Genomic DNA, 50,756 nt, shown 5'->3' on the forward strand with positions numbered 1-50,756 from the left:
CGCCGCAAGCAGGATATCCGCCGCGCGACCATCGCAGGGCTGCTGATCTCCATCGTGCTGTATGTCGGTATCAGCATCCTGACTATGGGCCTGCTGACACAGGACCAACTTATGGCTTCCCAGAACCCGCTGGTCGACGGTATTTCCACCGTGCTGGGACCCATCGGCGGCAAGCTGCTCGCAGGCCTCGGACTGATCAGTCTGCTCGGCTCCACGATCGGCTGGGTGCTGCTTAGTGCCGAGGTACCGTTCCAGGCGTCCAAGTTGGGCGTGTTCCTGCCGTCTTTTTCCAATGTGTCACATTATATAAGTGTTCTCTTGTTCCATTTAACATTCAAATGACCCAATAGATGTGCGCTCCTTCTAAAGTGCGTCATCTTATGGGTCATTTTAATGAAAAGCAAATGCATGTGATGCCAAGCTCTTTCTGAAAGTTCTTTGAAAGTAAATCATCCGCGATTTCTCGCAAACCATCCCGCTCGTGCAGTTGAGTGTGCAAGAACAGTTTGAGATGCGAAAGCGTAGTTAGCTTTTTTACGTACTTATCTTGACTGGTTTCACTTGCCCGTTAACTTAACCCTTTAGTCCTTCAAATAGATAACGTTAGGAATGTAATTATAAAAAATAACAATTATTCATAATTGATGTCTTTCGAACACCAAACTGATTTATTGAGATCAGTCGGCAATAGGACTATATTCTTGGCCTAAATCGGCAAACGGGACATATTGTTGTCACAGCGTTTTGACAACAATATGTTCCCATACAATAAAAAAACCGCGATATACGCGGACATTAATCAGACCATATTCTTGACACTCGACAGTAGCACGGCAAGACGATGCCTCACCATCCTACAACCAAGTATCGATATTTGAATAGACCACTTTGAAACCATTACAATATTCAACTTCTTTGAATACGGTAAGTGCAGATAACCCCGCCATCTCGCGAGGCTATTGTTTAACACCTTACATGTTTGCGTTTGAAACCAAGTAGCCCTTTATCTACTGCCTTTTGAATATTTTCGGAAGCGAGTAGGAACTTGCTTTTTGTCTTGACCCGGTTGACTTCAACTGGCCCTACTGTCTTTGCGGTCTCGACCGCCTTATCATGGAGCGGCAAATATGATACCCCCACTGTGTAAATAAAATTATTCATAGCGTATTTAGTTCGTTCGGGAGAATCGTGAATCGTATTTTCCACAATTTCAAGCATATTAGCAATTTTACTTTCGGAAAATTCACCGTCCGGTCGATTACCCAAAAGCCAGCAGTAACAACTCCAACCCGCTGACATTCTCAGCTCTTCGCCACTTTCAATCCATTTATCGGCAACTTCTTGTGCGATATCTGTTTCTGCCAAGGTTACTGCAACCACATAATCGGATAGCATATAAAAATAAGCCGCATCCATCCAACGCTCAAAATCCGCTTCAGTCATTACTTTTGGGTCTGCAATTATGCCGGCAAAGTACATTGCGTCGTAGTTTCCTGTGTTGTAAAGTTGCTCAGCCAAAGGTTGATTTTTTTTGATTTTTTTGAAGATGGGCTTCATATCGCCTGTAGCCACGCCAAAAAGCGGTTCGTGCGCGCCATTGGATCCGTAAATTTTCTTGGTTCGTTCCTTGCCAAGAGCTTCAAGCTCCTGCATAACCATTTCTAAATTCATTGTTTAACACTTCCTTCTTTTTGGAGGTTTTGCCCTTAAGATTTAAGCCATCAAACACTAGCCAAATATCCCCACAGTCGATGGTTTCTGTTGAAGTTACATCAATTATACATCAATGCTGTTGACATCGCTTGCTTGCTGCCAGAAGGAACGAACTAGACACTCATCTAATCGGCTAAGTGTGCAAGTTCTTGTCCTTTTCGGCAAAGGATATATGTTCTTGTCCAATATGCTCCATTGCATTTATTTTTGTATTAATGAATAGCATTTGATCCTGTTAATTTATTATATTGGGTTGTAGACCGGTTATATATTCACCACAATCACATACAAAGCCAGTAGTATGGTAATGAATAAAGTATGTTTTTTTACAGCAAGTGCATGCACAAATTAGTTCACGGTTAACAACTGACACATCACCAAGACATGCACCTGCTGGCCCCATATTTTTCTGCGCACCTGCGTAAATAAGCGAGAACTTAGACGCTTCAATTGGACGGGACATGATATCACTGGACATATCCGCAATAAGCGGGACATCCTTGGTATTTGGGAAACTTTTGTACTGTATTCCACCTACCGTTTCATTTGATGTCAGATGGATTTACGCCAGTGTACATACCCCGCTGTCTTTCCTTCTGTCAAAAAATTAATCGGCACCATAGAAAATTGTGCGCTGGCCCCACCCTGCAGAAATAAAACGTCGTATTCAGAAGAAAGATCTAGAAGCTCTTTAATCATATGCTGCGTTTCAATATGAATGGCTTCGTACTCTTTGCTTAGATGGGATATTTCCAGTCATCGATCCCCACTCCTGTAATGAACCGAATTTACGTACTATCAAACTATTGAAGTCCTTCATATAAAGGAAATTGAGACGTAATCTCACGTACACTTCCCAATATCTGTTCTTTAATCGTTGGGCTATTGGGATTTTTAAATGCAAGTACAATAAGATGGGAAATTTCTTTCATTTCTTTAGGTCCCAATCCTCTCGCCGTCATAGCGGGTGAACCGAAGCGAATGCCGCTCGTTACAAGCGGGCTTGCCGTATCATGAGGAATGGAGTTTTTATTAGCTGTAATCCCCACTTCATCCAGTATCTTTTCTGCTTCTTTGCCGGTAAGTCCAATATTTCGCAAATCAAGCAGTACAATATGGTTGTCTGTTCCTCCAGAAACAACGGTTAACCCTTCATTTATTAAGGTTTCTGCCAATACTTTGGCGTTCTCAAGAACTTTTTCAATATATGTTTTAAAATCCGGTTGCAACGCCTCACCTAGTGCAACTGCTTTTGCTGCAATGACATGCATAAGCGGGCCGCCTTGTGATCCGGGGAATATCGCTTTATCAATCGCTTGTGCCCATGATTTGCGGCACATGATGGCACCCCCTCTTGGTCCTCGCAATGTTTTATGCGTTGTCGTAGTAACAAAGTGCGCGTGCGGTAACGGATTGGGATGCAACCCCGCTGCAACAATTCCCGCAATATGAGCCATATCCACAAAGAAAAGGGCTCCGACTTCAGCCGCAATTTGTGCAAACAACTCAAATTCAATCGTCCGTGGATAGGCACTGGCACCAGCAACAATCATGCGTGGACGATGCTTATGAGCAAGTTTGCGTACATTGTCGAAGTCAATGCGGCCCGTTTGTTCATCTACGCCATAAGGTACAAAGTTAAAGAGTTTACCCGAAAAATTAACCGGACTGCCGTGCGTAAGGTGGCCTCCATGGGATAAATTCATGCCCAATATCGTATCACCGGTCTCAACTGAGGCAAAATAGACCGCCATATTAGCCTGCGCACCGGAGTGCGGCTGCACGTTTGCATGCTCGGCACCAAAAAGCTCCTTGATACGTTGAATGGCAAGTTCCTCAACGACATCTACATAGGCACAGCCCCCATAGTATCTTCTTCCTGGATATCCTTCAGCGTACTTATTTGTCAATACAGTACCCGTTGCTTCCATTACGGCCTGACTGACAAAATTCTCCGATGCAATCAGTTCTATTTTATCCCGCTGCCGTCCAAGCTCTTGCCTAATAGCGTTGGCCACTGCTTTGTCTTGCTGTTCTAAATTAATCATGAGAATCTTCCTTTCTGTCTATCATTGCTATCTTGTTGCTAAGGCTACGATCATCATGTTAGTATATCAATTAATGGAGTGTTCCTAAATATCCATAAATCAATGATTTAAACAATCCATATTTCAAAGTACACTTGGAGATGAAACGAATGCTAAAGGTTAACCGTGACGACGAACGCCCAATATGGCAACAATTGCTGGACCAAGCTATTCATAATATCACAACTGGAAAATGGCCTCCGGGCGAATTGCTACTGCCATCTCGCGAACTCGCTCTATTGGTTGGTGTCTCTCGCTCAACCATACAGATTGTTTATGAAGAATTATTCAGTCGCGGTTACACCGTTACATCTCGGCGCGGCGGAACAAGGGTAAGTGATTGGACCTACATGACTAGTTTTACGAAGGATGTTAAACCTCAAGGCCCTGTCACCCCCGAGTTACCTTTATTAAACGCTGCAGTCGGCCATTTGCATAGCTGGTTTAGAGGCAAAGATTACCGAAGTGTGGAAATCGATTTTAGTCCGCACGAACCTTATTTGGATGAACAATTTCAAAAAAATTGGAGGCAATCGTTTCTACAAGCTTCCACAGAAACAGACCTGGCCAGTTGGGCTTACGGTAACGCCTACGGTTTCGTACCGCTGCGAGAACAGATTCAGCGTTATTTGTCACTTGAGCGAGGCATTCACGTGCATATCGATCAAATTATATTAACTTCGGGCGCACAGCATAGCATAGATCTGATCGCCCAAGCACTTTTAAGTGAAGGAGAAACGGTTTCTGTTGAGGATCCCGGCTTCCCCGCTGCCTGGATGGCGATGAAGTATCGGCGCATGAATGTTGTTCCCGTCCCTGTCGACGAATACGGACTACAAGTAGAGCATATTCATCCACAATCCAAACTAGCCTATGTTACGCCTTCGCACCAGTGCGCAGTTGGAGTGATCATGTCGGAACCCCGTAGGCAGCAATTACTGCACATGGCCGCTCAACATCAATTCTGGATTGTTGAGGACGACTATGATAGCGAGTTTCGATATCGCGGCGACCCGCTCCCAACTTTGTTCAGCCAGCAACCTCAGAATACGTTGTATATGATGAGTTTTTCCAAAATGATTGCTCCTGGTATTCGTATATCGGCGATCATTGGCCCCAAAGAGGCCATTTGTCAGCTTGCTCAAGTCCACGAGTTAACTTATCGCCATCTTCCGATTATGGAGCAATTAACGCTTGCTCATTTTATCGAACACGGTCATTTCATGCGCCATATGAGAAGAGTCAGAAATGTATATCGGCGCAGGCACGAAGCCATGACGAAGGCCATCCTTGCGACCGGTCTAGGTGAACGCTTCAAACTAAGCGGCGTAGAAACGGGATTGCATATGCTTCTTGAAGCTGAAGACTCGTTTGACGAAGAAGCTGTGACGAACCAAGCGCTCGAAAAAGGAATCCGTGTTTATCCACTCAGCACTTATTGTTTGGAAAGCGATCGAAAAGGATGGGTACTAGGCTTCGCTAAAGTAGATGAGGCAGCAATTAAAGAAGGCATTTATCGTCTTGCGGAGATGCTTTTATAATATTGCTTTATCCATTCTCTTTTATTGTATTTCTTCAGTCCTATTACTGACCGCGCTCCTGCATCCGTTCATGCTCCCGCAGGCTCGATATTTCAATACCTTTCATAGGTGTTCCTAAATTTTTGGATACTGCCGCAATTAATGCATAATCCTCATAGTGTGTTGTGGCTTCAACAATCGCACGCGCAAATTTTTCGGGACTATCCGATTTGAAAATGCCCGATCCTACAAAGACGCCATCAGCGCCGAGGTGCATCATTAAAGCTGCGTCAGATGGTGTAGCTACCCCGCCTGCAGCAAAGTTGACTACCGGCAGCTTACCGGATTTATGAACCTGCAGCAGCAGATCATATGGTCACCAAGCTGCTTGGCTTCGTTGTACAGCTCATCCTTCGACAGGCCTTGTACCTTGCGGATTTGGCCGTTAATCAGTCGAAGGTGGCGTACTGCCTCAACAATGTTGCCTGTACCCGGTTCTCCCTTCGTACGCAACATCGCAGCTCCCTCCTGAATACGGCGAAGCGCCTCGCCAAGATCCTTTGCTCCGCAGACGAAAGGAATCGTGAATTCGTTTTTGCTGATATGGAAAACCTCATCTGCAGGCGTCAACACTTCACTTTCATCGATATAGTCTACGCCTAGCGATTCAAGTACTTTTGCTTCGACATAGTGGCCGATGCGGGCTTTCGCCATCACCGGAATCGATACAACCTTCATGACCTCCTCCACAATGGTTGGATCAGCCATACGGGCTACACCGCCAGCTGCCCGAATATCAGATGGCACACGCTCCAGTGCCATAACGGCCGTTGCTCCGGCTGCTTCCGCGACCTTGGCTTGCTCAGCGTTCATCACGTCCATGATGACGCCACCTTTTTGCATTTCCGCCATGCCTCTTTTGACCCGCTCTGTACCTGTATTCATTTTCGTGCCTCCTTGTTTTTCTCCCCAGTTGGTTGAACGACACTCGCACTGTCTTGCTTTTTACCAAATTTACCATGCATCACTAGATGTGCCACCAAGCCTGCGGCTAGCCCCCAGAATGCGCCCCCGACTCCAAGTAAGGTTACATTTGCTGCTGTTGCCAAAAATGTAATCAGTGCTGTCTCGCGGCCCAACGGATCTGTTAATGCATTGGCGAGGCTTCCGCCAATTGTGCCGAGTAACGCCAGTCCCGCTAACGTGGCGATGAAGGTAGCAGGAAGGATCAGGAAAAGCGCAGCCAATGTCACACCAAATATGCCAACAGTCATGTAAAAAATGCCACAGGCAATGCCTGCAATATAACGTTTTTTCGAATCCTCGTGTGCGTCTTTTCCTGTACAAATCGCCGCAGTAATGGCTGCTACATTAAAGGGAGACGAGCCGAAGGGTGCTGTAAGAAGCGATCCTAAACCCGTTACGGTCAAAATCGGATTCGCGCTTGTCTTAAATCCGTCATTTCGCAATACAAGCATTCCAGGCATATATTGTCCCGTCAATGTAATAATAAACAGCGGCAATGCAACGCCCAATAAAGCATGAAACGAAAAATCCGGATAGACAAATACCGGTGAAGCGAACGCCAATTTAATATTGCTGAAATCTGTTTTCCCCGTGCTAATCAAATAAATAAGTCCGATTAACAAAATGCCGACGATCGCATACCGGGAGGTAAACCTTCTTAAAATGATATAGGCAGCAAACAGGACCACTACAAGCAATGGGTCAACTTTCGCGCCACCAAAGGCCGAGATGCCAAACTGCAATAAAATGCCTGCCAGAAGCCCAGAAGCAATGCCTGGAGGAATAAGTCGAACGAAACGTTCGAACATTCCTGATAACCCCAAAATAATAAATCCTAAAGCAGAGATGATATAGGCGCCAATCGCTTCCGGATAGGGGGTCACCGCTAGTGCGGAAACGAGAAACGCCACGCCTGGCGTCGACCAAGCGGTAATGATCGGTTCACGGTACCGGTAGCTTAGCCATATACCGATTACGCCCACACCAATGGATATCGACCATATCCATGAAGCGGTCATTTCGGGACTCAAACCAGCTACTTTTGCAGCCTGAAACACGAGAATAAAGGTACCCCCATAGTTGACAATGACAGATATTAAAGCTGCGATGATGGGCGATATCAAATCGCGGCCACGAAGTGATGATGACGTTGTGTTCATAAATACTCTCCTGCCTCTCCCCTAATCATCCTGGCGGGCGTGTTCGTTCCAGTAATACCCGTCCGGTAAATAACGTTGACCAAATACGCTTGTCCCAACTCTTATGATGGTAGCTCCTTCCTCGATGGCCACCTTGAAATCCCCGGACATGCCCATCGAAAGAATATCCATTTCTACACGCGGAAATTTCTCCTCCATAATTTGTGATTGAATTTGTTTTAATAATCGGAAGCAATGCCGGGTCTCTTCGTTCGTGGCATTCAGTTTCCCAATCGTCATCAAGCCTTTAACGTTCAACGTTTCAAACTGAGACAATTGTTCTACCAATGCCAGTGCCGATTCTGGAGAAGCACCGAATTTGCTTTCTTCGTAGGACGTATTGATTTGCACCAAAATATCCATGGTCCTGTTCTCTTTGACGAGCTGATGATGCAACGCCTGCCCCAATTTCAAACGGTCCACCGAATGAATGAGCGTAACATATTTGACAACGTCCTTCACTTTATTCGTTTGCAGATGGCCGATAAAATGCCATTCCACTTGGTTGTACTGCTGCATAAGTGGAAATTTGTCCCGAAGTTCTTGCGCTTTGTTTTCACCAAATAATACCTCGCCCGCTTGAATGGCAATTTGTAATTTCTCAAACGGTACGGTTTTTGTCGCTAACAACAATTTCACATCTTCTATCTTGCGCCCTGACGCTTGGCAGGCTAATTTCATCTGTTGCTTTACGGTTTCGAGATTTTCTTCGACTAGATGGCTCATGATTCACCTCTTTCTGCTCTTATCCTCGTTTATTAGCACTCTTATTTTTAGATCAATTGTTTGTCAAAAGCGACCTCTCGAACACAACCCCGATAATTTTGTGACCTCAACATCCTCTGCGTTTGTCAGCTGCTGTAATCACTAATGGGATCTGACACCAAAATTTTAAACATCGTTCTCCCTCCTCTATGTCTAACTTGTACGATATTCAAGTTGTGGTCTTGTACGACAGTGGATACCAAGTTTTAACAACATTGCATGTATCGAGAACACTATGCTAGTATAACAACGAATGGATTGTCCATGAACATCCATAAACGCCCTATTTTAGCAATCCAAAATAGATGAACAATTTCATTCCAACATGTAAAGGGGGAGTGGATCAATTGATGAAAGTAAACCGCACTGAAAAAAAGCCAATGTGGCAACAATTGCTTGATCAAGCTACCGATCATATTACGAGAGGTATTTGGAAGCCCTGTGATTTCCTGACCCCTTCCCGGGAACTCGCTCAGCAGTTAGGAGTCTCCCGTTCAACCGTGCAAATTGTTTATGAGGAACTGCATAGTCGTGGCTATACAATGACGTCACGCCGTGGGGGAACACGTATAAATGATTGGAATCAGTTCACAGGTCAACAAAAAGAAGGTGCTGCCCCCCCTGTTCAGCCACCGCTCCCTGTGCTGTCTCCATCAGTCGATCTATCGCAACATTGGTTCAGAAGCAAAGATAACCCTGAAACAGTCATTGATTTTAGCCCATACCAACCTTATTTGGACATGCAGTTTCAAAAAGCTTGGCGCAAGTCGTATCTGAATGCCTCTGCGGAATTAGACTTATCCACTTGATCATACAGCGATGCTTATGGCTTCGAGCCTTTGCGCAAACAAATTCAGCGTCACTTGTCGCTTGAACGGGGAATTCACGTAGAAACGAATCAAATTTTGCTGACATCGGGGGCCCAACATAGTATTGATCTTATCGCGCAAGCGCTATTGACCAAAGGAGATACCGTTTCGGTCGAAGATCCTGGTTTTCCCATTGCTTGGATGACTATGAAATACCGACAAATGAAGATTGCCCCTATCCCTATTGATGAACATGGGCTTGTCGTGGAGAAAGTACCTTCTGAAGCTAAACTTATCTTTGTTACCCCCTCTCATCAATGCGCGATTGGTGTGATCTTATCAGAACCACGGAGGCAGCAGCTTTTGCATAAAGCCGCGCAGCAACGAGCATGGATTGTCGAAGATGACTATGACAGCGAATTTCGATACCGCGGCGATACCGTGCTTAGTTTATTTAGCCAAATCCCACAAAATTGTCTATATTTAATGAGCTTCTCTAAATTGACTGCGCCAGGCATCCGAATATCCGCTGTTATTGACCTGAGGAAGCCATTGCTCAACTGGCGCGCGTTCAAGCGTTCACCTATCGTCATCTTCCCGTCATGGAACAAGTGACATTGGCGCATTTCATCGAGCACGGGTATTTTATGCGCCATATGAGACGAGCAAGAAATATCTACCGGCGCAGGCACGAGATTATACAAAAGGCTATTGTGACAAGTGGCCTAGGGGACAAGTTTACATTGCGAGGCATTGAAACCGGTCTGCATGTGTTACTGGAGGCTGACGAATCTTTTGACGAGGATACAATGACCCTTCGCGCACTTCAAGGTGGCGTTCGTGTCCATCAACTCCATTCCTACTGTTTAGAGAGTAAACGAAAAGGGTAGGTATTAGGATTCGCAAAGGTGGATGAGGCGCTCATTGTAGAAGGGATATATCGACTTGCTGAAACGGTTTTATAAATTCATCATGGCTTCGACGTGATGAATTCCGCATCCAAAGCACGGTTTTGAATGAGTAAAGATTTAAATATTGCATTTTCAACTTCATGTGGTTCTAAAGTCAATAAGAGCCACTCTCCTATGATCAGGGATCGTGGCTCGCAGTCTATTTATGAATCGATTCTCTTTCACCAACCTCAGTCATTAAATATAGCGTCCGCGTCTGGATTGTATTGGTCTTGGCTGCGTGACAAAATCGTTCAAGCGCACGGTGCAAAACAACCCTGGGACATGCCAGGTTAATACGCAAATATCCTTGCGCCTCTTCTTCAAAAACGGAGCCTTCGGAAAAAGCAACAACGGCTTTTTCATACATTAAATGCTTCAATTCTTCCACACTTCGCTCCAATCCACGGCAAACCACCCATAATAAGAAGGTTCCATCCGGATAGAATGGGATGACTTCAGGAAGATGTTCATTTAGGTTGTACCCTAGCACATCGGCTATGAAAACATGTTATTGTCCTCCGACACACGTACTGGTAGTCCCACCAGAATGTAGGTATTTTTGTGTCATTATCCTCAATGTAGGAGAAATTGTGTCATTAGACAGCTCTCATCATCGTTCTTACTATGCGATGAGGTCAGCACCATCGATTGGGTGATCGGTTTACAGCAATTACTCGATTTGATCAATGAAGTAGCAACAACGGCAAACAAAAACTCTCAAATTGATTAAAAGTCAACTGCAACAATGGATCGTCGGTTTGCCCAGTCCTCAAGGCTTACTTGCCAATTCCAAGCTGCGAAGTTTGAGTTAATAATAAGGATTAGATCAAAAAATCTCTAATAGAGCCCCCGTAGAAAACCTGGCCTTCCGGTATGTATCGCATCCGGTTTCGAAGGTTCTCCCCGGGGGCTTTTTTTTCAGCCTTCGAGTAGTGTAATCAGTTTTTGCAGGAGAACAGGCTCTTCATCCCGGAATTGCTCGAACCGGAGCCTCAGCCGTTCAAATACTTCCTTATCTTCGCGGATTTCATGACGAATGTACTGATCCCTCAGCTTCATTGCCCTTTTGGTCACATCCTTGTAGCCTTCCACAAGCTCTTCGTCGTACGGGATTATCCCCTCATCTACCAGATACCCGATCCGCTCGCTCATCATTTTTTTATGCTCCCAGAGGACATGAAGATGCCTCACATCGTTACGGTCACCCAGCCGGGAATCATTGTTCTCTACGGCATCATAGTACATTTGCAAATAGTCGTACACCTTGATTCCGAAAGCTTCCTCGTCGTCGGGATTGTAATTGATCCGGTTTAAATGGGTCTCTCCGTTAAGGTAATCGCGTAGCTGGTCGATCGCCGCCGTTTTATCGAAAGGATAAGGAGAATGAGGTTCGTACTTGTAAAAATACGTATGATGATCGGCCGTGAGGTTCTCCTTCAAAAGCTGTCTCATGGACTGGACGGCATCCTGGAACTCCCGGAACGGGATCTGCAAATTGCGATATACTCCCGTATGGTCGAACATAGAAGCATAGAAGACACTTTCGTCCCAGTCGAAACCGTATAGAAAAAGATGATGTGGGAACGGCTCTTTCTGATAAGTGGCCGCCGGCGACAGCCTAGATTCGTCTAAAAACACAACGCAATAATAGCCGTTGCGGATCTGATCTGCGAAAAATTTAGGCCAGGCGTCAAATGCCAAATTCTCCAGAATCGTATAATTGACCGAGCAGGTGAGAAGAAACGGGTTGTTGAAATTCAGTTCGTTCGGCTTGCCCCGGAAAAAATCGACAAAGTACTGCCTGCCGTCCTCCAGAAATTTTTTGGTGCAGGACAACTGGATAAAATTGCTATAATACCAAGGAATGGTTTCTTCGTGGGCGCTGGTGATCGAAAGTGTGTAGGCCCACCTCAAAAATCCTTTAAGTGGCGGATTCAACACCGGTAGCTGAAAAGCGTTCATCTAATTCTCCCCCTTCTGACGAGTGATCCGGAAGCGTGACCGGAAGTGTTCCGGCAGGCTCCACCATGCCCATCAGAACACGGGACAGGGCCTGCAGGGTATGCGGATGATGCTCGTAACAGGCCAGAAAGCCCTTGGCTTCCGGGAATGCCGCAAGATCGACGGGATTGCGCAGGGAGACCGGGATGACTTTGGTCCCTCCCGCCAAGAGCTTGCGGACCAAAGCTGGCTGACCAGGATTAGAAGCCGTATGGAAAATTCCCACGGCGATCTGCCCATACTCTTTCGCTTCGGAGGCCAAGGCCGCAATCTCATCCGGACTCGGACTGGTCCCGTACACACGCTCCGTTAACTTTGCCGTGATAAAAGGACGCAGGCAGCTGCCGAGGGTGTCATCGTATGCCGCCGGCTCGTCCTCGGATTTGCAGGCGGCCGTCATTTGCGGCCAGAGCACGAGCGTGTCGACTCCGGGAGACAACCGGCAAAAATCCGGTTCACGGTTAACAACGGTGATGCTTTTCTCGCGGATCCGCTCAATCGTCCGGAGCGTCCGCGGATTTTCAAGCAGGGTCCGCGTCTCTTTCCAACTGCGCTCCCGCAACTCTCCGATACGGCGCTCCTTGAGGAGAAGGATGCGCTCCACGGAAGCATCGATCCGTTCTTCCGGCAGACGACCGTCCGCCACCGCACGTTCCAGAGCAGCCACCGCCTCCAGCTGGCTTTCGTACGTATGGCTGACGAGAAGAAGGTCCGCTCCGGCCAGCACGGCCCGGACGACTGCCTCCCCCACGCCGATTCCCTGCGTTACGGCGCTCATCTCCATGCAGTCGGTCACGATAAGCCCGTCGAAGCCCAGCTCTTCCCGCAGCAGACCCGTCAGAATTTCCCGGGAGAGCGTGGCCGGAACAGGCTCTCCGTCGCTGAGTAGCGGAATCCCTATGTGTGCCGTCATGACAGCTTCGGCCCCGACCTGCACAGACCGCCGGAACGGGACGAGCTCCACGGATCGCAGTCGCTCAAGGGAATGCCTCACGACCGGCAGCTCCGCGTGGGAATCCGTCTCCGTGTCGCCGTGCCCGGGAAAGTGCTTGATGACGGAGACGATTCCTCCGTCTTGAAAGCCGAGCATGGCAGCGATCCCCAGCTCGGCGACAAGTTCGGCATCGTCTCCGAACGAGCGGACATCAATGATCGGATTTCGCGGATTGACGTTGATGTCCACTACCGGCGCGAAATTCATATTGATGCCCAGCGTCTTCAGCTCCTCCGCCGTTCCCTTGGCGGCTTCGTAGAGCAGCACGGGATCGCGTGCCGCTCCCAGGGCCATCGCTGCAGGCAGCTGCGCAATCCCCTGCCTAACCCGGACTACCATGCCCCCTTCCTGATCCGTTCCGATCCACAGTGGTATGCCCGTCGCAGCCATAGCCATCCGCTGGAGTTCCTGCGTTAAAGCGAATGCCTGCCCGGGGTTGTCCAGATTACGGGAAAAGAACACGACTCCCCCGGTGAAATGGTTTTGCAAAAGGTCGCCGATATTCGCATCCGGCATAAGGCCCTCGAACCCCGTCATAAGCAGTTGCCCGATTTTCTCTTTCATCGTAAGCCGGTTACACGCTCTCATCTGTATACCTCCTCTGCCATTATAATTGCGTCCAATCGAACAAAACTCCCATTAAATCGGACTTACGCCCGGCGAGCCGGGAATAGACCGATACGGCTTCGAGCGGGCTTGCTTCTTCAGTAATGAGACTTGCGACGTCCAGTTTCCCGCGACGGAGAGATTCGAATATGAACCCGTTCATGTCCGCTTCCGTCCAGCCTTTAAAACCCTCCATCATCCGGCCGTGAATCCCTAGTATGCTGACCGAATTAAAGACTACTTTGGGCCCGATAGTCTGCTTAGAAGGTTCCGTCGAATCACCCAGCAGGATTACTTTGCCCAGGTCCCGGGTCAACTGCGTGCAGTAGGGCAGTACGGCGTAAGAACCCGTCACGTCGTATATCGTGTCCAGCATTCTACCTCCGGTAAGTTGTTCTACCGGTCCGAATGCTTCGGCCACTGGAAGATTCAGCAGATCGGTCGCCCCGTTTCTGCGGGCTTGCTCCAGACGGGAGCTTTCCGGCGCAATCGCGATAATCTGGCGCGCACCGCCCGTATTCAGATATTGGATGACAAGCTGGCCGATAAGACCGAGCCCGACGACTCCCACTCTTTCTCCGAATGCGGGCTCGGCGCGCAGAACCCCCAGCAGGGCAACCTTCGCGATCTGCGTAAAAATCGCTTCTTCGTCACGGATCGAATCAGGGATAAGCGTCGCTTCCTTATAATCCGCGAGGAAGTATTGGCGGTGTCCTGCCGGACAGATGATCCTGTCACCGGCCTTTATTCCCTCCACGTCGCTTCCTGTCTTCAGCACTTGCGCCGCCATGGAGTATCCCGGATAGAATGGGTACCGAACCCAAGATGACCAGACCGTCCCCTCGTCGAAACGCCCTTTCAGACAAGCTAATTCCGTTCCTGTACTTATCAGCGACTTTTTGGCCGCACATAAAATTTGTCCCGGTCCCGGCTCGGGCACCCGTTCCTCTATAAGTTCGATCCGATCCGGCTCCAGAAATACGCAATTTAACGAGGTGAGGCCTTGGGTTGTCGCAATGTTCGGCATACGTTGGCACTTCCTTTTCTAAGTGTAGGATAGAACTCTGATATTTTTAATTGCCGGGAGCTTCCAGCAGACACAGGCAAGAGGCAGCAGTCTAGGCTATAGGTAACGAAGAAATCCGCATGGAATGCTTTTTTGGTAGACCGAATCTTGTGCTGGGCTTCTTCGTGATACAAGTTCTCCAGAACGTGAACGTCCGTTCCGACTCCTCTGCCTTGAAGGTGTGTGTGCAGATGCATAGCTGGAATGTACGCGCCGAGCGAATTAACCGACAGCAGCAAGGTAACCGAAGATGAATTCATGCGCAGCTCCCGAGTTCCAGATTTAGTTGTACACTTTAACGGACAAGTCGGCGAGCACCTGCCGCTGGCTTTCGACCAGTTCGCTTCGGTGTCCGTCGTCACGGCCCACCACCGATACATACAGCCGTCCCTTCGGCATGCCCCGTTTGTTCTGCATTCCCTCGGCGATACGGCGACGGGTCAGAAACTCGTTCACCATTACGGTATTAGATGAGAGAGGAACGATCCCGTCCCCCCCCCCCCCGGGGCTGTCAACAGAAGACCGGTATGCGCAGAGCGGGGCAGCGTCGGATCGATTTTGCAACGGCTGTAGAGGCCATCGTTCGGCCCGCAGAACGGAAAGAACAGCTCGTCCATGACAAGACGATCGATTCACGGTCCTTATCGGGCATAGCGGGCAGCCGGGCCAGATCCGGATCCCTTCAGCGCGTTTCGGGATCAAAGGTACCCATAACGGTTTTCGGAATCACGCTGGCTTTACTGCTTGACATCTTCGTATACCGGCTGCTCCTGCGGCTGGCGGCTTTTCAGAATAGCGATAAAAGCGTCGATCGACTGGAGATGTTCGTAATCGAATTGGTCATAGTCAATGGGCACGTTCAACTGATCCTCGACTTTGAGCATAAACTGGATCATTTCCAGAGAATCGAGGCCTATATCGTTGTTTAGATCTGTTTCGGGGGTACAAATTCCAATCAAATATAAACTGGTTTGCTGTCTCTCTTCTATTTTACATATGTTACAATTATTATCATCTGATTGTTAAAATGTGTCAATCATAAATGAAGTGAAAAATTTGCTGTATAGAAATTTTTGCCGCCATCCTTGATCTTTTGTGCCGTTGCCATCAGAGCTTGCGTAAGTAAAACAAATCATATTGAGGGAACTCAACAACTTCTTTAAAAAGAAAAATAGCGCCCAATTAGGTCGCCATTTTGAATGAATATCCAAAACTCTGCCAATCAAGGTGTCCATCAGCTTTTTAATCTTATGTGTTCTCTTTTAAGTCTCATTCTCATCTGTTGTCCATATTCCGGAATCTAAAACCAAAACATCTCCAACTTTAACTTCTGTCTAACATCAGATTTTTCAATGTCTCTTGTTTTATTAACCTCCGTGCACTTTTATCTGTGGCAAACGTTCTATTAGAGGAAACAACTTTCGTCGCAGGCTACGGAGGCTCGTCGATTTGAAAAAAAACCAACCTTCAATGAAGGTTGGCTAAATGAACGACAGCCGCCCACCAATTTGACGGATGTGGTTGACGTCGGCCAACAGGATAAAATAATTGTAGAACGTTTCCCCAATTTTGATAGGGCGGGGGTATCTCACGATAAGGGCGGCCTGTTTGTTCATCTCCGCTGGTTGGTCGACTGACGGAAAAATGAAGCACGCCTCTCGGTTTTGTATTGTCATCATGACGATCCTAGGAGAAGAGCCATAAGGCATCAATGGATGAAAAGCTTCGGAGTGGCATACATCGGCAATCCGGTCGCTCGCTGAAATCGCGGATACCTGGAAAAAACCGCTGGACCCTTCGTACCTCTCTTCGCTGACCCGGCGCCAGTTTGCGGGATACGGAAAGGATACCCGATACACGAAGCTTGTGAAGATGTTTTCCGGAACCCTTCTGACGCGTGGAGACCACTGCAGAGCGGTAATCCGGCCGCCGCTGAGGACGTTCACCGGAATCTGATCCCTGATATCGACAATCCAGAGCTGACTTGCGCTTTCTACACCTGCGCATCCCGTTAAATATGCGATTTTTTCACCGTCTGGTGACCAGCCGACGGGAGTGGCGAAACGGTCAGAAGCCGCCAACGTCCTTTGATTCTGTCCGGTACGGCTGTCGATTTGGATGAGAGAATAATAATTCGGCTCCTTATAGGCGGTAGCACTGTAGGCGATGCTCCGGGAGTCAGGGGACCATGCCGGAAAATAGTTTTTGGCGAGCGGTCCACCTTCCAGCGTATAAATGGTGCCGGTGGCCAAATCCACCGTCGAAATGATGGAGATGCTTACACCAGGGAGCGTATAAAGTGCGAAGGTTCCGTCCGGGGAAATCCGAACGTCATGGAGCGGTCCGTCCGTATTTTGCGTGATTTGTCTCCGGTCTGTGCTATCGGCCCGGATACGGAAGATCTGGGTGATGCCAGTGGAATCCGGAGCCGCGAACAGAAGCTCCGTACCCGAAGGGAACCACTGGACATCGCTTGCACCCGGCTCCGGGATGGCATAGCTACTATGTGAGAAAGTATCATAGACGACGATCCGCGCATTTTTGACATACGCGAGAGACCGGCTGTCCGGGGACCAACCGAGCAGCGTGTAGGGTTCGATTTGGTCGATCCTAGCGACGGTGAGCGTGACGGTATCCAGCAGGTGGACCACGTTACCAATGCCGATGAAAGCGATTCTCCTGCTGTCTGGAGACCAATAGGGAACGGAAAATTCCGCACCAAGCCCCTGTGTAAGTTGAAAATTACAACCGCCCTGGGGTCGGTACAGCCAAATGTCGAACGTTCCGCCGCGGTCCGACGTGTAGGCAATCCATCCTTGAACGAAATCATGAGGAACAGCTTGCACGGCCAACATCCTCTCCTGAATCATCTTATACTCGATATATTCAGTGGGGGGCGGTTAGGCGACAGTCCCGAACGGATTTACGATTCTCTGCGAGTTATCTAAAACTGCCCGTTCGTATTATATGATCAACCAGTTCTTTCTGGTTGATCCTTTTTTCATTTGCATTGAGGATTAAGGTAGCCGGGTCTCGAGCTTTTTCACGAATCCTTTTGATGGTTTCCTCCTTGAGTAAGGACATGTATAATGCCACAGGGTTTATAAATATTTATAGGATAATTCATTCGCTAACTTCGTTGCTGCTAGCCCTTTCACTGTAATTACGACATGCTTAATGCGGTGGTCGTTTTCTTTTTGCTCGAATTGAACATAATTTTTTTGAATTAACTTTTTTAATCGATTTGAAGTAGCGCTTTTATGCCCACCTTGAAGCTCTGTAATTTCGGTGAAAGTTAAAGCACCCTTTGTACTTAGTAGGTCTAACAGCCTTACCTGCTCTAAAGATAATGTGGAATTTCTGATTTCTAACCTTGTTGCTACAACTTCATAGCTCGGTGATCCTTCTATGCAATCTTTTACTGCCTCTAATTTGAAATCATCCGTATACTGTTGAAATACTTGTCCTTTTTTAGCCATAAAAAATATCCCCTCCAAGTTCACTCTTCTCCACATGATAACAAGCAGTTTTTTTGAGTGTCTACTTAAAGGGGATAATATCAATATTAATCGGACTATATTATTGTCATCTTACAGTTAGCGAAAATTTGTCTCTACGAATTTGTAGTTAATCGGTAAGCTTTCTAGCCCAAGCAGAACAGTACTATGAATCGGCACTAATTCCTTCACTCGTATTCGCTCGAATTGGCTTATCTGGGTAAGCAATTCGGTAATTGCTATTTTCACTTCTAATTTTGCTAGATGAACGCCAAGACAGTGATGGATGCCGCTCGAGAATGCCAAATGCTTTGGATTGTTTTTACGATCAATATCGAAGGTTTCCGCGTTCTCAAATATTCGCTCGTCCCGATTTGCTGCTCCTAGCCAAACGTTGATCGGTTCTCCCCTGTCTATCAAATGACCCCCTATTTCAACGTCATGAAGAACGATTCGGAACGTCGATTGAACGGGCGAACGATACCGCAGCACTTCATCAATGACTTTTGACACAGCATCTGGATCATTCCTAAGTCTTTGCAAGACAGCTGGGTGTTCGTCTAGTGTAAGCACCGTATTCGTTAAAAGGTGTGCTGTCGTTTCGATACCTCCAATAATAAGCAAGAAACAAAAATCAACTAATTCTCCGTCGGTAAATCCACCTGTATCCGCCTTAACAGACAGCAGCGCACTAACCAAATCGTCCTTTGGCTGCCTACGTCGGTTATCAATCATCCATTGGAAGTAGCTACAAAGCTCATCTTGAAGCGTTTCACTTTCGTTCTCATAGGCGTCCATGCCGCCGGTATATGAATTATACTTCACTTCCAATTCAGACCACCTTTGAAAAGGGAGTCTGTCTTCGGGGGGAACCCCTAACCAGTCCGTGAGGACATAAAGAGGCAGCGGAATCGAAAGGCTCCGGACAAGATCTGTTTCTTCCTGTCCCCTCAAAGCACTGATTAATTCCTTCACGACTGCAGAAATGCGCGGAGCCATTCCCATGGCCATCTTGGGTGTAAACAGTTGACTCGCCATTGAACGGTATTTCTGATGTCGTGGGGGATCCATAGATAGTATGCTTCTCTCCTCAAAAGAAACCTGGGAAGAAAAAGTGTTGTGATCGTTCAACACCTGCTTCACATCCTCATATCGAAACACATTCCAAGAATGATTGGTGTCTTTGTACACGGCATTCGTATCGCGCATTTGCCGGTAAAGAGGGAACGGATTTAATCCGTCCCATGTGATAGGTTGATTCATGTCGTCCTCCTCGTTGTGAATGGGGTACTACGAATTCGTCGGTAGTTCTTATTCGCGATTATAAGCAAATACTGTATCCATCAGTACACGATCAAATCTGGACGCAAGTCCTTGGAGCAATGGCAATCGGAACATGGAGTAATGATCTCCCACGATTTCGTGAATGATGATGGGCTGACTGGAGAGATCGCACCATTTCTCGCCCATATTTTCCACTGGACTCGTCGACGCTTGGAAGAAGTCCAATCTAGCTTCAATCCGATTGGCAGCAACATAATGATCACGAGCGTAAGTTAACGAGCGACATACGTTATAGATCTTTACAAGCTCAGGCAAGCTTTTGCAGTTCTCCACCTCAGGCATACTCGCAATTAGCTCCTTGTTAGACAGAAGCATCGTGAGTAGTTCTTCGGTTACTTGCTCTTTCTCCGCCAATGTTAGGAAGGTATGCCACACCTGCTCCGAACGAACGGTATGTTCCAATAATCTCGATACAAGTGGAGAATGGATAAATGGTGCGAACATATTCGCTAAATGCTTCATTTCCGATACTTGTTCAAACGAGTCGCTTTCTACTGCTTCTCCCTGCACAAAAGGAGAGTCGAACATACCAATAAATCCAACCGTAAAGCCCAGTCCTTCCAAACATCGGGCAATTTCAAAGGCAATCGTTCCCCCAATACTCCATCCTGCTAAATAGTAACTTCCATCAGGTTGTACTTTACGAATTTTGTCAACATACGATCTTGCAATCTCTTCTATTGATAACGGAGCGGGTTCATGATCCTGCAGCGAGGCTATCTTGATTGCCCAGCATTGAAAGCTTTCGGACACATATCGACTAAACGGAACGTAGGGCTCCGCTTCCCCATCCCCTGCATGTATGAAGAAGAGATGCTTGTTCTTGTCATTACCTTCTTTTAACAAGAGAAGTTGGTCATCCTGCTCTCTCTCTTCTTCGGTTGGAAGCAACATACTTACGAATTCAGCTAATTTGTGAACCGTCGGGCGGTTAAAGATTTCGACCAGTGGAAATTTCACATTAAACGCATCGAAAATATCGAAAGCAAGCTTGGTGGCAAGCAGTGAATGACCGCCATTTTCAAAGAAATTATCGTGAATCCCAATGTTATCTTTGGCCAATACCTTCATCCAAATGGCTACAAGCTGCTCTTCCATTTTATTCTGCGGCTTAGCTTGTTCGTGGAAAGCAGCATGAGCCAATGTAGGTTCTGGCAGAGCCCGACGGTCGATTTTACCGTTTGGAGTTAAGGGCATCTTCGCTAGGGGTACAAAATAAGCAGGAATCATATATTCCGGTAAGCTCTTGGTTAGCTCTTCCCGCATTTTATTAACCGAAACTTGGGAATCCGTAACGTAATAAGCGCATAACGATTTCTCTCCTGCATGCTCAAATATGAGAACAGTCGCTTCTTTCAAAGCGTGAAGCTCTAATATTCGACTCTCAATTTCCCCCAATTCGATGCGATGGCCCCGAATCTTAACTTGGTGATCGATACGATCGATGAACTCGATATTCCCGTCTGGCAAGAACCTGGCTAAATCTCCGGTTTTATAAATTAATTTGCCGGACTCCAGAGGATGTGGCACGAATTTCTCCGCTGTCATCTCCGGTAGGTTCAAGTAACCTAACGCCAATCCGTCACCAGCAAGGCACAGCTCACCCGTGATGCCAATGGGCATCAACTGCCCACCAACACCAAGAATATAGGCTTCCGTATTGCTAAGAGGCTTACCAATTGGAATCGTGATTGCGTCAGCAGCAACTTCGTCTATCGGATAAAACGTTGCATAAACGGTACTCTCTGTCGGTCCATACATATGAAGGAGTTTACCAGCGCCGATAGCAGCAAGAGCTTTACGTACATGATTCACGGATACGCGTTCGCCTCCAAATAATATTTTCCTCAGAGAAGATAAGCTGTCCAACCGGGTATCCACAAGCAGATTGAATAAAGCGGTTGTGACAAACATAACGGTAATTCGTTGGTCGATAAGGATTCGACTGAGCTGATTGATATCGAGAATATCGGATTTCTGTATGATTACAAGCGTAGCGCCGTTTAGCAAAGCTCCAAAGAAGTCGAAAGTAAACCCATCGAAAGCATAATTGGACAATGAAGCTACTACATCATCTTCCCCGATCTCAATGTAGCTCGTTCCCTTCACGACTCGGGTAACATTAGCGTGTGTCGTCAAGATTCCCTTTGGTTTCCCTGTCGTGCCGGAAGTGTACATCACGTAGGCAAGATCAGATCCTACTTGTGGAACGCTGACAGATCCAGATTCTCGTTCACCAAATTTCATTGCATCTATCATGATGATGTCAATCAAGAAGTTACCGGCAGGCATTGTTTGTGAGAATTGAGCCTCGCTTGTCAGCAAGATACGAGTTCCACTGTCCTGAAGCATAAATTGTATACGCTCCTGCGGATACTCTGGATCAATCGGTAAGTAGGCATTTCCTGTTTTCAAAACTGCCATGATTGCCGTGATCATATCGATCGAGCGGTCCATCAGAATCGCAATGATGCCTCCAGGCTGTATGCCTTTATCCAATAATTCGCCGGCTACTTGATTGGACTTTTGGTTAAGTTCCCGATAAGTAAACTTTTCTTTACCGAACACGACAGCTACTTGTTCAGAAGATTTCTCCACTTGCTCCTCAAAAAGGCTAACTAGTGATTGATGCCTAGGATAATCCGTCTTCGTATTATTGAAAACCTGGCAAACCTGCCGTTTCTCCTCGTCGTCCATCATTGTGATATCTGAGAGTTGTTTATTAGGCTCATTAACCATGGTGTTCATCAAATGCACCAAATGTCGACCCATCCGCTGAATTGTAGATCGTTCGAATAATGAAGTCGCATACTCGATGTCGAATATCATTCCGTCTGAATGTCTTTCCTTCGCTGTCAGTGTCAAGTCAACCTTTACCGTTTTCAGATTAATATTCAATGACTGAACCTGCAAAGGCATCCTAGGAAGTACGTCCGTATCCGCACTCTGCAATGTGAACATCGCGTCAAACAGCGGATTGCGATTGGGATCGCGGGTTGTAACTATCTTTTTCACGAGATCTTCAAAGGGATAACTTTGGTTCTCATAAGCTTGAAGCGAGATTCTTTTCATCTCACGGATAAAGCTTAGGATCGAATGTTCATTAGACGGCTGACTGCGAATGGCAAGTGTATTGACGAACATGCCGACAATTTTATCGAGATCAGCATGTAATCTCCCAGCAACAGGAGTTCCAACAACGATATCTTCTTGCCCGGTATAGACATGTAACAAGAGAGTAAATCCTGCCAATAAAACCATGTTCAGCGTCGCTCCCGTGTCGGCTGCTAACCTACGAAGCCCCATAGTTAGCGCATCATCGATACTAAACTGGATGGAATCTCCTTGGTTATCTGACACTTTTGGACGTGGATGATCGGTCAGTAACTGCATGACAGGTAAACTACCCGCAAATTGGCTCAGCCAGTAGGCTTCCTGTTTGTCCAGCTCCCCATTCACTGTCATCTTGTTTTGCCACACGGAATAATCCTTGTAGTGAAGTGGTAATTCAGGCAAGTCCTCCCCGGAATAAAGACTTCCCAATTCATCCATCAGAATATCATTGGATAGGCCATCGCCAATGATGTGATGCATATCGAGATGAAGAATATGTTGATTCGGATTTATCTGTATCAGTTCTGCACGGAATAAGGGCGCGATTTCAAGATCAAAAGGCTGCACGAATGTTTCCATCTTGGCGACCATCATGGCGTCGATGTCTGTCATGGAGTAGATCTCAATCTCCAATTTGTGGTAGCTTAACGCAAAGATCACCTCGTCCTCAATACGTTGCATAGGCTCCGTATCTACTCGAATAAATGAAGTACGCAGAGATTCATGCCGTTGAATCAGTTTTCGTAATGACTGTTCCATTCGGGGAACGTCCAAATCACCTTCGATAAGAAGCGCATCGGGCATATTATAGACAATGGACGTCGGCTGCATCTGCTGTAAAATATACATTCGCTTCTGCGCGGATGACAGCGGATAAACGTCCCTCTTTTCAACAAGGTCAATTTGCGTATATATAGAAGCTTCATGGCTCTGAATGAACATCGCTTGATCATGAAGTACGGGCAGCTTAAAGACTTGAGACAATGGCATTTGAACCTGGAATTGCTGATATACCTGCTTGACTACCGCCATCGCTTTAAGAGAATGGCCGCCGACCATAAAGAAATGATCAGTTCGGCTAACTTTGTCTCTACCAAGTATGTCTTCCCAAATCGCAACAAGCTTCACTTCTGTTGTATTCACTGGCGCAGCATAGATAGCTTCCTCACCTTCTGTAATACGCATGGAAAGTAATGCTTTCCTATCGATTTTCCCATTTGGCGTTAAGAGCATCTCATCCAACTGAATAATGACGCTCGGAACCATAAAATAGGGAAGTGTCAGCGCCAAATATTGCTGCCAACTTGCATTTGTTTGCCGATCGTCAGCTACGATATATGCGACTAATAGTTTATCGCCTTCTGGGCTTTCATTTGCAAGCACAATAGCTTCCTCAACAGATTTATGCAAATAGAGCTGCTCTTCAATTTCGCCCAATTCGACCCTATACCCGCGAATTTTCACTTGCTGGTCCATTCTTCCCAAGTATTCAACATTGCCGTCAGGTAGCCATCTGGCGAAATCGCCTGTCCGATACATTCTTTCTCCTGGGACAAATGGGTTTGCCACAAATTTCTCCTCCGTGAGTTCGGGTTGATTCAAATAACCTCTGGCTAGTCCAACACCCGCAACGTAGAGCTCACCAGGTACGCCGATCGGTTGAAGTTGCTCCTGAGTTCCCAATATGTAAACCTGTTTATTAGGCATTGGTTTCCCTATCGGAACATTATGGCCGTATGACTCTGAACAATTAAAATAAGTAGTTGTGACCGTCGCTTCGGTCGGTCCGTACATGTTGTACACGAGCCGATCTGTCAAATTAGAGTAATATGATGGCTTCACAACATCCCCGCCTGGATAGAAGAGTCTAATGGGATGGCCAGCAGATAATCGTTGATTCAGTTCACTTAATAGCAACGAAGAACAAAAGAGTACCGTGATGTTTTCTCGTTCAATGATGTCTTCGAGTAAATCCGTATCTAGGCCTTCTTCTTTATTGGCGATAAATACAGTGCCGCCACATAACAACGCTAAGTACATTTCGTCAACCGCTCCGTCAAAGGAAACTGACTGTAGGTGCAGTACCGTATCTCGATGATCCATATGAAACTGCTGAATAAAGGTATACAAATATGCTGCTAGATTACGATGTTCATTCATAACACCCTTGGGTCTGCCTGTTGATCCAGATGTATAAATGAAATAGGCCAAGTGGTGCATGTCCGTAACCGGTTCTAGATTAGAGCTATCCTCCGCATACAAAGCTTCCTCAGCAAGATCTAACACCATTCCATCCCATTTTCTGCCTTGCATAAATCTGTTTTTCGTCAATATCATGGATGCTTTACTGTCCTCAAGCATGTATTCAATACGATCTTGCGGATAGTCGGGATCTATCGGGACATATGCCCCTCCAGCCTTGAGTACAGCAAGCACACCAACAATCATGTCCACAGATCGTTCTTCCATTATTGCGACGACAGTTTCAGGTTTGACGCCCTTTCGTCGTAACGTTCTAGCCAACCGATTGGCTCTATCATTCAGCGCTCGATAGCTCATATGAGTTGTCTCATACTTCAAAGCAATATGATCTGGTGTAAGTTCAACCTGGTCTTCAAACAGCTGTTGGACGGTTTTGTCCACTGGATAGTCGACAGCCGTATCGTTGAACTCGAACAACAGACGATGCTTTTCTTGCGGTGTCAAAAGGTCTATAGCGGCGATTGGCCGCCCATCTTCTTTTGCTAATGAGGTTAACCATTGGCTGAATAAATCCTTCCAACGTTCGATGGTTTCCCGATTAAATAGCGCTACGGAATATTCAAAACTAAAGGATAAGGTATCTTCTCCTTCTACAGCTGATAATGTAAGCTCAAACTGCGAAATGGCATGCTCGAAGGAAAGCAGACGAATCGGTACGCCATAATTTAGAACTTCGCTCTTATTGGTCAAGGTGAACATGGTGTCGAATAACGGATTGCGACTCATATCCCGTTGTAGGACTCGTTTCTTGACCAACTCTTCAAACGGATAGTCCTGATTCTCATACGTTGAAAGCAGGGTCTGTTTCACTTCTTGCAAATAGGTAGTAAACGATTTATCCCCCTCTGGGAAAGTACGTATCGCCAGCGTGTTAACGAACATGCCGACGACTCCCTCCAATTCAACGGACGGGCGTCCAGAAATAACCGTACCCATTATTATTTCTTCCTGACCAGCAATCCGTGAAAGGAATGCGTTGTATGCCGCAAACAATACCATGAACAGGGTAGCTCCCGCTTTTTGGCCTATCCGATATAAGTCTGCCGTTACTTCACTATCTATGGCGAATTCAACTTCGCCACCGATGAAGCTTTGCACTGCTGAATGGGGATAATCCGTAGGCAAGCTGAGCACCGGCAATTGCCCCAAGAGGGAATTCAGCCAATAGGCTTCTTGCATAGCCATCGCTTCCGATTGCAGCATCTCCTGCTGCCAGTAAGCATAATCCTTGTATTGTAGCGGCAAAGGTTGAATCGCTTCACCGTTGTAAAGCCTAAATAGTTCATCGATGATTACGTTCATTGAAACACCATCGGAAATGATATGGTGCATATCCAAAAGCAGTATGCAGCGATCTCCGGCAACTTTATATAAAGCTACCCGCCATAGTGGAGCCAGCTCTAGCTCGAAGGGACGAACGAACACCTTAAGAAGAGAAATAATGTCTGCTTCCGTTGTTTCGCCATATTCGAGTTGGAATTCAGCATCTGTATGAATCCGCTGAAACGGTTCCCCATTCACCATTTCAAAAGAGGTTCGTAGTGATTCATGCCTCTCCATCAACTGGATACATGCGTTATTCAATCGCTCTACATCCAGCGCACTTTCGATCAAGTAAGCAGCTGGCATATTATAACTTTCTGCCGCACCTTCTAGCTGCCGTAAAATATAGAGCCGCTTCTGTGCGGAAGAAACGGGGTACACCTCGCTTTTCGGAGCCGAAACGATCGGAGTAAGACCGCTTTTGCGCTTGGATTGAAGCAAATGGGCTAAAGCTTCAATCGTAGGAGCCTGGAATACGCTAGTCAAAGCTACTTCCACTTGCAGGTGCTTGTATATACGGGCTACGAGCATCATTACTTTTAACGAATGTCCACCCAACGCAAAGAAGTTATCATGAATGCCAATGGGCTTAAACTCCAATATTTCTTCCCATATCTGGACAAGCTCATCTTCCAACGGAGTTCTAGGAGCGACTGCCGTCCTGCTGCTTCCCAACGTATCTTTAGGAATCGGCAACAATTTCCGATCTACCTTCCCATTTGCGGTCTCAGGAATGCTATCGATCCTTACGAAATAGGAAGGAATCATATAGTTAGGCAGTAAGCTTGAGAGCGAATTTCTCACATATTCGGTTGTTACGTACTCGTCTGCGGTAAAATACCCACAAAGCTGCTTTGCATCCTGATCATTTGTAAACACCGTAACAACTGCCTTATCGATCCCTGTGATTAGTAACATTGCAGACTGGATTTCGGTTAATTCGATTCGGTAGCCACGAATTTTGACCTGTTCATCTACACGGCCCATATATTCGATCCGACCATCAGGCAACCATTTCGCCAAGTCCCCCGTTGTGTACATCAACGTTCCAGGAACATAAGGGTTCGCAACAAATTTCGCAGCGGTTAGTTCCTGCTGATTCCTGTACCCTCTGGTCAATCCGGCCCCGCCAATACATAGCTCACCTACCACCCCAATCGGTGATAAACGATAATCAGTATTCAAAATGTACATCCGATTGTTAGTGATCGGACGGCCAATCGTAATTGGTTTATCCTGTTGAAGATTTCTAACGATACTACCACCAATGCTATTTTCAGTTGGGCCGTATTCATTGGTCAATTCGATATGCCCATAATTCAAATTGTGCTGATCGACCAATCGTTGCTGGACTGCTTCTCCACCCAACGTGATGATCTTTAATGAATGGCTGTCTTCCCTGCTCATACATTCCATAAGTGCTGCGTACAGACTTGGAACGCACATGAAATGGGTCACGCCATGGTCGATAATCGCTTTGCGTATAACGAGAGGATCTTTGGCCCCTTCATCCTGCAGCAGAATGGAAGCTGAGCCAGCCAATAAGGGAGCGAAAAAGGATGACAAGAAGCCATCGAATGCAAAGGAAAAGAGCTGAACCATCCGATGGGAACTATTGAACCCATACTCTCTAATTCTCCATGTTAGGTAGTTCATTACGCTGCGGTGCTCAACCATAACCCCTTTTGGCATGCCGGTTGTTCCCGACGTGTAGATCACATAAGCCAAATGGCTAGGAGTGATCGTCGATTCAAGGTTTAAGCGATCTTCTTCAGCAATCGGCTCTAGTTCAAGCGCATCTAGGTAGAAACTATCGATTGAAAAATCCGCTTTATGCTGTAAGCTAGATTGGGTAATGAGCAATTCGGCCCCGCTATCCGTTAATATATACTTTATGCGCTCGTCTGGATAAGAAGGATCAATGGGTAAATAAGCGCCACCAGCCTTTAAGATACCAAGCAATCCAACGATCATCTCCACGGATCGCTCGACCATAATTCCTACGATATGATCCGCTGTTACACCCTTTTCCCGTAAAATCCGAGCTAATCGGTTTGCCCGTTGGTTTAATTGTGCAAAAGTAAGCGAGATTTCTCCACAAATGACCGAAGGATGGTTCGGCTGTAGCTCAGCTTGTTCCTCAAACAAACCGTGAATGGTAAGGTTGTGAGGTATATCCGATTTCGTATGATTAAACTCAACCAGTAATTGATGCTTGTCACTATCAGATAATATTTCGATACATCCGATCGGTGTAGTGGTCTCTTGTGTAATGGAACCTAACCATAGAAGGAACTGCTTGACCCAACGTTCTACAGTTGACTTGTGGAATAGCGTACTGGCATATTCCACTCGGAAAGCAATGTCTTTCTCCAGTTCCATCGCCGTCAATGTTAAATCGAATTGTGCAATCGGATGATCAGAAGGATACACGCTGACGCTAAGCTCGCCAGACATCGAATCCGAATCAAGCATTTCCTCCATCGTAAACATCGCATCAAAAATCGCCGTTCGACTAGGATCACGCTCAATACCGAGTTGTCTGACTAGCTCCTCAAAAGGATAATCTTGATATTCGTAAGCCGATAACAAGGTTTGTTTCACTTCATGCAAATAGGACAAAAAGGATTTGCTCGCTTCTGGAAAGCTACTGATGGCTAAGGTATTAACGAACATCCCTACGATATCGGCTAACTCCGAGCGTGATCTACCAGAGGATACGGTACCGACGATGATCTCTTCTTGATTCGTTATACGGGACAAATAGGCACTGAAAGCTGCTAGCAAAACCATGTAGAGTGTCGTTCCCGTTTGTTGCGCCAACTGACGAAGGGCTTCTGTAAGATTCGCATCCGCATAGCAAATAATCTGCTCGCCTGCTAAGCTACGAACCACAGGCCGCGGCTCATCTGTCGGCAATTCCAATACAGCAAGCTCACCAGAAAAGGCATCTAGCCAGAAAGTTTCCTGTGCTTGCCATTCTTTCGAGTTTTGTTGAATTTGCTGCCAAACCGCATAATCGATGTATGCCAAACGTTGCTCTGGCAACGAATCATCTCGATAATACTGATAAAATTCTTGCTCCAGAATTTGCAGAGAAACGCCGTCACTAACGATATGATGGATATCGGTTAGTAGAATATGACGGTGCTCCCCGATACAAATGACACTTACGCGATATAGCGGCGCAGATGCCAAATCGAAAGGACGAATAAATTGACTAATGAGCGCAGGAACCTCACCTTCCTCTGCTTCGACAAAGGTAACGTTGAAATCTACTTGCGAATGAATTCGCTGAACAAGTTCCCCATCGCTGAGCTCAAATGAGGTTCGCAAAGAGGCATGACGTTCGACTAAATGAGTAAATGTATGTTCTAACCGTTGCCGATCCAGCTTTCCTTCAAGCAGTAACACATTTGGCATGTTATAGGCCGCATGGGCAGTATCAAGCTGATGAAGTAAATAGATTCTTTGTTGCGCAGATGAGACCGGGTAGGTTTCACACTTCTCCGTTGGTGGAATCGCGGTGTATTCATTACCACCTAATGTTGAAATCACCTTTGCTAAGCCCTCTACCGTTGGAGAAAGAAACACTTCTCGCAGCGGAACATTCACCTTCAGTTCCTGATGAATACGGGATACTAGCGCTGTAGCTTTCAGAGAATGCCCGCCAATCTCGAAGAAATTGTCACGGATGCCTACTCGTTCCAAGCGCAATACATCCTGCCAGATCGCTGCCAGCTTATGTTCCAATACGCTCACAGGTGCCACGTAGAATAGGTTGCCATCTTCTCGATCTGGTGCAGGTAGTGCCTTCCTGTCTACTTTACCGTTCGGCGTCAAAGGCATCTGATCCATTTGTACAAAGTACGACGGGATCATGAAGTGAGGCAGACTCTTCGCCAAAGTTTCCCTCATAACTGGAATGGCAAGCTCTTCACCTGCCACCACATACGCGCATAAATAACGCTCTCCCAGCTGATCTTCCCGTATCATGGCTACCGCTTCCCGCACATCTGCGATCTGCAATAGCCTTGACTCGACTTCACCCAACTCAACACGGTAACCACGCAATTGTACCTGGTTGTCGATCCGGCCCAAATATTCGATATTGCCGTCCGGCATCCACCGTACCAAGTCGCCTGTCCGGTACAATTTCTCGCCTGGCACAAACGGATTCGCTATGAATTTCTCTTCACTTAGCTCCGATTTCCGGTAGTATCCTCGCGCCAAGCCAGCGCCACCGATGACCAACTCCCCAGGCACGCCGATGGGCTGAAGTTGCAAACGGTCGTTGACCACATACATGTGCATGTTCGGCATCGGTTTGCCAATCGGCACATACCCCGCGCTTGGCAGCTTGTCCAGTGGTTCCTCATAATAACTCGTATCTATGCTCGCTTCGGTCACGCCATATACGTTCAGAATTCGAGTATGCTCACCGAACCGTCTTTGAAGCTTGTCATATTCTTCAACGGAGCAGCTATCCGAACTGACAATAACAACCTGCAATTCACGCAGATTGATCCCTTGCTCCTGCACATATTCGAATAACGGCGTAATCAGCGCCGGCGTCGACTCAAAGATCGTGATGCCCCGTTCTTGTAGGAGCTTCACCAGTCCCGGGATATCAGCCCGCACGTCCTCTGGACATAGAACGCATTGTCCGCCACTCACGAATGTACGCGCCAGATCCCCCGAAAACACGTCGAAGGAAAAGCTCGCCATTTGCAACAATCTCACTGGGAATTGATCTAAGTGATAGACCTTTTGATAGGCCATAGCTACGTTAACGAAGCTCCGATGCTCGATCATGACACCTTTGGGATTACCCGTCGTCCCAGATGTATAGATTACGTAGGCCAAATCCTCTGGCCCGCCCACAAGTCCTACATTGTCTGAGTTATCCGCCTCCACACATGCATCCTCAAAATAAAGCACATCCCCGCTGAACCCAGTCGCTTCGAATTGCTCTTCCGCATGGCCGCCTGTGAGCAGCTCTGTGATTTGTCCTTGCAGTTCCCGTTGTGTCAACAATACTTGCGCATGGCTATCGCGCAACAGATAAGAGATTCGCCCCAATGGATAGGTAGGATCAATCGGAAGATAGGCCCCGCCAGCTTTCATAACAGCCAATACCCCAACAACGGTATCCACGGACCGACGCGCCATAATTCCTACAATCGTCNNTAATCGATTGGCTTGCGCATTTAAATCTGCATACGACCACTCATCTTCGCCAACGACAAGCGCAACTTGATCAGGCGTCTGCGTTACTTGTTGTTCAAACATTTCTACGAATGTCTGACTTTCAATTTCCACATCTTTGGAGGGTTCGTTAAACCCAAAGAGGATTTGTTCCCGCTCAGCTTCGGATAGCAGCACAATGTCTCCTATTACGGCGTCTGGTTCATTTAGGACTTTCTCTAAGTACACTTCGAAATGATTAGCTATTTGCTGGATCATTCGCTCACTATAATGGCTCGTTTCGTAGGTGATTTGAAGGGTCAACGTATCCGCACTTGTCATAAAGGAAAAGCTCGCAAGTGAGCTAACATCAGCTTGATAGGAGACATCGTGAATAGCGTCCAACCTTACGATCGTTGAACAATGAGGGATACCTTCTGCCGTCTTTGGTAATTGAAGATGCTCGGCTACTATCGCGAAAGAAAAGTTTTGGTGCTCGTTCGCCGCTAACACCGTTTCTTTAATACGACCCAACCACTGCTTGAACGTCAATGAGGAATCAACGTTTGTTTTTAAGAGCACCAATGAATTCATCAATTCGTCTTGCTGAGCTTGCTGCGCGAATATCGGCATACCCACGATAACAGCAGCATCTCCCGTATACGCTGAGAGTACATACTTGATGCCTGATAATAAAATCATGTAACGTGCAATATTCGATTGGTTCGCTATCTTATCTATCTTCTCAATAAGCTGCAACGGAATTTCATGTGCATATTCCCCTGTTCTCTCGTCAGAATGGGCAGCCAGTTCCTCTTTAGGAAATACCGATACAACATCGTTTTCTTGAAGCAACTGAAACCAATACTGTTTTTCTTTATCGAACTGACCACTTGCCAGCAAAATATGTTGAGAAAGCCGACCTGACATACTATAACCTCCAATTTGTTAAAACATAAACTCAATCGGCTGATCCACTGTATTTTTTAACACATTGTATGTTTGAAGTTGAATCTCTTTGATCTGCACGTCTACGTTGGCGGTAATAGATTGCAGAATGAACATCCAATCATTACTCATTCGCTGAACAGTTTCCTTCTTGAATAGCGACGTAACATATTCCAGCGTACAATAGAGGGAATCTTCCAGTTCTACTACATCCAATGAGAGATCAAACAACGAAATAGCAAAGGGAAGCGGATAGTAACTCACGGTAACCTCTGAAAGTTTTTTTGCCTGGTTTTCCGTATTATGCAGTGCAAATAACGTATCAAAGATTGGATTTCTACTTAAATCCCTCTTCAGACCCAACTGCTCCACCAAAATATCAAACGGATAATCTTGATGCTCGTAAGCTGCAAGCGTTGTCTGCTTCATTTCTTGCAGAAAACTAGATACGGTTTGCGATCCTGAAAGTGATGATCTAATAACCAACGTATTGACGAACATACCGACAATCGGCTCTAAGTCCGCATGAGATCTTCCTGCAATGAGAGAGCCCACTCGAATATCATCTTGTCCGGTATATTTATGGAGTAGAATCTGGTATGCAGACATTAACACCATATACAACGTAGTTCCAGTTTGAATAGATAAGTGTCTGAGTCTATCCGTGAGATCTTTTCCAACGCTGAACGCAATCCTATCGCCAGAGAAGCTTTGAACGGTTGATCGCGGATAATCAGTCGGTACATGTAACGTAACTAATTCTCCTGCCATTGCAGTCAGCCAATAATTTTCATGAACCTTGAAGGCCTCGCTGTCGAAATACTTCTGCTCCCAAACCGCATAGTCTTTATATTGAATGTTCAGCTGAGGTAAATCTTTCTTCGCATAAATCTCGCCGAGCTCTTGATAAATGATTTCAATAGAAATCCCGTCAGAAATAATATGATTCATGTCTAACAGCAACAAGTGACGCTCTTCTGATATAGCGATGAGTTCTATTCGAAAAAGAGGGGCTTGTCCCAAATTGAACGGTTCAATAAAAGCTTGAACCCTTGCCTCTAGCTGCTCTTCCGTCGACTGGCTAAGACGGACTTGGAAATCTACCGCAGAATGAACTCGTTGTGAGAGCACTCCATTTACCATTTCGAATGATGTACGCAATGTCTCATGTCGTTCTATTAATGTGACAAACGCTCTTTCCAAACGCCCTAGCCCCAACCTACCCTCAAGTAACATTGCATGTGGCATATTGTAGATGAGCTCTGACCCCGGCATTTGCTGTAATACATAAAGACGCTTTTGTGCTGAGGAAAGGGGGTAATACTCACTGGGATCGGCCTTTAGGATGGTTGCAAAAGGGTTACCCTTGAGGCCTTCAATCACTGTAACCAGCTTTTCTATCGTAGGTGATAAGAAAATGTCTCGAAGCGGTACATGAACATTTAGTTCCTTATGTATGCGCGAAGTCATGGCGGTTGCTCTTAGTGAATGCCCGCCAATCTCGAAGAAATTGTCACGGATGCCTACACGTTCCAAGCGCAATACATCCTGCCAGATCACGGCAAGCTTATGTTCTAATTCGCTCACAGGTGCCACGTAGAACAGGTTGCCATCTTCTCGATCTGGTGCAGGTAGTGCCTTCCTGTCTACTTTACCGTTCGGCGTCAAAGGCATCTGATCCATTTGTACAAAGTACGACGGGATCATGAAGTGAGGCAAACTCTTCGCCAAAGTTTCCCTCATAACTGGAATGGCAAGCTCTTCACCTGCCACCACATACGCGCATAAATAACGCTCTCCCAGCTGATCTTCCCGTATGATGGCTACCGCTTCCCGCACATCTGCGATCTGTAATAGCCTCGATTCGACTTCGCCCAGTTCAACGCGGTAACCGCGCAATTGCACCTGGTTGTCGATCCGGCCCAAATATTCGATATTGCCGTCCGGCATCCACCGTACCAAGTCACCTGTCCGGTACAATTTCTCGCCTGGCACAAACGGATTCGCTATGAATTTCTCCGCACTTAGCTCTGGTTTCCGGTAGTATCCCCGCGCTACGCCAGCGCCCCCGATGACCAATTCCCCTGGCACGCCAATGGGCTGCAGTTGCACACGGCTATTGACGACATACATTTGCATGTTCGGCATCGGTTTGCCAATCGGGACATACCCCGCGCTTGGCAGCTTGTCCAGTGATTCCTCATAATAGCTCGTGTCTATACTCGCTTCGGTCACGCCATATACGTTCAGAATCCGAGTATGCTCACCGAACCGCCGTTGAAGCTTGTCATATTCTTCAACGGAGCAGCTATCCGAACTGACAATAACAACCTGCAATTCATGCAGATTGATCCCTTGCTCCTGCACATATTCGAATAGCGGCGTAATCAGCGCCGGCGTCGACTCAAAGATCGTGATGCCCCGTTCTTGTAGGAGCTTCACCAGTCCCGGGATATCAGCCCGCACGTCCTCTGGACATAGGACGCATTGTCCGCCACTCACGAATGTACGCGCCAGATCCCCCGAGAACACGTCGAAGGAAAAGCTCGCCATTTGCAGCAATCTCACCGGAAATTGATCTAAGTGATAGACCTTTTTATAAGCCATAGCTACGTTAACGAAGCTCCGATGCTCGATCATGACACCTTTGGGATTACCGGTCGTCCCAGATGTATAGATTACATAGGCCAAATCCTCTGGCCCGCCCACAAGTCCTACATTGTCTGAGTTCTCCGTCTCCACACACGCATCCTCAAAATAAAGCACGTCCCCGCTGAACCCAGTCGCTTCGACTTGCTCTTCCGCATGGCCGCCTGTGAGCAGCTCTGTGATTTGACCTTGCAGTTCGCGTTGTGTCAGTAGCACTTGCGCATGGCTATCGCGCAACAGATAAGAGATTCGCCCCAATGGATAGGTAGGATCAATCGGAAGATAGGCCCCGCCAGCTTTCATAACAGCCAATACCCCAACGACGGTATCCACGGACCGACGTGCCATAATTCCTACAATCGTCTCGCGTTTCACGCCTTTGGCTTGTAACAGATGAGCTAATCGATTGGCTTGCGCATTCAAACCCGCATAAGAACACTCATCTTCGCCAACGACAAGCGCAACTTGATCAGGCGTCTGCGTTACTTGTTGTTCAAACATTTCTACGAATGTCTGACTTTCCGTCTCCCCATCTATGGAGGGTTCGTTAAACCCAGATAGGATTTGTTCTCGTTCAGCTTCAGATAACAGCTCGATATCTCCTATTACGGCGTCCGGCTCATGAATCAACCTCCATAACATGTGTACATAGTACTGAATCCATCGTTCAATCGTTTCCCTATTAAATAAGGCTGTACAATAATCAACATTTAGTTTTATACTTCCTTTTTCTTCAATAACACTAAAAGTCAGATCAAATTTAGAAGCACAATAACCGAATTTATACGGTTTAACATTGATATTTGATAACTCCAACTTATTTTCTAAATTCAGAGATTCAAACATCGTATCGAAGATCGGGTTACGACTTAAATCTCTACGAATATTAAGCTTCTCGATCAATTCCTCAAAAGGATATTGTTGATGCTCATAAGCCGATAGTGCCGTATGCTTAACTTCTTGCAAAAAGTCAGAAAAACGTTTGTTCTCCGAAGGAAACATTCGTAGCGCTAACGTATTAACGAACATCCCCATGATGTTCTCAAGCTCAGCTTGAGGTCTTCCGGCGATGGGAGAACCCACTATAAATTCTTCTTTACCGGTTAACTTATGCAAGAAACTTGCGTACGCCGCTAGCAGCACCATATACAATGTTGTTCCTGTCGTGCCAGCTAATTGATAGAGCTGTTCAGATAGATCCTTATCTAACGCAATTTGAATGTCGTCGCCATTGAAGTTTTGCAGAGCTGGTCTGGCGCCGTCCATAGGAAGCTCCAGAACCGGAAGCTCTCCTGCCATCGTTGCTAACCAGTATTTTTCATCCTTTTTATATGCGTCCGTCTGGAAAAAGTCCTGCTGCCATAGACTATAATCCTTATACTGAAGATCTAGCGGCTGCAATGTTTTCCCCGCATAAAGATCACTTAATTCTCGTAAAAGAATGCTTACCGACATTCCGTCTGAAATGATATGGTGCATATCGAATAACATCAGATGAGTATCTTCTCCGATGTTGATCACGTCCACACGCATCAGTGGTGCTTGGCTCAGATCAAAGGCACGAATAAAATCTTCCATACTTGCCTTCGCTTCCGCTTCCGATGCTTCCCGATAACCAATACGAAAAACGCTGGATGGATGAATTCGCTGAACAGGAACGCCATCGACCAATTCAAACGAAGACCGCAATGCTTCATGCTTTTCAATGAGACGAGCAAAAGCGAGTTCCAGCCTTCCGAGCTCTAACTCCCCTTCAAGCAATAACACTGCCGGCATGTTATATGCTTTCTCAGCGCCTTCCAACTGATGAAGAATAAATAGCCGTTTCTGCGAAGAAGATAGCGGATAATAGTTGCTTTCTTTCGCTTTGACAATGGGAATGAATTGATTATTGTCCTGCTCTTGAATGACCTTTGCCAATTGTTCAATTGTAGGATGATCAAAAATATCTCTTAGGGTGATTTTGACACTCATTTGCTTATGTACCTGTGACATCAGGGACATGGCTTTTAACGAATGACCGCCAAGTTCAAAGAAGTTGTCCCTGATCCCTAATTTAGCGACGTCAAGCAACTTGTGCCAGATTTGGCATAGCGCTTCTTCCGTCAGATTGTTTGGCGGTATATAGGCGGTGTCGTTAAGAACCATTCCTACTGGTTGGGTCAACGCGTTCTTGTTTACCTTTCCGTTTAACGTAATTGGAAGCTTATCCATCCTGACGAAATGAGAAGGTATCATGTATTCCGGCAAGGAATCCGCAAGATCTTGGCGCAGCTCTCTAAAACTAATCTCAGCTTCCAGCACAATGTAAGCTGTTAAATAGTGAACATCGTTCCTCTCTATCCAAGCTTTCACCGAAGCTTCGTTAACGAGCGGATGCCGTAGTAGCTGAGATTCAATCTCACCGAGTTCGACCCGGTGTCCCCTGATTTTTACTTGATCATCTTTTCTGCCCAAATATTCAATGTTACCGTCTGGCATCCAGCGTGCCAGATCTCCCGTGTTATACATCTTTTCCCCTGAACGATAAGGATTGGGAACAAATTTCTCAGCTGTCAACGCGGGATTATTCACGTATCCTCGACCTACGTTATCCCCAGCGATATGTAATTCTCCTGCTACTCCTTGGGGCACTAATTGACCACGTGCATCGAGTATATAAATGTAAGTGTTGGATATCGGTTTGCCGATCGATGGCAAATCTGGAATCGGGTTCGACGGGTTAATCGTATAGGTTGTCACGACGTGAGTTTCCGAAGGGCCGTAATGATTATGCAGCAGTATATTTTGCGTTCGGAGCACCTTTTTTAACTCGTCGCTAACGACAAGCTGCTCTCCAGCCGTAATGATATGTCTAACGCAAGTTGGGAAATGTGTTGTGAATTCCTTGTCCAGAAAAACAAATTTTAGAAAGGATACGGGTAAATACAGCACCTCGATTTGATTGCTAGAAATGACCGTAAGTAGTCTGTTGACATCTGTTTGCGTATCATTGTCAATGAGATGTAGCTTCCCACCAGACAGTAAAGTTGAAAATACCTCTTGATAACAAACGTCAAAGCTCAAGGTCGTATACTGTAACACGCCAGCACTAAAGTCGATGTTAGTTTCGTTAAATTGGAAATACAGCAGGTTTACCAAGTTCCGGTGCTCCAGCATCACACCCTTTGGCCTGCCTGTCGTACCCGAGGTGTAGATGATGTAGAGCAAATCATCCGATTTGTTTACATGGTCTAAGGGGGCGATGCTCTCTTCCCCTATTGATTCGGTGTCTACGTGTAGGATGGAGGTTCCTTCCAAGACTAAATCCATCAGATGGCTTTGTGTGATCAGAACCGCAGCTTGACATTCCTCCAGAATAAGCTTTGCCCTTTCATCTGGATATTTAGGATCGATCGGTACAAAAGCAGCCCCAGCTTTCAACACGCCAAGAATACTAATAATCATTTCTAAAGAACGTTCTAGCTTTATTGCTACGATACTACCGGAGCTAACCCCACGTTTACGCAACGCCCGGGCCATCTGGTTCGCCTTCTCATTTAATTCACGGTAGGTCAACTGCTTATGTTCGAAAGTAATCGCTACATGTTCGGGCGTTTGATCCGCTTGTTCCTCAAACAGTTGGTGAATCGTTTTATCCTGTGGGTACTCAGCTTTCGTCTCGTTGAAAGCAAGTAGCTGCCGTTCCTCCGCCTTCGTTAACATCCTTAGATCGCTTACGAGAGCATCTGGGTTTTGGACGATTTCTTGCAAGAGCACGTGGAAATGTTCTGCCATTTTCTCCATAGTTGCGCGTTCAAACAAATCTTGATTGTATTCAAAATGCAACGAAAGCCCATCATACAGAAATATCTTTAAACAAATATCATAATTTGTCTTTCCGTTTGCGGTGAAGGAGTGAATTTGAAGTTTGTTGCCTTCTGTATTAAATATGTGCTCAAAAGGAATATTTTCAAGAACGACAATCGAATCAAACCATTCATTATTTATTAAGCCGCATGCTGCTTTTATTTCAGCAAGAGACGTGTAGCGATAGTTTTCTCGGGTCGTAATAGCCTCAGATATTTGATTGATGAGAGCAATAACACTTGTGTTATCCGTTGATCTCACCCTTGTAGGCAACGTATTAATGAACAAGCCTGCGACTTGTTCCATCTCTCTCATATGATGCGGCCTAATGGACTCTACCGAGCCAAACACGACATCTTCAACACCTGTATAGCGTTGTAACATAATACCCCAGACAGTATAGAGAAGGGGTGCTAACGTGAGGTTAGATGTTTTCGCTAACGTTTCAGCAGCGCGATATACCGTTTCTGGAATATTGAAAGTAAAGCGGTCCACTTGAAAATCGTCTGATCGATTGTTCAGATTTGTCTTCAGCCGAGTAGGCTCAAATGTAGACAAATATTGATTCCAAAAGGTTAACGGTTCATCTTTGTCTTGGATCTGTAACCATTTAATGAATTCCTTGTATTTTCCTTTTCTCGGTTTTAGGTATTCTTTATCTTCGTCTTTATCTTCGATTAAGCCATTATAGGTATCTTGGAACTCTTTGAGCAGAATACCCAGACTCCATCCATCAAACAAAATATGATGGTTGGACAAAACCATTTCCATTTCATGATCCGATAATACGCAAATCAGAATACGATAAGGCTCTAACTCCAAATCCAGTTTGCGTGCCCGATCTGTTTCTTTCATGATTTGTAACTGTGTAAGCTGATCTTCTGGGGAATAATTGGATAAATCTATTGTAAAAATAGGCGGACAAAATTGCCTCAGGACCATCTGAATGGGTCGATCTATCGTATTCCACTTGAAAATCGTTCGAAGCATTTCATTGTTTGCAACGACATGACCCCAGGATTGCTTTATTTTATCTAGATCGATCGTACCGGAAATACGAAAGCTAGATTGTTCAAAATACATACCCGTTTCTGGATTTTTGATATAGTGAAACAGCATTCCCGCTTGCATGGGGCTCAAGTTAATAAGATCTTCGACGTTCTCTTTCGTAACCACTTGCTTGCTGCTCATATTCTCGCTCCTGTAATTAAGCATGAACAATTATGTCTCCTTCATTGACAGTTTGCGCACAATGTTTTTGCATAATTTCCTTAATGATGTTCATCCCTTGCAGCAAAAGTTCGATCTCAATATTTAAAGGCGGCATGATTTTGATTACCGTGTCTCCTCTTCCCGCCCTTTCGATAATGATTCCTTTCTCATAACAATCCGTTACCACTTTCTTCGATATCTCTTTATCCGCAAGATTAGAGACATCAATTCCCCAGATCATCCCAATACCGCGGATCTTTATATTTGAATCAAGAGATGCAATCTCTTTGTTCAAAAAGTTGTCGATGAAGTCGGCTTTCTGCTTTACCGCTTGTTCCAAATTTATTTGTTTTCGATACTCTAATGCAGCCGTGCCGCCGATGAAGGCCAACTGGTTACCACGGAATGTGCCATTGTGTTCCCCAGGATTCCAAATATCGAGCTCAGGTTTCATGAGAACGAGCGACATCGGTAACCCATAACCGCTAATCGATTTAGAAAGAATGACAAGATCAGGGACAATTCCTGCACGTTCAAATGAAAAAAATGTTCCCGTGCGCCCGCATCCAGCTTGAATATCGTCACATATCAATAAAATATCATGTCGTTTGCACAAATCGCTCAGCTGGCGCATCCATTCAATCGGAGCGACGATAACGCCGCCTTCCGCCTGAACCGTCTCAAATATGATGGCTGCTGGTTTATCTACTCCACTGTTTTCATCAGACAGAACCGTTTCCATATATTGAATGGTATCGAACGTATCCATGAATCCATGGGGGTAAGGCATGAACGTAACATGAGAAAGAGGAATTCCCGCACCTGCCCTGTTGTGCAGGTTGCCAGTCAAAGCCAAGCTGCCAAGTGACATGCCGTGAAATCCGCCCATAAACGAAAATATGCCTGTACGCCCCGTTACCTTTCTCGCTAGCTTTATGCCAGCCTCTACCGCATTTGTACCCGTAGGACCACAAAATTGCATTTTGTATGGATAGTCGTTAGGAGCAAGAACTTCTCGTTGAAAGATTTCAATAAACATGCGTTTCGCTGTCGTAAACATATCCAATCCGTGAATGACGCCGTCATTTTCCAGGTAGTCTATCATCTTTCTCTTCATATATGTGTTGTTATGCCCATAATTCAGAGCGCCTGCACCCGCAAAAAAATCAATATACCGTTTCCCGTTTTCCGCAACCATCTTACAATCTTTAGCACTAACATAAACATCAGAAAAAGTTCTGCAATAAGATCGTACATTAGATTCCCATTGTTCGAATACATCCATGATTAACACCCTCACTCGTTGAGATTATTTGAGAAAATTAATTGGTTAGCCCGCGATATTCCAACCTTACAACGTTCAACTTTCTGCAGCTTCCCGAATTCCATTTTGACGAGTTGATCCGCTACATCGTAATAGGCATCATCATGGGTAATTGCAATAATACACTTGCCTTCTTTTTTTAATTCAGGTAACAAAACCTCATAGAAATATTGTCGAAACTCCGGATCCTGATCCGCTGCCCATTCGTCGTATAGACAAAACGGTTTACCTTCCAAATAACTAACAAGAAAAGCAAGTCGTTTTCTTTGTCCAGTAGACAGTTTAACCGTACTGAAGGCACCATCCTTAACCTCAACCTTATCTTCGATTCTGAGTAGCTTTAAGTAATGCGCAACCAGTGGACTTTTCTGCTTCATGTCAACTCCATAAATTCTCTTAAACAAGTAGAAATCGCTAAATATGGTGGAAAAATATTCGCCCAATTGCATCGATTCAACGAGGTTCCCATTGATCCGAATCTCACCTTTGGTTGGCGAATACAGGCCCGTAATTAGCTTTGCCAACGTAGACTTACCACTTCCGTTCCCACCCGTGATGAATGAAATTTCACTTGGATTAAAGCGAAGATTAATCGGGCCTACCATGAACGATTCACCGTTATCGCTCGTATAATTGAAATGAACATCTATTAATTCTAAGCTCGTTTGATTAGGCTGGGCGCCTGTCGTTAGCTTCGCAGAATCCGTCTGAGAAATTTGCAAAGATCCGAGATCACTCATAAATTGGTTGATCCGCTGCCAACTAATTTTCATTTGCATCATATTAGGCACTGCACTCGACAACACGGTTATAGGCCCAATCATGAATAAAAATAAATACACAAAACTTTGCATCGTGCTTATATCCAAGCTCTTAAACAGATACGGGAATAGAAAGACAACCGCACCGATAATGATAATGAAGCTAATCTCACTTAAGATGGTGACATAAGCAAATTTAACTTCTCCGACGATTCTCTGCTCCATGTAATCGTTGCAGCTTGCTTCGATATCTCCGCGAAACTGTTTGCTTTTCTTCTTATTAATAGATAGCTCCTTTGAGCCCCCTACCATGTCTTGAATATAATCGAGAAACGTATTTTGGAGATCTCTAACTTTCTCCCAGATGGCGTCCAGCTTTCCAGATTGTTGTTGATATACCAACACGATAAGTACAAGTACACATAATAGCAGCAACAGTGCGTAGAGGTTTAGCACGCCTAGATACACGAAACAACCGATTAGCGTTATCGAACTCGTCAATACGGTAATTAGTGTATTCGCAAATTCACTTATGATCTCCATTTCATTGTTTAGACTCGAATAGATCCGCCCGCTCTCAATCTTCTCCAACTTGTTATAAGGTGAACGAAGAAAGATGTCTATCATCGTCATGCGCTTCGTGTATATGAGCTCATTAGCAATCGATATTAATTTTTTTCTGACTAAAACTTGAGAAATAATGTAAAAAGTTAGCGCTAGCGTGAAATACAGAAACATTTTGCTTAACTCCGCACGACTACCTGATATAGCGATGTTAATACAGAATATGATTAACGTATTGCTTGCACCGCCTAAAATGCTTAGCGTTCCTAAATAAAACCATGACTTTTCGTTTTGCTGAGGAAAATAAGCGATCAATAACGAGTACACATAGAAGATCACCATAGATGCATATAAGGTAATAGCGGCAGGTATTAGACTTGGAGGGCCCCATTCCGTCAGTTGCGACCATGATGGATGATGTCCAAGTAGATAAGGGATTCTATACATACCGAATCCCAAACCCGTCATAAAAATGACTGACAGCAGGAAGCTCGCTATACCTCGTCGTCCTATGCTCCGATAGGATCTCTTTTTGTTGATGATTTGAGTAAGGACCTTCGACATATACACTAAGGTTGCAAGACCAAAGCTCCCCGTAAGACTCATGACTATAATTGCAATATCATCCAAGCTCATCAGCTACTACTCCTTCATGTTTACAACGAAAATAAATGCTCAATATCTTCCTGTGAAATATCTGCGGAATCAAAATCTGAGGGCGTATATTCAACATGGTTCAGGCTCAAGCAATGCTCCATAATCTGGATGAGGTAGTGGGCAAACAATTCTGCAAGCTTTGTCACCGTATCTTCAGCAAAGCGACTATGATTGGAGGTGAAGATAACCCGAAGTGTTCGCTCTTCGACAATTGGCGTCATATCGATCAAGTCTGTCATCGGATTAAGCTCGCTTACCTCCCGATATCTCCCCTCCTTACCTAGTGAGACCCACGGAGTTGAGAGCATGTTATCCCAGTTTCTTATACGTTGAAGACAAATATCATATCGCTTTGAGAGAGTCATAGAAGAAGATGAGAACGCACAACGCAATTGCTCCTTGCCTGCTTTAAGCCGATTGGACATAGACTCAGTAGGATTATGAAGCCGTACTGGGTAGTAACTAGTAAAGTGGCCTACCGTTCTAGAGACGTCCAACTGCCCTACCTGATCTTTTCTGCCATCCATCTCGAGCGCTATGCTCATTTTGTTTACATCGAACATGTCGTTAACAGCGAAAGCGATGGACATAGCCAGCAATTCTTCCGGTTCTGTGTTGTAACCTTCATTTGCCTTTGACAACAACCACTCTGTATGCAGCGCAGAAATGTTTTTGACTATGCTACAACCCGTCATAGATTCCGGATACTCTTGTTGTTGCTCTTGCTCTGGATCGCAGTTAGTTCCTCCATCCTTCATTGGGAGCTCATTCCGCTTTAATGCCCATTCCTTATAAGAATTCGTCTTCGGCGTCAAGGCGATGGGCATTCCCAGATGGATGCTTTCTAGTCGATTAGCAAAATCTTCGATGATAATTTCCCACGAAGTTTTATCGATAATGAGACCATGTGCTGCTAACAGCAACCGTTTCCCTTGGATGCCCAAGTCGAAAATACACCCTGTGAATAAGGGAGAGCCGTTCAATTGAATCATGGAATGAATACGTTTGGTATGTAATTCGATTTGTTCCTCCAGATCGTCTACATGCACATTCGAGAGGTCTATGACTTCCGGTTTCAGCTCATCATTTATATAGCGATCATCATAGTTGAATCTATTTCGTTCGACGTCCATGACTAGTCGTAGGGAGTCATGATGCCGTACCAATTCGGTTAAGATCTGACCTATTTCATACGTAAGCACATTGTCCTTCAAATCTAAACCAATAGATTCCACAGCGAGATGTGAATTTGCTAAGGCGTAAGATAGAAATTGCGCAGCAGATGACGTTAGTGGAACGTCTCCATGGAAATAACCTTGATGATTGTGAGTTTCGTTAACCACCATCACTTCTGACATATTCAATAGAATTGGATTGGACAGCATCTCTGCGACTTTTATCGCGTATCCGCAGTCTTGGATCTGATAGGCCATTTGGATCGCTTTAATGGAATCTCCACCTAAAGCATAGAAGTTATCGTAGCGTCCAGCTGTTTCCGAGCGTAATATTTTGCTCCAAATACCTGCTAATATGATTTCCTTTTCGGTTTCTGGGGGAGCGAAAGCATCAGATGATACCCTATTGAGATTAGGTTCTGGCAATTCATTTCGATTTAATTTGCCGTTCTGAGAAAGGGGCAAACTTTCTAATTGCACGAAGTAAGAAGGAACCATATAGTCAGGCAATATACGTGACAGATGCGCTCGCAACTCATTCATTTCGATCGTAATGGCAGCTACATAATAACCGCATAAATATTTGTTCAAATCATTCCCAGATCTAGCAAGCACCACTGCTTCTATGACGCTCGGGAATCTCCGAATCTGGGCTTCTATCTCCCCTATCTCGATCCGATAACCCCGAATTTTGACTTGATCGTCGCTGCGTCCTAGGATTTCCACAATACCGTTTGCTTTGCGTCGACCAAGGTCTCCGGTCTTGTACATACGTTGACCCGATATAAACGGATTTGGGATGAAAGAAGCTTGAGTCAATTCAGGCTGATTAAGGTATCCCCTTCCTACATTGGCCCCGCTAATACAGATTTCCCCAACCTCATCTATACCCATAAGCTGCATTTTTTTGTTCATGATATACAGACTGGAATTCTGCAGTGGAGTCCCAATCGGCAGGATATTATACTGATCTAACGATTCTCTCGATACAGAGTAAGAGGAGACATCGACGCAACACTCCGTAGGACCATATATATTCGTGATTTGTGTTTGTTCCATTTGAAAATGCGCATAAAACGCGCGAATTACATCTGATGAGAGTGGTTCTCCTCCAATAATGAAATGTTTAACATTGATTTGCTGTCCAAGTGTACATTCATCATTAATCAACAATTTGATATGCGCGGGCGTCCCATCTGAAACATCAATTTTATTTTGGTTATAGAACGCTAACAATTGCCTGCCATCCACACGCACTTCCTCTGGTACGATATGTAAATGATATCCCCCAAGCAGGGCTGCAAACATCTGTTGCACCGAAGCATCAAAGACAAATGGAGCGAGTAGCGCAACTTGCAAAGGTTGATCGTCATTGTGGTAAATCGTGTCCAGCAAAGAATAAACCAGGTTAATGACATTTCGATTTTCTATCATTACACCTTTGGGATAGCCCGTTGTGCCTGATGTGTAAATCACATAGGCCAGATATTCCGGGTTTACGATAATAGCTGGATTATCAACGAATTCCTCTTTAAGCAAAGCTTCTTTCACAACGAACCATTTGCCGGAATATCCAGTTAGTTCAACATTCTCATTCGTTGTAATAATCATTTCTAGTGCACTATCTTGAACGATGTAATTGATGCGCTCTTTCGGATAGCTAGTTGATATGGGTACATAAGCGCAGCCTGCTTTGAGCACACCGAGAATCGCGATCATCATTTCAAGGGAAGGCTCAGATAAGATACCTATCCGTTGCTCAGGCTTCATTCCTCGTTGAAGAAGTCCCCACGCCACTTGATTCGCTTTCTCGTTCAGCACTTGGTAGCTTAGCATTTGTTGACCGAACGATACGGCCGTACGTTCAGGTGTCTTGTTTACTTGTTCTTCAAACAATTGACCTAAGGATTTAGATATGGGGTAATTCGAGGCTGTTTGATTCATGTCAAAAATTAACGTTCTTTTCTCTTCCTCATCCACCAGACTAAGATCAGAGATCGTTAATGATTCGTTCAACATCATGATATCCATCAGAAACAGCAACCGATTATGCATGAAATTGACTTCTTCATCTGTAAATAGATCCGTCTTATAGTCGTACTCAAATAAAAAGCTTCCGTCCATGGACCATTCCTTAATAATAAACTGAAGCGACTCCGATAGTTTTCCACTGTTATATTCTACGAGTTCTAATGGAATTCCATTGATCGCTCGTGGAGGATGCGTTCCCATGTAGTTGACGATCACCTCAAACAATGAATCGATTCCTTTTTTCTTGAGTTGTAGATCCTGATGTAAGAAGTTGTATGGATATTTTTGATGCGCATAGCAGCTCATCAATTCTTTCTGAACACTTTGCAATACGGATACAATGGTTTGTTGCTCGTCGATGTGGATTCTAAGAGGCATGGTGCTTGTAAACATACCGAACATATTTTTTTCTTTATAGCCGGAACGGTTTAGGACGGGGGTGTTAATGACCAGATCGTTTTGCTGAACTAATTTATTCAAAAAAAGCAACATGGCACCCACAAAAAAGGTGTTTATTGAAACCTTATTCTGGTTTGTATATTGTTTAATACGCTCTGTTTGTTCGAGACTGAGCTTAAACTTTTGCCGCTTGCTAATCATGAGATCCGAACGTATTGGAAATGGTTCTGGCAATGGGTTGAATTTATCGAGCCAGAATTGTTTGCTTTTCTCAAATCGCTTCGAATCGAGATACGCCTGCTCTTTTTCAATATAATCAAAAAAAGAAAACTCCACTTCCTCATCTACTTGTTCCCCGGCCGCGAGCCTCGTATATATATCTACGATTTGATCAACGATGATTTGAGTCATTGATTTTCCATCCATAATCATATGGTGAAAACGATAGATAAATCCCGTTTTAACATCCGAAATTCGAAACATAGTCATGTTATACAGAGGCGAATGTTCCAGCTGGAACGGCGTGGCCATATCCTTCTTAACCCATGCATCGAAAGCCTCGTCAGGCTGGGCCTGCTTGCTGAAATCGATGAAGTCTACGGGCATTTGTTGCTGGGTTACGTATTGATAAGCTTCATTGTTGCTTTGCCCGATCTGCGTACGTATACCTGGATGCTTTTTAATCATAATTTGAATGCTTTGCTTCAAAGTTATAAAATCCATGCAACCTTTGAAATGCATCCCAATACCAACAGTATGCATATTCGAGTTAGGGTAGATGTTTTCCATGTACCAAATTCTCTTCTGTGCATTGGTCAACGGCCATTTCGTCATGATTCCCCCCCCCCCTTTCTATGAAGACATCGTGTAATTCAAGCAAAAATGTTTGATCCCTTCCGCAAGAAGCTCCAATGCAGCTTCAGTCGTCTCTATCGGGTAAACGGTTGGGATTCTTATATATGAGCCTTTTCCGCCTTGATAATTACTTATGGTTGTAATCGCGAGACTGTAGTTGACCAACATAAAATCTGCAAATAAATCGATATCGTCCACAGGCATTTCCACATAAAACTGCGTTCCGCCCCGAGGAATAACATACTTAATATCTTTAAAAGACGAGAGCCTCGTTTCAACGTATTTTTTTCGTTTCGCTATCGTTTCGACTAAATTCTGATTACCGTGTTCGAGTAAAATCTGGGCCTGTTTTTGCGCGATTCCGCATATTGCTACGCATTCCTGCTCAAAAAAACCGGCCATTCTTTGTATATTTTCCCGATCCGATATAACCCAGCCAATGCGCAAGCCAGGAGATCCATAGTTTTTGGACATCGAATTTACGGTATACACATTTCTCCAAACGGGGGTTACGGACAACGGTGTGAACGAGCGCGCGCCGTCAAAAGTAAGACTGTCGTAAATCATGTCTGCGACGAGGTTAATACCTCGGCGTTGGACCATTTCAACAAGATGGTTCAAAGTATGCTGTGAAAGAATGTCTCCCGTTGGGTTATGGGGTGTATTGATATAAAGCAAGCGAACGTCTGGGTTTGTACATTCTAATTTGAGCTTCTCAATATCAAGCTCACCTTGATGAGAGGTGAAATACTTAATTGTATATCCATAACTTATCAAAATCGTAGCAATGCTTCCTAGAATAGGCACCTGACAAAGGGCAATAGCACCTGGTCTGTACAAGGAGCGGAAAATCAACGAAAGTCCGTGCAGGGCTCCATTGGTGACAAGGATCTGGTCTTGCTCCAGCTGCATCCCATACATCCCTTTTTCCCGGTTACGAATGGCATCTATTAAAAAAGGATAACCTTCACAAGGAGCATATTCACTCACAAGTGGGAGTTCAAATTGTGATATAGTCGGTTGGATCTCCCATTGGGGTACATTTTCTACCCATACATTCCATGGCCGTTCCGGCTGGAGGCTGACGTATTTCAACCGTTGTTGGAGCAATGTAAAAGGACTGTTAGAAGTTGTAATCCGTTGCATCTGGTTACTTCCCCCTTTGCAACAAATAGCCGATCGTCAAATCAGTGGAGTCGACATGATGGTTAACTCTTTCTTTCGCTTGCACGGTGAGATTAAGACTTGCAAAAAGCTTATCCCAGTACTTCTCCGTTTCCAGACGTTGACGCGTAAAATAATGTAGAAGATAGTAAGGGTTATAATAGGATTTCGCCAATCCGTGATTCATAATTTCCAGGTCATCGATTTGATTATCTACCTCAATGACAATGATATTGATATCCGGGAAGCGATCTGTAATCTGTGTCAAAAATCGAATGACGCCCTCTTCGCCATCTTGTCCGAGAATTTCATGCAGGACAAAGCCCAATACAATAAAATCAGGCTTATAGTCAAAATCGCTTTGAAAAAATTCGATTGCCGGACTGCAAGTCAATTGAATTCGATTCTGAAGGCCGTGTGCCTCCACCAGCTTCACTGCCTCCGCATACCCCCCTTCGCTCGGTTCTACTCCCCAAGCTTGGATGTCAGGATAATGTTTACAAAATTCAACCAAATAAAGACCGTTTCCGCAACCCAGATCCAAGAGTCGATTACATTCACCTGGAATGTGAGACATGAGGCTTTGAGTCAAAGGAATCGCATCGTAATGGCTGATTCCGCAACTTCCCACCCCTACCTTCATCGAATCACGAGTAGCCCATCCGGAGTTTTCCTTCAGCTTAGAACCTATTTGAAGGAACGTTTCCGCATAACCGCCAATCATCATGATATACCAGCCCCGGAAATCTCCAAGTTCAATCCCTTTCGGACTTAATTGGAATTCGTCGTTCTCCTCTATCAATACATGTTCGTTCTTTAAATATTTTAGAAATCCTTGTAATTTCTCTTCATCCAATGCCAGCCTATTAGCGAGCTGGTGGACAGAAGATGGGCCATCCTCGACGAAAACATTAAATAACCCCGTATCAAAGAGATGATAAATACAAACAGCCAAGGTAAAATAGCGGATTGGCTGAATAGATTCGATCAATTGTACTTCCATTGTAGGCATTACCATTACCAATCCTCTCCCATTAATAAGTATACTTGTTGATTTATTATAATTTTTGTATGTTTTCGTAATGTTATTAAAGTGTAAATGTACAATTAAGTATTTCCTTTTAAGTGATATATTGTAATTAGAGTCAAGCTAGACAATGCCAAGCTTAATTTCGACAAAAACAGAGAAGGGAAGCCATATTTAACTGGCTTCCCTTACAGGTAACACCCAAGTATCAAAGAGGCAATAAGACCTTAGATATCTGATGGAATTGAAACAATAGGAGATATCGCTGCCATATGCCATGATCTTCATTTTAGTCGTACTTCCAAAAACTCAGACTGGCACAACCCTCTCTAAGCCAACAAATCCGCCATCTTTTTCATCGACAGCATTCGGTTAGTGTGGACGCTTTGCTTGAAACACAACACGCTAACTCTTCCCGTAACTTGTCCCCTTACCACTTCTTACAGTAGCAAATGACAACAATACTTTCGTTCTACCATAATGTTGAGCGTATAAACCGCCTAATTCAAAAATAGCTGAGACATGAAATCGATTTAACCTCGGAACCTCTTTCCATTGATTCCAAACAAGGAGTCATTATTTGTAAAGACACAAATCTCCCCAACCCATATTAATTACTCATATTCAGATATCATTTGTTTTAATCCTTCATTTGCGATGACGTCATAGAGGCTG

23 protein-coding genes and 4 pseudogenes are annotated in these 50,756 nt (G+C 45.3%); 4 read left to right on the top strand and 23 right to left on the bottom strand.

Annotated elements, in window-relative coordinates; translation table 11 throughout:
• The coding region (locus PGLA_RS17930) for an amino acid permease (protein WP_145939596.1) at positions 1-342 on the top strand (342 nt) is incomplete at its 5' end.
• A gap of 43 nt (positions 343-385) precedes the next feature.
• On the opposite strand, the pseudogene PGLA_RS26995 reads toward PGLA_RS17930, so the two are convergent.
• The 3 genes and pseudogenes from PGLA_RS26995 to PGLA_RS17940 form a co-directional block, all read right to left on the bottom strand.
• Positions 386-547: pseudogene (locus PGLA_RS26995) on the bottom strand (DUF4372 domain-containing protein); the annotation flags it as partial.
• A gap of 416 nt (positions 548-963) precedes the next feature.
• The gene (locus PGLA_RS17935) at positions 964-1,671 is read right to left on the bottom strand and encodes a DNA alkylation repair protein (protein ID WP_068535499.1); all 708 of its coding nucleotides are present in this window, start codon (positions 1,669-1,671) and stop codon (positions 964-966) included.
• 845 nt (positions 1,672-2,516) lie between these two features.
• Positions 2,517-3,761 (bottom strand): serine hydroxymethyltransferase, encoded by a 1,245-nt coding sequence (locus PGLA_RS17940; RefSeq protein ID WP_068535501.1) that lies wholly within the window; start codon positions 3,759-3,761, stop codon positions 2,517-2,519.
• Positions 3,762-3,910: 149 nt separating this feature from the next.
• On the opposite strand from PGLA_RS17940, the gene pdxR (PGLA_RS17945) reads away from it, so the two are divergent.
• The gene (pdxR, locus tag PGLA_RS17945) at positions 3,911-5,341 is read left to right on the top strand and encodes a MocR-like pyridoxine biosynthesis transcription factor PdxR (protein WP_068535505.1); all 1,431 of its coding nucleotides are present in this window, start codon (positions 3,911-3,913) and stop codon (positions 5,339-5,341) included.
• Positions 5,342-5,384: 43 nt separating this feature from the next.
• Here the strand turns inward: pdxR (PGLA_RS17945) and pdxS are convergent.
• The 3 genes and pseudogenes from pdxS to PGLA_RS17960 all read right to left on the bottom strand — a co-directional run bounded on the left by pdxS (position 5,385) and on the right by PGLA_RS17960 (position 8,271).
• A pseudogene (gene pdxS, locus PGLA_RS17950) lies at positions 5,385-6,265 on the bottom strand (pyridoxal 5'-phosphate synthase lyase subunit PdxS).
• Positions 6,262-7,506 carry a benzoate/H(+) symporter BenE family transporter gene (locus tag PGLA_RS17955; protein WP_068535507.1) on the bottom strand — a complete coding sequence of 415 codons (1,245 nt, stop codon included), beginning with the start codon at positions 7,504-7,506 and terminating at the stop codon, positions 6,262-6,264. Before PGLA_RS17955 ends, pdxS begins: the two are co-directional and overlap by 4 nt.
• Positions 7,507-7,527: 21 nt before the next feature.
• Positions 7,528-8,271 carry a YggS family pyridoxal phosphate-dependent enzyme gene (locus tag PGLA_RS17960; protein ID WP_068535509.1) on the bottom strand — a complete coding sequence of 248 codons (744 nt, stop codon included), beginning with the start codon at positions 8,269-8,271 and terminating at the stop codon, positions 7,528-7,530.
• 386 nt (positions 8,272-8,657) lie between these two features.
• On the opposite strand from PGLA_RS17960, the pseudogene pdxR (PGLA_RS17965) reads away from it, so the two are divergent.
• Positions 8,658-10,084, top strand: a pseudogene (gene pdxR / locus PGLA_RS17965) (MocR-like pyridoxine biosynthesis transcription factor PdxR).
• A 145-nt stretch (positions 10,085-10,229) separates the two neighbouring features.
• Here pdxR (PGLA_RS17965) and PGLA_RS17970 read toward each other — a convergent pair.
• On the bottom strand, positions 10,230-10,562 hold the full coding sequence (locus PGLA_RS17970) for a beta C-S lyase family protein (RefSeq protein ID WP_068535511.1): 333 nt from the start codon (positions 10,560-10,562) through the stop codon (positions 10,230-10,232).
• Between the two features lie 126 nt (positions 10,563-10,688).
• On the opposite strand from PGLA_RS17970, the pseudogene PGLA_RS29810 reads away from it, so the two are divergent.
• A pseudogene (locus PGLA_RS29810) lies at positions 10,689-10,879 on the top strand (IS4 family transposase); the annotation flags it as partial.
• A gap of 111 nt (positions 10,880-10,990) precedes the next feature.
• Here the strand turns inward: PGLA_RS29810 and PGLA_RS17975 are convergent.
• The 16 genes from PGLA_RS17975 to PGLA_RS18040 all read right to left on the bottom strand — a co-directional run bounded on the left by PGLA_RS17975 (position 10,991) and on the right by PGLA_RS18040 (position 50,057).
• Positions 10,991-12,034: a hypothetical protein gene (locus PGLA_RS17975; RefSeq protein WP_068535513.1), complete on the bottom strand. Its 1,044-nt coding sequence runs from the start codon at positions 12,032-12,034 to the stop codon at positions 10,991-10,993.
• Complete coding sequence (locus PGLA_RS17980) at positions 11,994-13,631, bottom strand: glycoside hydrolase family 3 protein (RefSeq protein ID WP_245700088.1); 1,638 nt, start codon at positions 13,629-13,631, stop codon at positions 11,994-11,996. The genes PGLA_RS17975 and PGLA_RS17980 overlap by 41 nt, the downstream gene beginning before the upstream one ends.
• Positions 13,632-13,674: 43 nt before the next feature.
• Positions 13,675-14,700, bottom strand: coding sequence for a zinc-dependent alcohol dehydrogenase (locus PGLA_RS17985; RefSeq protein WP_068535517.1), 1,026 nt, complete (start codon positions 14,698-14,700; stop codon positions 13,675-13,677).
• Positions 14,661-14,999 (bottom strand): hypothetical protein, encoded by a 339-nt coding sequence (locus PGLA_RS29115; protein WP_245700089.1) that lies wholly within the window; start codon positions 14,997-14,999, stop codon positions 14,661-14,663. Before PGLA_RS29115 ends, PGLA_RS17985 begins: the two co-directional genes overlap by 40 nt.
• 22 nt (positions 15,000-15,021) lie before the next feature.
• Positions 15,022-15,198 carry a hypothetical protein gene (locus PGLA_RS27005; protein WP_245700092.1) on the bottom strand — a complete coding sequence of 59 codons (177 nt, stop codon included), beginning with the start codon at positions 15,196-15,198 and terminating at the stop codon, positions 15,022-15,024.
• Between the two features lie 278 nt (positions 15,199-15,476).
• On the bottom strand, positions 15,477-15,635 hold the full coding sequence (locus PGLA_RS29120; RefSeq protein ID WP_342671696.1) for a hypothetical protein: 159 nt from the start codon (positions 15,633-15,635) through the stop codon (positions 15,477-15,479).
• A gap of 585 nt (positions 15,636-16,220) precedes the next feature.
• Positions 16,221-17,594: a TolB-like translocation protein gene (locus PGLA_RS17995; RefSeq protein ID WP_068535521.1), complete on the bottom strand. Its 1,374-nt coding sequence runs from the start codon at positions 17,592-17,594 to the stop codon at positions 16,221-16,223.
• A gap of 246 nt (positions 17,595-17,840) precedes the next feature.
• Positions 17,841-18,218, bottom strand: coding sequence for a MarR family transcriptional regulator (locus PGLA_RS18000; protein WP_068535523.1), 378 nt, complete (start codon positions 18,216-18,218; stop codon positions 17,841-17,843).
• 117 nt (positions 18,219-18,335) lie between these two features.
• Complete coding sequence (locus PGLA_RS18005; RefSeq protein WP_068535525.1) at positions 18,336-19,499, bottom strand: cytochrome P450; 1,164 nt, start codon at positions 19,497-19,499, stop codon at positions 18,336-18,338.
• Positions 19,500-19,547: 48 nt separating this feature from the next.
• A complete protein-coding gene (locus PGLA_RS18010; RefSeq protein ID WP_068535527.1) occupies positions 19,548-32,396 on the bottom strand; it encodes a non-ribosomal peptide synthetase in 12,849 nt (4,282 codons plus the stop codon).
• A gap of 18 nt (positions 32,397-32,414) precedes the next feature.
• Complete coding sequence (locus PGLA_RS18015) at positions 32,415-40,103, bottom strand: amino acid adenylation domain-containing protein (protein WP_161487946.1); 7,689 nt, start codon at positions 40,101-40,103, stop codon at positions 32,415-32,417.
• Positions 40,104-40,119: 16 nt separating this feature from the next.
• The gene (ectB, locus tag PGLA_RS18020) at positions 40,120-41,409 is read right to left on the bottom strand and encodes a diaminobutyrate--2-oxoglutarate transaminase (protein ID WP_068535533.1); all 1,290 of its coding nucleotides are present in this window, start codon (positions 41,407-41,409) and stop codon (positions 40,120-40,122) included.
• An 11-nt stretch (positions 41,410-41,420) separates the two neighbouring features.
• Positions 41,421-43,409: a cyclic peptide export ABC transporter gene (locus tag PGLA_RS18025; protein ID WP_068535537.1), complete on the bottom strand. Its 1,989-nt coding sequence runs from the start codon at positions 43,407-43,409 to the stop codon at positions 41,421-41,423.
• A 20-nt stretch (positions 43,410-43,429) separates the two neighbouring features.
• Entirely contained in the window at positions 43,430-47,869 is a 4,440-nt protein-coding gene (locus PGLA_RS18030) for a non-ribosomal peptide synthetase (RefSeq protein WP_068535539.1), read from the bottom strand.
• Positions 47,870-47,887: 18 nt separating this feature from the next.
• Positions 47,888-49,036: a beta-methylarginine biosynthesis bifunctional aminotransferase gene (locus PGLA_RS18035; RefSeq protein WP_068535541.1), complete on the bottom strand. Its 1,149-nt coding sequence runs from the start codon at positions 49,034-49,036 to the stop codon at positions 47,888-47,890.
• Positions 49,037-49,040: 4 nt separating this feature from the next.
• The gene (locus tag PGLA_RS18040; RefSeq protein ID WP_068535543.1) at positions 49,041-50,057 is read right to left on the bottom strand and encodes a 2-ketoarginine methyltransferase; all 1,017 of its coding nucleotides are present in this window, start codon (positions 50,055-50,057) and stop codon (positions 49,041-49,043) included.
• Positions 50,058-50,756: the final 699 nt, after the last annotated feature.

It is taken from the genome of Paenibacillus glacialis, assembly GCF_001637205.1.
Classification (GTDB): Bacteria; Bacillota; Bacilli; order Paenibacillales; family Paenibacillaceae; genus Paenibacillus_AQ; species Paenibacillus_AQ glacialis.

Coding starts and splice junctions, on each gene's coding strand:
- PGLA_RS17935 (WP_068535499.1), bottom strand. CDS start 1,671: ATGAATTTAGAAATGGTTATGCAGGAGCTTGAAGCTCTTGGCAAGGAA.
- PGLA_RS17940 (WP_068535501.1), bottom strand. CDS start 3,761: ATGATTAATTTAGAACAGCAAGACAAAGCAGTGGCCAACGCTATTAGG.
- pdxR (WP_068535505.1), top strand. CDS start 3,911: ATGCTAAAGGTTAACCGTGACGACGAACGCCCAATATGGCAACAATTG.
- PGLA_RS17955 (WP_068535507.1), bottom strand. CDS start 7,506: ATGAACACAACGTCATCATCACTTCGTGGCCGCGATTTGATATCGCCC.
- PGLA_RS17960 (WP_068535509.1), bottom strand. CDS start 8,271: ATGAGCCATCTAGTCGAAGAAAATCTCGAAACCGTAAAGCAACAGATG.
- PGLA_RS17975 (WP_068535513.1), bottom strand. CDS start 12,034: ATGAACGCTTTTCAGCTACCGGTGTTGAATCCGCCACTTAAAGGATTT.
- PGLA_RS17980 (WP_245700088.1), bottom strand. CDS start 13,631: ATGAAAGAGAAAATCGGGCAACTGCTTATGACGGGGTTCGAGGGCCTT.
- PGLA_RS17985 (WP_068535517.1), bottom strand. CDS start 14,700: ATGCCGAACATTGCGACAACCCAAGGCCTCACCTCGTTAAATTGCGTA.
- PGLA_RS29115 (WP_245700089.1), bottom strand. CDS start 14,999: ATGAATTCATCTTCGGTTACCTTGCTGCTGTCGGTTAATTCGCTCGGC.
- PGLA_RS27005 (WP_245700092.1), bottom strand. CDS start 15,198: ATGGTGAACGAGTTTCTGACCCGTCGCCGTATCGCCGAGGGAATGCAG.
- PGLA_RS29120 (WP_342671696.1), bottom strand. CDS start 15,635: ATGATCCAGTTTATGCTCAAAGTCGAGGATCAGTTGAACGTGCCCATT.
- PGLA_RS17995 (WP_068535521.1), bottom strand. CDS start 17,594: ATGTTGGCCGTGCAAGCTGTTCCTCATGATTTCGTTCAAGGATGGATT.
- PGLA_RS18000 (WP_068535523.1), bottom strand. CDS start 18,218: ATGGCTAAAAAAGGACAAGTATTTCAACAGTATACGGATGATTTCAAA.
- PGLA_RS18005 (WP_068535525.1), bottom strand. CDS start 19,499: ATGAATCAACCTATCACATGGGACGGATTAAATCCGTTCCCTCTTTAC.
- PGLA_RS18015 (WP_161487946.1), bottom strand. CDS start 40,103: ATGAGCAGCAAGCAAGTGGTTACGAAAGAGAACGTCGAAGATCTTATT.
- ectB (WP_068535533.1), bottom strand. CDS start 41,409: ATGGATGTATTCGAACAATGGGAATCTAATGTACGATCTTATTGCAGA.
- PGLA_RS18025 (WP_068535537.1), bottom strand. CDS start 43,409: ATGAGCTTGGATGATATTGCAATTATAGTCATGAGTCTTACGGGGAGC.
- PGLA_RS18030 (WP_068535539.1), bottom strand. CDS start 47,869: ATGACGAAATGGCCGTTGACCAATGCACAGAAGAGAATTTGGTACATG.
- PGLA_RS18035 (WP_068535541.1), bottom strand. CDS start 49,036: ATGCAACGGATTACAACTTCTAACAGTCCTTTTACATTGCTCCAACAA.
- PGLA_RS18040 (WP_068535543.1), bottom strand. CDS start 50,057: ATGGAAGTACAATTGATCGAATCTATTCAGCCAATCCGCTATTTTACC.